Annotated in this window: 48 protein-coding genes and 2 pseudogenes (1 of these 50 running past the window's edge); 18 read left to right on the top strand and 32 right to left on the bottom strand. The window is 39.4% G+C overall.

Annotation, left to right across the window (positions count from 1 at the left end; genetic code table 11):
* On the top strand, window positions 1-28 hold the final stretch of the coding sequence (locus BM000_RS16985) for a DUF6973 domain-containing protein (protein ID WP_245751600.1). Its footprint begins 680 nt before the window's first position; 28 of the gene's 708 nt are visible here — the last part of the coding sequence; its start codon lies beyond the left edge, outside the window; the stop codon is at window positions 26-28.
* Between the two features lie 170 nt (window positions 29-198).
* Here the strand turns inward: BM000_RS16985 and BM000_RS07355 are convergent, their stop codons facing one another.
* Window positions 199-1185 carry a Gfo/Idh/MocA family protein gene (locus tag BM000_RS07355; RefSeq protein WP_091496399.1) on the bottom strand — a complete coding sequence of 329 codons (987 nt, stop codon included), beginning with the start codon at window positions 1183-1185 and terminating at the stop codon, window positions 199-201.
* 77 nt (window positions 1186-1262) lie between these two features.
* Complete coding sequence (locus BM000_RS07350; protein ID WP_091496397.1) at window positions 1263-2123, bottom strand: NAD(P)-dependent oxidoreductase; 861 nt, start codon at window positions 2121-2123, stop codon at window positions 1263-1265.
* Between the two features lie 203 nt (window positions 2124-2326).
* Between BM000_RS07350 and BM000_RS07345 the strand changes: the two genes are divergently transcribed.
* Window positions 2327-2674 carry a hypothetical protein gene (locus BM000_RS07345; RefSeq protein ID WP_091496394.1) on the top strand — a complete coding sequence of 116 codons (348 nt, stop codon included), beginning with the start codon at window positions 2327-2329 and terminating at the stop codon, window positions 2672-2674.
* A 162-nt stretch (window positions 2675-2836) separates the two neighbouring features.
* Here the strand turns inward: BM000_RS07345 and BM000_RS07340 are convergent, their stop codons facing one another.
* The 10 genes from BM000_RS07340 to BM000_RS07295 form a co-directional block, all read right to left on the bottom strand.
* On the bottom strand, window positions 2837-4039 hold the full coding sequence (locus BM000_RS07340; RefSeq protein ID WP_091496392.1) for a MalY/PatB family protein: 1203 nt from the start codon (window positions 4037-4039) through the stop codon (window positions 2837-2839).
* Window positions 4029-4508, bottom strand: a complete 480-nt coding sequence (locus BM000_RS07335; RefSeq protein ID WP_091496390.1) for a RidA family protein — start codon at window positions 4506-4508, stop codon at window positions 4029-4031. The genes BM000_RS07340 and BM000_RS07335 overlap by 11 nt, the downstream gene beginning before the upstream one ends.
* 32 nt (window positions 4509-4540) lie before the next feature.
* The gene (locus BM000_RS07330; RefSeq protein ID WP_091496388.1) at window positions 4541-5161 is read right to left on the bottom strand and encodes a helix-turn-helix transcriptional regulator; all 621 of its coding nucleotides are present in this window, start codon (window positions 5159-5161) and stop codon (window positions 4541-4543) included.
* A 22-nt stretch (window positions 5162-5183) separates the two neighbouring features.
* The gene (locus tag BM000_RS07325) at window positions 5184-6539 is read right to left on the bottom strand and encodes a TldD/PmbA family protein (protein WP_091496386.1); all 1356 of its coding nucleotides are present in this window, start codon (window positions 6537-6539) and stop codon (window positions 5184-5186) included.
* Window positions 6532-7923 carry a TldD/PmbA family protein gene (locus tag BM000_RS07320; RefSeq protein ID WP_091496384.1) on the bottom strand — a complete coding sequence of 464 codons (1392 nt, stop codon included), beginning with the start codon at window positions 7921-7923 and terminating at the stop codon, window positions 6532-6534. Before BM000_RS07320 ends, BM000_RS07325 begins: the two co-directional genes overlap by 8 nt.
* Before the next feature lie 16 nt (window positions 7924-7939).
* Window positions 7940-8905, bottom strand: coding sequence for an ABC transporter ATP-binding protein (locus BM000_RS07315; protein WP_091496382.1), 966 nt, complete (start codon window positions 8903-8905; stop codon window positions 7940-7942).
* Between the two features lie 9 nt (window positions 8906-8914).
* On the bottom strand, window positions 8915-9937 hold the full coding sequence (locus BM000_RS07310; RefSeq protein ID WP_091496380.1) for an ABC transporter ATP-binding protein: 1023 nt from the start codon (window positions 9935-9937) through the stop codon (window positions 8915-8917).
* A 15-nt stretch (window positions 9938-9952) separates the two neighbouring features.
* Window positions 9953-10882, bottom strand: a complete 930-nt coding sequence (locus BM000_RS07305) for an ABC transporter permease (RefSeq protein WP_342708160.1) — start codon at window positions 10880-10882, stop codon at window positions 9953-9955.
* Between the two features lie 10 nt (window positions 10883-10892).
* A complete protein-coding gene (locus tag BM000_RS07300; protein WP_091496378.1) occupies window positions 10893-11813 on the bottom strand; it encodes an ABC transporter permease in 921 nt (306 codons plus the stop codon).
* Between the two features lie 89 nt (window positions 11814-11902).
* Entirely contained in the window at window positions 11903-13576 is a 1674-nt protein-coding gene (locus BM000_RS07295; protein ID WP_218144088.1) for a peptide ABC transporter substrate-binding protein, read from the bottom strand.
* 365 nt (window positions 13577-13941) lie between these two features.
* On the opposite strand from BM000_RS07295, the gene BM000_RS07290 reads away from it, so the two are divergent.
* Complete coding sequence (locus BM000_RS07290) at window positions 13942-15126, top strand: metal-dependent hydrolase family protein (protein WP_091496376.1); 1185 nt, start codon at window positions 13942-13944, stop codon at window positions 15124-15126.
* Window positions 15127-15189: 63 nt separating this feature from the next.
* Here BM000_RS07290 and BM000_RS07285 read toward each other — a convergent pair whose 3' ends face one another.
* From BM000_RS07285 to BM000_RS07265, 4 genes are all read right to left on the bottom strand, one after another.
* On the bottom strand, window positions 15190-15720 hold the full coding sequence (locus BM000_RS07285; RefSeq protein WP_091496374.1) for a GNAT family N-acetyltransferase: 531 nt from the start codon (window positions 15718-15720) through the stop codon (window positions 15190-15192).
* 2 nt (window positions 15721-15722) lie between these two features.
* Window positions 15723-16217 carry an LURP-one-related/scramblase family protein gene (locus BM000_RS07280; RefSeq protein WP_091496372.1) on the bottom strand — a complete coding sequence of 165 codons (495 nt, stop codon included), beginning with the start codon at window positions 16215-16217 and terminating at the stop codon, window positions 15723-15725.
* A gap of 499 nt (window positions 16218-16716) precedes the next feature.
* Window positions 16717-17829 carry an alanine dehydrogenase gene (ald, locus tag BM000_RS07275; protein WP_091496370.1) on the bottom strand — a complete coding sequence of 371 codons (1113 nt, stop codon included), beginning with the start codon at window positions 17827-17829 and terminating at the stop codon, window positions 16717-16719.
* Window positions 17830-18242: 413 nt separating this feature from the next.
* On the bottom strand, window positions 18243-18908 hold the full coding sequence (locus BM000_RS07265) for a hypothetical protein (RefSeq protein ID WP_091496366.1): 666 nt from the start codon (window positions 18906-18908) through the stop codon (window positions 18243-18245).
* Between the two features lie 222 nt (window positions 18909-19130).
* Here BM000_RS07265 and BM000_RS07260 point away from each other — a divergent pair, with 222 nt between their 5' ends.
* Window positions 19131-20528 carry an MATE family efflux transporter gene (locus BM000_RS07260; protein WP_091496364.1) on the top strand — a complete coding sequence of 466 codons (1398 nt, stop codon included), beginning with the start codon at window positions 19131-19133 and terminating at the stop codon, window positions 20526-20528.
* Window positions 20529-20678: 150 nt separating this feature from the next.
* On the opposite strand, the gene BM000_RS07255 is transcribed toward BM000_RS07260, so the two are convergent.
* Complete coding sequence (locus BM000_RS07255; RefSeq protein ID WP_143063907.1) at window positions 20679-21065, bottom strand: nucleoside triphosphate pyrophosphohydrolase; 387 nt, start codon at window positions 21063-21065, stop codon at window positions 20679-20681.
* A gap of 454 nt (window positions 21066-21519) precedes the next feature.
* Between BM000_RS07255 and BM000_RS07250 the strand changes: the two genes are divergently transcribed.
* Together BM000_RS07250 and BM000_RS07245 are read left to right on the top strand one after the other, a co-directional pair.
* A complete protein-coding gene (locus tag BM000_RS07250; RefSeq protein WP_091496360.1) occupies window positions 21520-22344 on the top strand; it encodes an aldo/keto reductase in 825 nt (274 codons plus the stop codon).
* 83 nt (window positions 22345-22427) lie between these two features.
* Window positions 22428-23252 carry an aldo/keto reductase gene (locus BM000_RS07245; protein WP_091496357.1) on the top strand — a complete coding sequence of 275 codons (825 nt, stop codon included), beginning with the start codon at window positions 22428-22430 and terminating at the stop codon, window positions 23250-23252.
* A gap of 254 nt (window positions 23253-23506) precedes the next feature.
* Here the strand turns inward: BM000_RS07245 and BM000_RS07240 are convergent, their stop codons facing one another.
* From BM000_RS07240 to ccmA, 3 genes are all read right to left on the bottom strand, one after another.
* On the bottom strand, window positions 23507-26083 hold the full coding sequence (locus tag BM000_RS07240; protein ID WP_091496355.1) for a DUF2252 family protein: 2577 nt from the start codon (window positions 26081-26083) through the stop codon (window positions 23507-23509).
* A 140-nt stretch (window positions 26084-26223) separates the two neighbouring features.
* Entirely contained in the window at window positions 26224-27633 is a 1410-nt protein-coding gene (locus tag BM000_RS07235) for a hypothetical protein (RefSeq protein WP_091496353.1), read from the bottom strand.
* An 11-nt stretch (window positions 27634-27644) separates the two neighbouring features.
* Window positions 27645-28337: a heme ABC exporter ATP-binding protein CcmA gene (gene ccmA / locus BM000_RS07230; RefSeq protein WP_245751611.1), complete on the bottom strand. Its 693-nt coding sequence runs from the start codon at window positions 28335-28337 to the stop codon at window positions 27645-27647.
* Window positions 28338-28705: 368 nt separating this feature from the next.
* Between ccmA and BM000_RS07225 the strand changes: the two genes are divergently transcribed.
* Window positions 28706-31390, top strand: a complete 2685-nt coding sequence (locus BM000_RS07225) for an HAD-IC family P-type ATPase (protein ID WP_218144087.1) — start codon at window positions 28706-28708, stop codon at window positions 31388-31390.
* A gap of 95 nt (window positions 31391-31485) precedes the next feature.
* Here the strand turns inward: BM000_RS07225 and BM000_RS07220 are convergent, their stop codons facing one another.
* From BM000_RS07220 to BM000_RS07200, 5 genes are all read right to left on the bottom strand, one after another.
* Window positions 31486-32511: a LacI family DNA-binding transcriptional regulator gene (locus tag BM000_RS07220; RefSeq protein WP_091496347.1), complete on the bottom strand. Its 1026-nt coding sequence runs from the start codon at window positions 32509-32511 to the stop codon at window positions 31486-31488.
* Window positions 32512-32711: 200 nt separating this feature from the next.
* Window positions 32712-33899 carry a methyl-accepting chemotaxis protein gene (locus tag BM000_RS07215; RefSeq protein WP_177178245.1) on the bottom strand — a complete coding sequence of 396 codons (1188 nt, stop codon included), beginning with the start codon at window positions 33897-33899 and terminating at the stop codon, window positions 32712-32714.
* Window positions 33900-33910: 11 nt separating this feature from the next.
* Window positions 33911-34291, bottom strand: coding sequence for a hypothetical protein (locus BM000_RS07210; protein ID WP_091496344.1), 381 nt, complete (start codon window positions 34289-34291; stop codon window positions 33911-33913).
* A 13-nt stretch (window positions 34292-34304) separates the two neighbouring features.
* Entirely contained in the window at window positions 34305-34682 is a 378-nt protein-coding gene (locus tag BM000_RS07205) for a carboxymuconolactone decarboxylase family protein (RefSeq protein ID WP_091496342.1), read from the bottom strand.
* A gap of 42 nt (window positions 34683-34724) precedes the next feature.
* Window positions 34725-36380 (bottom strand): thiamine pyrophosphate-binding protein, encoded by a 1656-nt coding sequence (locus BM000_RS07200; RefSeq protein ID WP_091496340.1) that lies wholly within the window; start codon window positions 36378-36380, stop codon window positions 34725-34727.
* A 343-nt stretch (window positions 36381-36723) separates the two neighbouring features.
* Between BM000_RS07200 and BM000_RS07195 the strand changes: the two genes are divergently transcribed.
* From BM000_RS07195 to BM000_RS07145, 11 genes are all read left to right on the top strand, one after another.
* The gene (locus tag BM000_RS07195; RefSeq protein WP_091496338.1) at window positions 36724-37428 is read left to right on the top strand and encodes a class I SAM-dependent methyltransferase; all 705 of its coding nucleotides are present in this window, start codon (window positions 36724-36726) and stop codon (window positions 37426-37428) included.
* Window positions 37429-37882: 454 nt separating this feature from the next.
* Entirely contained in the window at window positions 37883-39145 is a 1263-nt protein-coding gene (locus tag BM000_RS07190) for a sugar ABC transporter substrate-binding protein (RefSeq protein WP_091496336.1), read from the top strand.
* Window positions 39146-39377: 232 nt separating this feature from the next.
* Complete coding sequence (locus BM000_RS07185; RefSeq protein WP_091496709.1) at window positions 39378-40622, top strand: carbohydrate ABC transporter permease; 1245 nt, start codon at window positions 39378-39380, stop codon at window positions 40620-40622.
* Window positions 40622-41464, top strand: a complete 843-nt coding sequence (locus tag BM000_RS07180; RefSeq protein WP_091496334.1) for a sugar ABC transporter permease — start codon at window positions 40622-40624, stop codon at window positions 41462-41464. Before BM000_RS07185 ends, BM000_RS07180 begins: the two co-directional genes overlap by 1 nt.
* A 49-nt stretch (window positions 41465-41513) precedes the next feature.
* A complete protein-coding gene (locus BM000_RS07175; protein WP_091496332.1) occupies window positions 41514-43580 on the top strand; it encodes a beta-galactosidase in 2067 nt (688 codons plus the stop codon).
* A gap of 212 nt (window positions 43581-43792) precedes the next feature.
* Window positions 43793-44938, top strand: coding sequence for a glycoside hydrolase family 53 protein (locus tag BM000_RS07170; RefSeq protein ID WP_091496331.1), 1146 nt, complete (start codon window positions 43793-43795; stop codon window positions 44936-44938).
* 1289 nt (window positions 44939-46227) lie between these two features.
* Window positions 46228-47820, top strand: coding sequence for an ABC transporter substrate-binding protein (locus BM000_RS07165; RefSeq protein ID WP_091496329.1), 1593 nt, complete (start codon window positions 46228-46230; stop codon window positions 47818-47820).
* A gap of 82 nt (window positions 47821-47902) precedes the next feature.
* Window positions 47903-48856 carry an ABC transporter permease gene (locus tag BM000_RS07160; RefSeq protein WP_091496327.1) on the top strand — a complete coding sequence of 318 codons (954 nt, stop codon included), beginning with the start codon at window positions 47903-47905 and terminating at the stop codon, window positions 48854-48856.
* Window positions 48857-48861: 5 nt separating this feature from the next.
* Window positions 48862-49791, top strand: coding sequence for an ABC transporter permease (locus BM000_RS07155; RefSeq protein WP_091496325.1), 930 nt, complete (start codon window positions 48862-48864; stop codon window positions 49789-49791).
* Window positions 49788-50774: an ABC transporter ATP-binding protein gene (locus BM000_RS07150; RefSeq protein ID WP_091496323.1), complete on the top strand. Its 987-nt coding sequence runs from the start codon at window positions 49788-49790 to the stop codon at window positions 50772-50774. Before BM000_RS07155 ends, BM000_RS07150 begins: the two co-directional genes overlap by 4 nt.
* On the top strand, window positions 50771-51745 hold the full coding sequence (locus tag BM000_RS07145; protein WP_091496321.1) for an ABC transporter ATP-binding protein: 975 nt from the start codon (window positions 50771-50773) through the stop codon (window positions 51743-51745). Before BM000_RS07150 ends, BM000_RS07145 begins: the two co-directional genes overlap by 4 nt.
* Before the next feature lie 60 nt (window positions 51746-51805).
* Here the strand turns inward: BM000_RS07145 and BM000_RS07140 are convergent, their stop codons facing one another.
* From BM000_RS07140 to BM000_RS16760, 7 genes and pseudogenes are all read right to left on the bottom strand, one after another.
* Window positions 51806-52096 carry a CD3324 family protein gene (locus BM000_RS07140; RefSeq protein ID WP_091496319.1) on the bottom strand — a complete coding sequence of 97 codons (291 nt, stop codon included), beginning with the start codon at window positions 52094-52096 and terminating at the stop codon, window positions 51806-51808.
* A 361-nt stretch (window positions 52097-52457) separates the two neighbouring features.
* Window positions 52458-53702 (bottom strand): YHYH domain-containing protein, encoded by a 1245-nt coding sequence (locus BM000_RS17175; RefSeq protein ID WP_425425171.1) that lies wholly within the window; start codon window positions 53700-53702, stop codon window positions 52458-52460.
* Window positions 53703-54141: 439 nt separating this feature from the next.
* A complete protein-coding gene (locus BM000_RS07130; protein WP_091496318.1) occupies window positions 54142-54372 on the bottom strand; it encodes a hypothetical protein in 231 nt (76 codons plus the stop codon).
* A 34-nt stretch (window positions 54373-54406) separates the two neighbouring features.
* Window positions 54407-55121 (bottom strand): annotated as a pseudogene (locus BM000_RS07125) (IS30 family transposase).
* Between the two features lie 169 nt (window positions 55122-55290).
* Complete coding sequence (locus BM000_RS07120; protein ID WP_091496316.1) at window positions 55291-55950, bottom strand: hypothetical protein; 660 nt, start codon at window positions 55948-55950, stop codon at window positions 55291-55293.
* Window positions 55951-56346: 396 nt separating this feature from the next.
* Window positions 56347-56694, bottom strand: a complete 348-nt coding sequence (locus BM000_RS07115) for a hypothetical protein (RefSeq protein ID WP_091496314.1) — start codon at window positions 56692-56694, stop codon at window positions 56347-56349.
* 17 nt (window positions 56695-56711) lie between these two features.
* Window positions 56712-57671: pseudogene (locus BM000_RS16760) on the bottom strand (hypothetical protein); the annotation flags it as partial.

Here is a 57671-nt window from a genome sequence, read left to right as displayed (position 1 = left end):
ATTAGTTGCAACAGATAGTACCAAATAAATATCAATTTATTATTAATTAGCGTATTAGAGCTCACTCTAAAAAAGGGTGCTCTAATACGCTTCACTAAACTTTACGTTCTAGCAAAGAGGAACAGAATTTTATTCACTGCACAATAATAATGAACTTGAACTGTTCTGTTCACTAATATAAAATACAGTTCTACTTCACTATTGTCTTTCAGAAGGGTACTTCAACCCCCATTGTTCACGCACTTGATCCATTAATTGTAAAATCGCCAGTGATTCATCAAGCGTGATAATATCACTTTCTAACTGACCATTCAGCAATAAGCGGCCAACTTCTTCCGCCTCAAATTGATAGCCTGAAACCGTTCTGTTATCTTTGAATGTTTGGACAGCATTCTCACCATAAAGTGTTGCCTCTCTTGCATATAGAAAGCCCGGTATTTGAATATATCCCTTTGTCCCATGAATGGTCGCTTCATTCGTTAAGCCTAGTCGAACCCCACCATTCAAGCTTGCCGCCTTACCATTAGGATACGATAACAGAATAGAGAAATGTTCATCTACCCCAGTCTCACCAATATGGGCTGTGCTCATAATTTTTTCAGGATGTGGACCCAACACCATTGAGGCGAATGATATCGGATAGATTCCCGTATCAAGTAGTGCTCCACCCCCAAGTTCAAGATTAAGCAAGCGCCATTCTGGTTCCCAAGGTGCTTTAAAACCAAAATCGGCTTTTACTAAGCGAACATCACCTATCTCTCCTGCTTCGATCCAGTCTCGTACCTTTCTGATAACAGGTAGAAATCTTGTCCACATCGCTTCCATTAAAAACAGTTTTTGGTCACGTGTGAAGGAAATAAGTTCAGCTAGCTCCTTGGCATTGACTGTAAAAGGTTTTTCACATAAAACAGCCTTTCCTGCTCGTAAACAGGTTAGGACATTCTCTTTATGAAAAGGGTGTGGTGTTGCGACATAGATGACATCGATAGCAGGGTCTGCTGCCAAGTCCTCATAGGAGCCATATGCTTTGGGAAGATTAAATTTCTCGGCGAACTTCTCTGCTGAAGCTAATGTTCTTGAACCTACCGCATAGCCTTCTCCATTTTCAGCATGAGCCAAATCCTTTACAAAAGATTCAGCAATACCTCCTGTTGCTAGAATACCCCATTTTAATTTCTTTCCCATCAAATCGCTCCTTTTTGTGATTGCGTTTACATTTGTTTATAGTTTACTATAAAAATGACAAATATGAAAATTTTTCATCATTTGTTTTTTATAAATAACTGATAGATGGCTGATAAGTCCTCGCGTCCATAACCATATTGCTTGGCAAGACTATACAGCTCCTTCGTTACTCCTGCAATGGGTAATGAAGCACCTTGGTCAAAAGCCGCCTTACTGACTAAATACAAATCCTTATGCATGTGCTCAAGTGGAAATTGCTCGGCAAAGTCCTTCTCAATCAGCTTGTCCCGCTTTGTGGCTAAAATTGGTGCTGTTGTAGGGCTGCTTAATAACGTATCGACTAAAGTCTGCTCTTCTAGTCCAATTGCTTGTCCGAAAGCAACCGCCTCTGTGAAGGTAGCCATTGCCTGTGCCAGCATGAGATTAATAACAAGCTTCATCGCTGATCCTTTCCCATGCTCGCCATGATATTGAATGTCCTTACCCATTACCTCAAGCATCGGACGAACCTGTGCTAAATCTCCTTGATCACCACCCACCAAGAAAATTAACTCACCTTTTTGGGCAGGGATTTTTGATCCAGAAACCGGTGCATCGAGAAACCGCGCGCCTTGCTCTTCAGCTCGCTGAGCAAATGCTATACTTGCTTTCGGTCCAACTGTACTACAATCGACCCATAAAGGTACCTCTGCGTGCGTTAAAAACCCGAGCGGACCAAATGCCAATTGATTAACTACCTCTTCATTAGTTAACATCGTAATAACGACATCTACCTGCTTTGCCAATGCTTGCGGGGAATCAGCCCAGATTGCACCTTTTGCTAACAAGTTCGTTGCCTTTGACTTCGTCCGATTATGTACAACTAGCTCATAGCCATGATCAAGTAAATTCTCAGCCATATGGTTACCCATAATTCCTAATCCAATAAAACCAATCATGTCTCTTACCTCCTTGCTTTATTATTTATTATACACCATTTCTTAATAGCTTTGTTCATATGACCTAATTGTACATTTAAGAAAAACGTTAACTGTTTTTTTGAGTAAACACATTTTCTACTAGAAAATTTTTATCATGATTTACTCGCATCAAATGACAAGCTTCGCTATACTAGACTTATATTTAAGGAGGTGAGACTAAGATGGATCATGCAATCGAAACACGTTTTAATCGGTTAGAGGATATGATTGGCCAATTAATTAACATGGTCGCTTCAATTAAGGAAGATTATATTGCTTTAAAAGCACAACAAGATAATATGCGCAAAGATCAAGTAGCCATGCGCGAGGATATTACTGAGCTTCGTAACAGTCAAAATAAACTTCAAACCGTGATGGAATCTATGAAAGAAGATAATGAAACAAGACACCGCGAAATTTTCAAAGGATTGTCCACCATGGAAGCAGACCGGGATTTGATTTGGGAAAAGTCCATTTTCAATGAAAGGGAAATTGCTAAAATGCGCCCTCATGTTTTTACAGCACAATAATACCCTTAAAAACAACAATGTACCAGTGTAGGTGCGCAACCTTCTGGTACATCATTTTTTCCATCTGAAGTGGCTTAGCCAAACCATTTCACTGCGTTCAATACTGGTTCTTATCTAACGATTAGCTGTTTTACTAATAACGAATTGCTATTTAAGTAGTGGTCAAGACTTTTTTTTAATACTGACCAAACCTCTTCTTAATGCTGCTTGATATAATAAATGCATTGACTTTTCTAGCTCTGCCCTTGGACATGCAACGTTCATGCGCATAAAACCGCTACCCTCTACGCCATAATTAAGACCGGAATCCAAATCTAGATAAGCTTCATTAATAAGAAATGACTCTAGGGTTTCTTGACTCCACTCCAGTTTGCTGAAATCTATCCAGACTACATAAGTTCCTTGGGTATCTATTACTTTGGCAAATGGTAGATACTTGTACAAGTAGTCTTGAATAAAATTAATATTCTGTTTAACATAGCTAAGCATCTCAGCCAGCCATTCTGCTCCTTCCGGTGAGTATGCAGCACACACTGCTGCATGAGTCATTGGATCAATACTACCAAAGTGATCAGCATTTCTTTGTTCTTTGAAGCGCTCGCGGATAGTCAAATTGGGGATAATAACATTAGCATGGTTGACACCAGTTAAATTAAAGGTCTTACCTAGTGATGTCATAACAATGCCAAAGTGATCAGCGTTAAGCACTGAGCTGTAGGGAATCGTATGTCGGTCAGTAAAATTAATTTCCGCAAATATCTCATCACTAATAACAAGCGTTTGGTATTTTTTACTAAGCTGAGCGATTTGTTCAAGCTCATTCTGCTCATAAATCCGCCCAACTGGATTATGTGGATTACATAATATAAATATCTTGTTTTTCGGTTCCGCCATGCATTGCTCTAAATGGTTAAAATCTATCTCATATTTACCATCCTGATAAATGAGTGGATTAGAGCATATCGTTCTATTTAAACGGGCAATAGCCTGTTGATACCGATGATAAATAGGTGGTTGTACGATAATGCCGTCTCCCGGCTGTGTAAAGGCGCGAATGGCTGTTGCTATCGAGAATATCGTTCCATACGTAGGGATAATCCAGTCTCTAGCTACTGCCCAATGTCGTTGAGTAGCCATCCACCACCGTAATTGATCGAGATAGTGACGATCAGCTAGCGTAAAGCCTAATAAGCCGTTTTGAGCCCGGTCAGTAATCGCATCAATAATAACAGGGGCGGTCTTAAAGTCCATTTCTGCACCTGCATAACTAATAATGCCTTTCTGTTCTATTAACTTTGGATGGCTGATGTATTTCATATTTCCAATATTTTCTCGATTTACTAGACGGTCGAAATCAAATTTCACAAGAGCCCTCCTTGGTTACTTCAATAATTGCATCAATCTCTACTGTCACATCTAAAGGCAACTGATTGGTACCAATCGCAGTTCGGGCATGGCGACCCGCCTCTCCAAAGATGTCAAACAACAAATCTGAGGCCGCATTAATGACAATATGCTGCTGATCAAAGCCTACATCACTATTTACAAAACCATGTATTTTAATAAATTCAACAACACCATCAAGACTGCCAATATGCGCTTTAACTGCTGCGAGCAAATTAAAAATACAAAGGCGTGCTGCTTCTTGGGCATAGGACAGATCTCGATGTCCCCCGACTTTCCCTACATATAGTGGTGTGCCATTTAGCATGGGAATTTGTCCAGAGACATATAATAGTTTACCTGTTTGCTTAACTGGTAGATAGGAAGCACCTGGTGGAGCCGCCTCTGGTAGCTGTAATCCTAATTCCGCTAACCGTGCTTCAATCCTCATTGTTCTCCCCCCTGTCATTTACTGTTTTAACTTTATTGCTCAATTTCTTTAATGTATTTATAAATGGTGTACCGTGACATGTTTAATCGTTCCGAAACATAAGGCACAAATTTTTTAAAATTAAAGGCCTTTTCTTGCTGTAAAAGTCTTAACAACTGAATCCGATCTGAACGATTCATAGCATCTACACTTTTACCAATTTTCAGCAAGCATGTATCAAATAGAATCGACAATCGGTTTTCATCTAATTCAGTGATGGCCAGGTCGAGGTCAGTATCAACCTTCATAAAGTCATATTGAATTTTTGAGAAGGTGTAGATGTGCGTAAAATCATAATTAATTCCAAGTGCATAGTGATAGGCCTGCCCCTTATAGTGAAATGTTGACGATTTAATTTTCCTACCGGAGTGCGTGGTGACCAGATGATTAACAAAATCTTGATTTAGAAATACCTCTTCCTCGCCCGCCTCATTTCCATAGACATCCTTTGTAGAGCCCACAGTACGGTCAGTCACGTGCCCGTTGTAAATCTTTACAATGGGATGTTTAGGTACACTCATATCATGGATTAATGTTTCACATTGCTGTCCGAACATCGAAGAAATGCCCTTCGCTAAACCATCTAAAAATTCAATTGCTTCTTTTTTTTCCATTGAAACTCACCTCTAACCATACTTATTTTCCAGTGATATGAAGCTTATCAACTAACATACTTGGCGAACCCACTGCGTAGCTCTGTCTGAGGAATTCTTCAATATACAAGTCAGAGCCTGTCGCAAGTACTGATTGAAATAATTCTTGCAAATTACCCGAAATCGTCAAATTGGTAACCGCATCTTCTATTTTACCATTTTTTACGATTACTCCTCTACAAGGTATTGAAAATTCACCAGAAGCAATATTAATTGAATGAAAGACATCATAGGATTCTGTAATGTAAATGCCGTCTCCCATCTTTTCTAATAGTTCATCAATAGACTGTTCTGAAGCCTCTATATAGAAAATAGTTGGCGTTATAATAATATCAGTCGGGATTGTCCCACTTAGCAGGGCATATCTCCCCGCATTCCCTGTGGATGCCATTCGCCGCTCCCCAGCACTTGCCAAATTCTCCATAAGGGCATTGAGCTTACCACATTCAACTAATGTTTGCGTTTGTACTGGCGAACCCTCACAGTCAAAATCATAGGTGTAGCCAGTTAGCGGATGGTTAGGTACATTTTTAACAGAAAAAGCTTCTGAACCAATTTGTTCACCTAGCTTTCCAGCTAATGCTGAAGAGCCATCATTATACTTCATACCACTAAATAATTGCCAGGCGGTCATCATTATGTTTACCCCAGCGGTCGCATCAAGAACTGCCTTGTAATAGCCTGTTTCTAGTTTTACTGGATTAATTTGATACTTAAGAATGTTATTAATCTTGTCACAAATATGAGTGTAATTAAAGCCAGTTAAGGAGGTAGCTGTCGCCTCAAGTGATGCGTTATAGTCCAAGCCATTATACGTTGCCATTACAGTTATGTTTGCATAGTAAACCGTTTTGTGTGATTCTAAGTTAACACCATTAGAATTTATTACATGAGATGAACGATGGTCTGCACGGATAGTTGTTGTTGTATTCAATATCTGCTCATTTGATTGCCTCATCATTGATTCGCATATTTGCGCCTGCTGCTTTAAGCTATCGAAGCTTGAATGCTCTGCCTGTGTTGGCTTGAGTACTTGTTTAACTGTCTGGCTTGTATTTAACTGATCCTTGCCATCACGTTCAACAACTTCAGAATTTTGGTATGCTCGTTTAATAACTTGCTCAGGTTCTTCAGCCAAATCCTGCGTGTAGGCGTAGCCCGTTCTAACCCCTGATGCTCGAACAAACAGCTCCGTCACATTCGATACAGAGGTTTCCGCAACAGCTCCATTTGTGAAAATGAGTGACTGCCGCTCAATCGTTTCTGCATTTACCTCTGCTTCTTTAATTGGCGCTGGTAAGTGCATTAAATACGTGTAATATTTAGCTAAATCAGCCATGACTACCACCCCCTATTGCCATCTCAGTCACACGCATGCGCGGTTGAAAGCTTGTCACTGGGCACAAGCCAGAGGCTGCCCCACAAAAGCCACCATACTCTGTCTCTAAACGTTTTCCGACCCGATCAACCTTCTTCATTATATCGATACCACGTGCATTTAAGGTAAGGCCTTTAATTTGGTAATCAATTTGGCCATTCTTAATCCAATAGCCATCGATTACTTCAACAGAGAATTCACGTCCACCTGTACCACCACCCATGCCCTTAACGTAGAGCCCCTCGTCAACTGACTTAATCATTTCATCATCATCATCAGTCCCTGCGGCTAAATAAGTATTGGTCATGCGGGCAACTGGTGCATACGTATAGCTTTGTCTACGGCCGCTCCCTGTAGAAGGTAAACCAAGTCTTCGCCCTCCTAATCGATCACATAAGTAACCTGTTAAAATCCCATTCTCAATTAATATGTTTTTTTGAGTTGGGTGCCCCTCATCATCAATTGCAGCTGACCCGTATAGCCCTGGAATTGTACCATCATCAATAATCGTGACCTTATCCGAGGCTACCTTCTTCCCGATTAGGTCAACAAAATCACTGCGCTGGCCTGCAATTGCTGTTGATTCAAGCTGATGACCACACGCCTCATGCCAGAACGTGCCACAGCTTCCAGACTCAAATACGACAGGAAAGACTCCTGTAGGGGCACTTTTTGCGCGCAATCGCTTTAAGATGTTTTTAACAAACTGTTTAGCAAAATCAGTATAATTAGCTGTTAATCGAAATGTCTCAAATCCATGTGGTAAAACATAATCCTTCCAATCAAATAACGACTGTTGGCCATCCTGCACTGTCGCCTGCAAACGCAACCGACTTGTCACACGCCGATCCTCAGTCAGCAATCCATTACTGTTACAAATGGTAACCCGCTGATCAGTATCAAAATAGTCGACATTTGCTTGTTTAACTTTAATACCTGAGTCTTGAATCGCACGATAGGCTTCCTTGGCTACTTTAATCTTGGCAAGATTGTTTACTGATGCCGGGAAGATTTCAACACGGTTTGGGTTTTGGTAACGTTTTTGGGTAAAATCGTGGACCTTAGCTTGATTGTTGCCTTGATTTTTTAGTAACTGGGCAAGCTGCTGTGCTACCGCAATCAAATTATGAAAGGACAAATCATTTGTGTGCCCATAGACACTTTTTGACCCAAGTAGTAAGTAAACACCTACTCCCGAAATCCGGGTTGTGGTAATATTCCGGATCGATCCGTTAGCACATTTTATATTCAACTCATCTTTTTCTTCAAAATAGAGTTCTGCAAAATCACTACCTGTTGCTAATGCTTCATTTAAAACGGCGCACATTTGTGCTTCTGTTATCATGTGATTACCTCTCCTTTTACCAATTTTCGCTATGTACCATGTGGCAGGCAACTGTTTGACCAGAATCATGCGCTTTCAAAGCAGGCATACTGTCCCGACAAATTTCCTTAGCAAATGGGCAGCGATTATAGAACCGACACCCCTCGTGCTCAATTGTTAGGGGTTTTGCCTCACCTTTAAGTGTTGATTGCTGTTGCTCATGTTTTGGGTCAGGTACCGGGATAGCCTCAAGCAACCCCCTCGTATAAGGATGGAGCGGATTTTTAAATAGTTGCTCGGTAGAGGCTTTTTCAACTAATGTCCCTAAGTACATGACCGCAATATGATCAGATATATAGCGCACCATATGGATGTCATGAGCAATAAATAAGTAAGTTAGCTTTAAGCGGTCCTGCAAATCAATTAATAAGTTAATAATTTGCGCTTGAATTGAGACATCTAAAGCAGAAATCGCTTCATCACAGACAATTAGCTCGGGATTAACTGATAAGGCACGGGCAATACCGATTCGTTGCCGTTGCCCACCACTGAATTCATGAGGAAATCGATTGGCATGCTCACGGTTTAAGCCAACTAATTCTAACAGCTGATAAACACGCTCAATGCGCTCCTTCTTAGTTCGGAAAAGCTTATGAATCTTTAGTCCTTCTTCCAAAATTGATAGCACTGTCTTACGTGGGTCAAGTGAGGAATAAGGATCTTGAAAAACCATCTGTATTTGCTTAGCTAACTTTCGAGTTGTCCGACGATCCGCTTTATGAATATCTAATCCACGATAAAGAACTTTACCACCGTCGGCATCATAAAGCCTAACAATTGTACGTCCAACCGTTGTCTTACCACACCCAGATTCGCCGACAACCCCTAAAGTCTCACCTTCATTTATAGTAAAGCTAACATTGTTGACAGCTCTAATTCTCTTTTTTCGTGATCCGATAAATTCCTTTTGAAGGTCAATAACCTCTAGAATTGGCTCAGCCATTTAATCACCTCAACTATACTTTTTAACTTCTTCGTGTTCACGCTCAACACGAGGTGCTCGCTCGTCAAGCAGCCAGCATTTTGCTGATTGACTAGCTGATATAGATACGGACTCTGGTTCTACTTCTTTGCAAATATTCATACAAAATTTACAACGTGATGCAAAACCACAGCCTTTTGGTGGAGCAATTAAATCCGGTGGCGTACCAGGAATTGTTTCTAATTTGCCCATCCGTTTGCTACTGACCTTTGGAATACTTTGCAGTAACCCCCATGTATATGGGTGCTTTGGTTGATAAAAAATTTCTTCAACAGTTCCGGTTTCGACTATTTTTCCAGCATACATAACAGCAATACGATCAGCCATTTTCGCCACGACACCGAGATCATGGGTAATCATAACAATTGACGTCCCATGCTTCTCTTTTAAATCATTCATCAGTTCCAATATTTGTGTCTGTGTCGTCACATCTAATGCAGTAGTTGGCTCATCAGCAATTAGAATTTTAGGATTACATGCTAGCGCAATGGCAATCATAACCCGCTGCCTCATTCCACCTGAAAACGTATGGGGATAGCGTGATAGACTATCTTTCGGATCAGGGATGCCCACTTCAGTTAATAATTTTATAGCCTTTTTAACAGCATCTGCTCTTGGAATGGGTTCATGGTTCCGAATACCTTCAATAATTTGATCACCAATCTTCATTGTTGGATTTAAACTTGTCATTGGGTCCTGAAAAATCATCGATAGCTCTTTGCCGCGAAGCTGTTCCATTTGTCTATCCGTATAATGCGTGATATCCTCACCTTGGTAAATAATTTGTCCTTGGATAATACGTCCCGGCGGTGATGGAATTAATTTCATCACATTTTGAACAGCAACACTTTTACCACTACCAGATTCTCCTACGATAGCTAATGTTTCGCCTTCCTTGACATGAAAAGAAATATTACGCACAGCCTGTACCTCACCAGCATACGTATCAAAAGAAAACTTAAATTGCTTTACTTCCAATAGGGTTTCTTTCATTTGCTCACCCCTCTCTCAACTTCGTAATTTAGGATCTAATGCATCGCGTAAGCCATCACCGAATAAGTTGAATGATAGCATGGTAATCGAGATTAATAGCGCCGGAATTAATAACTGGTATGGATAAATTCGGAAAACGGCTGTTCCAAGATTAGCAAGCTGACCCCAGCTTGGGATTGGGGGTGAAATCCCCAAACCAATAAAGCTTAAGTACGCTTCTTGAAAAATCGCTCCCGGCACGCTCATCGTCATACCCACGACAACGATACCTAATGTGTTAGGTACTAGATGTTTAAAAATTAACGATAGATGTGAGGCACCTAATAACTTGGAGGCTAAAACGAATTCACGTTCTTTCAATTGTAGAATAAGTCCTCGTACATCACGTGCTGCTCCCATCCATCCTGTTAAAGCAAAGGCAATAATTAACGGAATTGGCCCCGAACCGAACACGAGCATAATTAAAATGACATAAATCATCGAGGGAATACAAATAATAATGTCGACCGCTCGCATAATGATTGTGTCGATAAAGCCACCAAAGTAACCAGAGATGCCACCGATGACAATTCCAATTACACTTGGGATAATTGAGCCAAAAATCCCAACCGCAAGTGAAACACGGGCACCAACCCACACGCGCACCCATAAATCTCGACCAAGTGAATCCGTACCAAAAAAATGATCCCGTGATGGCGCAGCATTGGTATTACTTAAATTTTGATCCATGTAGCTATATGATGACAGTTCAGGAACAATAATAGCCAGGATCAAAATAAGAATAATACAGATTAAGCCAAACATTGCAACCCTGTTTGCAATTAGGCGCCTTCTTACGTCACTCCAAAAAGAAATCGTCGGTCTTACAATCGGGTCATTAGCATGATCTGTTGCTCCAACTCGTTCAAAAGGGTTTTCGATCATAAACTGTTCACTTCTACTCATTTATCTCACCTCACTTCATTAACCTGATCCGTGGATCAACAATGCCATATGCAATATCAACGAGAAAATTAGCAAAAACCATAAAAATACCAAAAAATACAGTCAGTCCCAAAGTTACCGTATAATCTAAACCAGTAATTGAATTAATAAAATGCTGACCCAAGCCTGGTAAGGCAAAGATCTTCTCAACAACAAATGTGCCCATAAGCACACTAGTTACCATTGGACCAAGCATTGTTAAGATTGGAATACTAGCATTTCTAATTTGATGACGCCTAACGATTTTCCCTTCACTTAAGCCTTTTGCCTTGGCCGTTTTCACATAATCCTGTGACATGACCTCAAGCATACTCGCTCGCATCACTCGTGTTAATATTGCCAGTAACGATAAAGCTAGTGCAATTGTGGGCAGGATCGTATGCCATTCCGTTTGCCATTGTGCCATCGGCAAAATTTGCAATTTCAAAGCGAAGATATATTGTAGAAAAGAGCCCAATATAAAGCTTGGTATTGAAACGCCAATAACAGATAACAATACACATAAATAATCAGTCAGTTTACCACGCTTTCTGGCGGATAGTACGCCAAGAAATAACCCAATCGGCAGGGCAACAGCTAGTGCTCGCAACCCTAAGTCAGCGGAGACTGGAAATGATGTGGCAATTATCTCATTCACTGTGCGATTTCGATATTTAATGGAGTAGCCGAGATCACCTTGAAGTAAATTTTGCATATAAGTCAAGTATTGCTCAAACAAGGGCTTATCCAATCCATAATAGCTCATCATCTTTTCCTGCATTTCAACAGTGAGCAAGGTTTCCGTTTGAAACGGGTTGCCCGGAAGGGTTCTTAATAAAAAGAAGGATAACGTAACAAGTAAAAAAATGGTTACAATAGAGATAATAAATCGCTTAACAATAAACCTAATCACGCTCAATCCGCTCTCCTTTCCCTTCTAGAATGGAAAAGACAGGGTCAACGATCATAACATAACGAGCGCGTCCCCATCTTATTGCTTAACTATTCAAGTATTGAAGCATAGATAAATTCTATCGAACCTGTTTGTCTACCATAATGCAGATCGCCTACATAATCCTGGACCAGGTATGCCGAACCAGGTAACCACAGTGGAACCGTAGCTGCACTCTCCAATAGGATAGACTCTGCCTCTTGCAATTGTTCCATACTAGCATTAAAGTCTTGGTTACTTGCTTGCTCAGTTATTAGCTCAGAATACGCATCATTTTCCCAGTTCGAATAATTATTTCCATTACCTACTGTAAAACCTTTTAGGAGCGTATCTGGATTTACTCCTGTACTCTGACTAACAAGTGTAATATCAAAATCCCCTTCTATTAAAGCACCAATTGCCTGTGGAACTGGTAAAATACTTAAATTAACATTGATGTTTAACTTATCGCGCCAGTTTTCCTGCAATGCTTCTGCATACTGCTGGTGAACGGGAGAATCCATTGACACATAAGTAATGTCCGGTAATTCAGCTGGATCTGACAGACCTAGCTGATCAAGTGCTTCTTCCAAATAAGCCAGTGCCTGTTCTTCATCTCCACCGCTTGGTACATTGGTTGAATTAGGGAACAGCGTTGTAAATGGATCGCCCTCAATTAAGATTGATGGATCGACCATCCGTTCAGCCACTTCAGTTCCTGGAGAAGCAATGGCATTTACAATCGATTCCCGATCAATCGCATAGCTTAGTGCTTTCCGTAAGCTTTCATTATTCAGTAGCTCGCCCTCATCACTATTTAGCGCTAAGTATTGCAAAGTGCCCCCAGCATAAGTTCCATAATCCGAAAAACTGACTGTCTGACTTGCTGAAATGGAGTAAAGTGCATCAACATCACCTAATTCAAACATACTTACTCGCGTATTTTCATCTGGAATAATTAACTCAATGACTTTATCTAGCGTTATCCGTTCCGCATCCCAATAAACTTCATTTTTTTCTAACTCTATTGTTGATTCTTTTTCCCAGCTTGTTAGTACAAATGGACCCGTACCAATAAACGTTTCAGGATTTGACCCATAACTCTCACCATGCTCTTCAACGAGATCTTGTCTAATCGGATAAAAATTAGTTCCTTGGGCAAGCTGATCAATGAAAAAAGGATTATTAACGGCAAGGGTCAATTGCAATGTTTTATCATCGAGTGCTTCGATACCAACTTCACTTTGCTCAGTGAGCTCTCCTGAAGCATACGCTGCGGCATTTACAATCGAATCAAATGAGCTTGTTTGAGAAGAACCTGTATCAGGATCTAATGTTCTAAAGAATGAGTAAACAAAGTCATCAGCTGTAACCTCAACCCCATCTGACCAAGTTGCATCACGCAAATTAAACGTGTAGATAAGTCCATCTTCAGAAATATCGTAGGAATCCGCTAACCCACTTACCACTTCATCGTAACTATTGCGGACAAGACCTTCATTAATGGCATACATAATTAATGCGGACATTTCATCATTAATTAAGCTAACATCTAAGGAAACCATGTCATTGTGACCGGCAAACGTAAATATTTGGTCAATATTAGCTTGTTCAACATCATTACTTTCATCACTATTTTCTGATGGAGGCGTTTCAGTTCCTGTCGTAGTCGAGCACGCAGCTAATCCAAACAATAATGCAAGCAAAGATAACCCCACAAATCTTTTATTAAACAATTTATTCACCTTTTGTCCCCCTAAGCTTTAGTTATATTTGAATTATTTGAGCAGCTTCTTTCAGCTAATCGAAAGTGTCTTCAGTTAACTTTTGCGAGGCTATCGCCTTGTGTGCCAGCTCTAAAAAACTAGCAATGCGAAAAATCAGACAATTCAAAATTTATTTGCTAATCATATCATCGACTTTTCACCAAGTCAACAAAGTGTGTAAATATAGTTGACAAAGTTTTTAAAAAATAATGTGAATTAACTTATACTAGTTGATATAATAGCTATTATCTCAGATATTGTTAAAAGACCCTATGTTGACAAAGTGTTTATTATTAAACTAGAATACTCTTAATTCATAAATAATACTACGGAGGGCTATTAAAATGTCTTATACATTAAAGAATTGTCGTCTTATTCCCGAGTTATCAGGTCAACACCACTTAACGATCGCCGATGTTTACGTTGATGAAGGGAAAATCATTAGCATCGCTGACCCAGACAGCCATACCGCTCAAGGAATAGTAATTGACTGTAAGGGTAAAACGCTTCTTCCAGGCTTATTTGATCTTCATGTCCATCTCCATTCTGAAGAAGAAATTATGCCAACAGCAGCGAATCACTTTACTATTATGAAAAAGGCAATGCAAAGCGCTCAGCTCTATTTAGACTATGGTTTTACAACTGTGCGAGATATGGGCAGTACAAACCGTGTTTCACATGCCGTTAGAGAGGTCATTAATGAAGGGCTTTTCATAGGCCCCCGTGTTATTGGTGGCGGGAAAATCATTCGCCCAACAAGTAAAGAGAATTATCATGCTGGTGATTCATTTATTAGAGAGGTCACTGGCCACAACGAGATGCTCAAAGCAGCGCGTGAAGAATTTGCAGAAGGTGCTGACATTATTAAGATATACGCATCTGGCTCAGCACTTCAAACTAGTGGCGTACCGACACAACCTATTTTCCTCCCTGAGGAAATAAGAGCAGCAGTAACAATTGCGACGATGGAAGGAAAGAAAGTCGCAGCACACTGTCATAGTCGCGAGGCAATTAATATGTGCTTAGCAGATGGCGTATATACGATTGAGCACGCGACTTACGTTGACGATGAGGCAATTGAAATTTTGAAAACTGAGCAGAGCTATCTTGTACCAACACTGACACCAATGCATCATCGTAAACCAAACAACCGCGATCCTAAGGATGATGCTATTTTAGAGAAAAAGCTAAAAGTATTGGCTGAAGCATCATCAAAACGATTACGCACAGCTTATCAAGCTGGACTTAAGATGGGCTTTGGTACCGACGTATCCATTCATAGTTTTTCTAACCGGATTGGTATTGAATTTAAAATGCGCAAGGAGCTTTGCGGAATGGAGAATATCGATATTCTATTGCAGGCCACCAAGTATAGCGCATTAATTGCTGGCCTGGAGGGCGTAACTGGTGAAATTAAAGAGGGATATGAAGCAGATTTAATTTTAATGGACGGTAATCCTGATCAGGATTTAACTGTTATGTATGAAAAACCTGCCATTGTATTTAAAAATGGTATAAAGGTCGTTTAAAAGAAATTTAGGGCACATGCGTCGTTCAACGCATGTGCCCTAACTTGTGTGCTCAACTTCCATTTAGATTTTGGTAATTCGATAAAGGACGTGTTGTGCAAGTTGCTCATCGTTTTTGACAACCGGATGAACAAAGGACTTAACATATTCCATCCCTATCTTCTCCATTACCCGCCTTGATGGTTGGTTTATCGCAGCGGTAAAGCTATATACTTCACTTAAACCAAGCTGATTAAAGCCATAATCTAAACAAGCCTTCGCCCCTTCAGTTGCCAGCCCTTTTCCCCAGGCCGCTTCCTTTAGCCGCCAACCTATTTCTACACACGGCGTAAAATCGGCTTCAAATGCAGCGTTGTGAAAACCAATAAATCCAATAAAATCTCCTGTTTGCTTTATTTCAGCCGCATAAAGGCCAAATGATTCTTGGTTAAATTCCTCTTGAATGCGTTGATAAAATTGTCGTGTTTCTTCATCAGATAAGCAACTCCTGAAAAAGCGCATGACCTCTGGATCTGCATTCATTGCTGTAAATGCAGGTAAATCAGCTTCCTGCCAGTCTCTTAATAACAGCCTTTCTGTTTCAATATAAAGCATAACTACCCTCCCGAATTTGAAGCATTTCGCTCTTCTTGCTTAACAAAATCAATCGCTACAACAAGCGCAATGACGATATGTTCATAGGACTCATCTTGGACATCAATTTCGTAAGTATCCCCCCAGGTAAACCATTTTTCGTTGACACGGGCAACATAATCACCGTTACTGACCACATCAAAACGCTTATTCCAGAAGTCACCTTGCACTTCAACACCTACCCCAGCAATATGGTATCGTGCCCTAAAGAAGGAAAACTCCTTTTGAATGGTTATAATTTCCTCTCCATCCACATCTACAAAGAACTTAGGTAGAAAGCTAAACACCTTCTTCGTAATTAGGGCGACTTCACGTTGATCACGATCAAGAATCGTAAACGTCTTAGGAATTTTTAAAAAACTGCCTTCCACATAATATTTATCCATTTCCTGATCATCTTTAACAGTAAATCGCCCGCCCAAACTAAACACCTTTTGCTTCATATATAAACGACTCATGTTCATTTACTCCTCTCTACACGTCATAACATTTTCAACTAATCGTTTAGCCCTCTGATTGATAACTATGCCAAGAATCATTATCTCTTCATTATAAACGGGGGTAGGTCGTTTTTGTAGGCTTTTATTGACTTAGTCAGAAATTATGCGCGATCGCTCCCAATTGACAGTTTTCACACTTAAATTTATTTTTTCGCACCTAAATTTAAACGTGTGCGATATCAACTTACTTGAGAGCGAACCGACGTGAATAAGAGCGAATTTAACCAAATAGGAGCGATCGCACTCATTTATGCACAATCGCTCCCAATAGATAATTTTCGCACTCAAATTTATTTTTTCGCACCTAAATTTAAATGCGTGCGACATCAACTTACTTGAGAGCGAACCGACGTGAATAAGAGCGAATTTAACCAAATAGGAGCGATCGCACTCATTTATGCACAATCGCTCCCAATAGATAATTTTCGCACTCAAATTTATTTTTTCGCACCTAAATTTAAAGCAAATCGGCTAATGGTGTGAACTGCTGTTCAAACGCCATGGCTACATTCTCATTAGTCGTATGACCTTGATAAATATTTACACCTGTATAAATCATTTGATCTAGCTTACATGCAGCTAAAAAACCTTGTCTGGCAATTTTAATCGCATAAGGAATGGTCACATTAGTTAAAGCTATTGTCGACGTTCTTGGCACAGCACCTGGCATATTGGGCACAGCATAGTGAAGCACGCCATACTTTTGATAAACAGGATCATCATGGGAAGTGGTTCGATCAACTGTCTCAAAAATTCCACCTTGATCAATCGCGATATCAATAATTACTGAACCAGGCTTCATCTCACTTACCATTGCTTCAGATACAAGTTTAGGAGCTTTGGAGCCAGGAATTAGAACCGCACCAATAACAACATCTGCTTCCTTTACCGCCTTGGCAATATTTAGCTGATTAGACATTAATGTGACAACATCTTGACCGTAAATATCTTCAATTCTTTGCAGAACATCTAGTTTTACGTCTAGAATGGTAACGTGGGCTCCTAAGCCCTTAGCAATTTGAAGCGCATTCTGACCAGCGACACCACCACCAATAATGACAACCTTACCATTCTGAACACCAGGCACACCGCCAATTAATACCCCTTCCCCACCTTGCGGACTCTGCAAGTAGTGTGCACCTAGTTGCGGTGCTAGCCGCCCTGCCACAATACTCATTGGCGTTAAAATAGGCAAGCCACCTTTTTCATCCATCATTGTTTCATAGGCAATTGCAGTAATGCCAGATGCCTTTAATGCTGAAGTAAGAGCAGGTTCATTAGCTAAATGCAAGTAGGTAAATAAAATAAGATCATCTCGAAAAAACCCATATTCGCTTTCCTGTGGTTCCTTTACCTTAATGACCATATCTGCTGCCCATACTTCTTGAGCAGAGACTACTATGCTTGCACCAGCCTCTTCGTATAATTGATTGGTAAAGCCCGCTTCCGTGCCGGCCTCTTGCTCAATAATAACCTCGTGGCCATCCCGCACCAACAACTGAACTCCATTAGGCGTAATCGCTACACGACGTTCATTATTTTTAATTTCCTTCGGTATCCCAATCTGCACTTTCAAACCCCTCCCCTTCACTAACAAACTAGTTTCCTAAAGTGATCTTTTTCACAAGAGCAAATTTAACATGGTAATCTAATGGGTTCTAGCTTTATGTGCGAATATCTGCCACGATTATTCTGTAAGCTATGACAAATGTTCAAAGATTTATTAAGCATATGATCAGTAGCTATGTCATGATAACAACAATTACAGCAATCAAAAAAATTCCGAACCAAATATTCATTGTCCTGAGTCGTGTTTGCGTGTCTTTATTTAGTTTTCTTGTCAAAACGTCCCCATACTTAACATGACGAAAACTTTTATAAATTAGATAATACTGAATACTTGCAACACTTATAGCTACAGTAGCGATCACACTAAAAAGCAAGCAATGACCACCTTTCATCATATTTTTACTAGTTCAAGCGCTAGTCTTTTGTAGTTGTGCGATTGAAAATGCGCCACATACTATCCGAATAGGGTTTAGCTAAATCCAGCTCTGCTCTAGCTAGATATTTTGAATCAACTTGCTTATTAACAAGTAATTGCACAAGTGAATTGTCCAATTGCTCAATAATAAAAAATGGGTGCTGATCATCCTTTACGCCACCAACACTATTTAAATTAATTGTTTTGCCGTTCATTAAAGTAATGCGATAATAAAAATGCCCCTTTCTAGAAGCACCTAAATTAATCTTGTCCACGTCATGATAAGGATACCTTTGTCCCATTGGCTTCAAGGGATGGTAATCTATTATTTCGTTATCTGTAAGTATCGTTACGTTCGTCGTTAAACCATAAATTATTGTTGCATTGATAACAATAGCAACCAGCAGTTTACGTTTACTATTGAGTAATGACAACCACTTCAGGCGAAAACGTCGCTTTAATAAGCTTACCAAACAATACGATAATGACACGATATAAATAATGTATAGATTGACATATGGTTCATTAAAAGTCCACATTAAATAATTGTCTCGACCATAAAGGCGCTCGTGATAGTATTGTGTGATAATAAAAAGTAGAAATGTACAAATAATAGTAAAAATTAAAAAAATAATGCCACTCATTATCCATCGAAAAAGCTTCATCTTAACCTCCAGTTTTTAAATAAATGTCCCTACCCTACGCGCTACTATATAACTAAATTATAGCTTAAAAAACAAAAAAAGGGAGCAGATATTCATTCATTTACAGTGCCTTTATCATTGCGAAATTTTATATCAATTAATAGTTTTTAATACTTGCTTTTTTAAAGGATAGGACTATACTATTCTAGGGGAATGAAACCGCATATTAAGAGGGGGTGCAAAATGGGAAGAGATATGACTTCAGGAAACCCATTTAAGCTTATTGTATTTTTCACATTACCTTTGCTATTAGGGAATGTGTTTCAGCAATTCTATACTATTTCCGATACTTTTATTGTTAGTCAGACTCTTGGATTGGATGCACTAGCAGCAGTTGGGGCCACTGGAAGTATTACTTTTTTAATCTTAGGACTGGCTATTGGTTTAACAGCAGGTCTAGCCGTTATTACAGCTCAACGGTTTGGGCGAAAGGATGAGGCCGCATTAAAAAGAAGTCTGACCGTTAGTATTGTAATTACAAGTATCGTAAGTATTATGATAACAATCATTGCTGCACTTAATACAAGAAATATCCTAACTATTATGCAGACACCACCAGAGATTATTGATTTAGCCTATGATTATTTATTTATCATTTTTCTCGGCATTGGGCCAACTGTGATGTTTAATTTTCTCGCTAATATTTTGCGGGCCATTGGTGATAGCCAGACCCCATTATTTTTTTTAATCATTAGTTCTTTATTAAATATAGCTTTAGATTATTTATTTATTCTTGGTTTTAATCTTGATTTAGCTGGTGCAGGTATAGCAACGGTTATGTCTCAGCTCGTCGCTTCTCTTTTATGTATGGTGTACATTAAGAAGAAAATACATATCCTGCACATTAGGAAAAGGGACTGGACTCTAGAGTGGGCTGAATATGCTGAGCACTTACGCATTGGGCTACCTTATGGCTTCCAGTATTCAATTATTGCTGTTGGTTCCATTGCAATTCAAGTCACACTAAATCAATTGGGTGCGCTGTCAGTGGCTGCTTTTACCGCTGCTAGTAAAATTGATCAATTGCTAACAATGCCACTACCCGCCTTTGGCATAACGATGTCGACATTTGCCGCTCAAAATTTTGGTGCCAAGCAGTTTACCCGTATTAAAAAGGGGATGCGGGTAGGATTATTAATTACGATCAGCTACTCATTTGTCATTGGATTAATCCTATTCTTTGGTGGTCGCTTCATGTCATCATTCTTTGTAAATGACGCTAACAGCGTTGTACTTGACTTAGCAGAACAATTTTTCAAGCTACAAGCGCCTTTTTACAGTCTGTTAGCACTGGTATTTTTACTAAGGCACACCATTCAAGGGGTCGGTAATAGCTTCGCACCAACATTAGCTGGCATTATGGAATTAGTCGGACGTGTTATCGGCGCCTTTGTCTTAGCTCATTATTTCGGATTTAACGGGGCGGTAATTGCTAGTCCATTAGCTTGGCTTTGTGCAATTATCCCGTTAGGTCTGTCATACTATTTCACACAGCATTTACTGACAAAAGAGGCAAGCCCAATCAGCGTCTTTCTTTCACTTGGATCTAAGAAAGTACTCGAAGCAACACAAAATCATTAATTTATCATCCAAACCAATGCGGAATTCGCAAATTAATTACCGTATTGGTTTATTTTTTTAAAAAAATTAGCTCAGCATTATATTGCGTGGAACGCGCGAAATTAAAATACACGTGTACCGGAGTTATTCACTATCCCCATTCACAGCTCATTATTTAACCTCCTCAAGAAATATCCGCTGACTAAAGCCACCATGACTGACTTCCTTGTTCACCTTAACCTGTTCAACTTCCTGCATGGTTAACCCGTAATGGCAAAGGAACGCTTCTAATACCGTTAAAACATCATCCGCCTCCTCAAGTCGCTCCTCTCTGGTCTGCGCTTCAATAAGCTCTTCAATCTCCTCGTTCAGTTTTTCAGATAATGCGTCTTGATACTCAGCATCTGATAAAATACATATCTGAGCTAATTTACCAGATTTATTTATTATACTAGGAATTTTGTCCCGGACTAATTTATTGTAAACAGGCATGACCGTCACCTCATCATTGGCATTATTCTTATATTTACTAATCTGGCGTGAAGCTACTACAAGCAAATATAATATTTATCCCTATAGTAACATTAATCTTAATTGTGTACACAATATGAACAACTATAGAAGGTAAAGTGTGCGAGCTTCGCTGATTGTTAGATGAACCAATCGGGCTTTTACCGACTGTTGATCACCGTTTTGCATAATTGAATGCTTCTCTTATGCTTGATATGGGGACTTACAGTCAGTTAATCTGCGAGCTACAATTATTTCAACCAGACTAGCAAATCCTTTGATTAGTTGATGCTATTTAACTTATAATAGAAGTGGTAAATAAAGTGAATCTTCAAGCAGTGACGTTTTTCTTGATCCTTCACTAATTGTTAGCACCTAAAGAACGGGCTCTAAACGAATCGGGCTTTCACTGACGATACTTCGGTTCGTCTAATATGTTTAAAATGGAGCTTACAATCAGACAATAGCAATAACCAAAAAATCTGTAAAGGTGGTTAGGTACATGAATTTAGTCACGTTGAACAATGGCATTAAGATGCCGCAGCTCGGTTTTGGTGTATTTAAAGTTGAGAACGAACAGGCTACTCAGGCGGTAGCAACGGCACTTGAAGTTGGCTATCGATCCATCGACACGGCGATGATCTACCGTAATGAAGAAGGTGTGGGTAAGGCATTAAGAGAATCACAAATTCCAAGGGAAGAGTTATTTATTACCACCAAGGTCTGGAATACTGATCAAGGCTATAAAAATACAAAACGTGCCTTTGAGGAAAGTATTAAGCGGCTTGGCCTTGAGTATGTTGACCTTTACTTAATCCACTGGCCAACGCCTAGGTTTGACACATACATTGAAACTTATCAAGCACTTGAAGAATTGTATTATGAAGGACGTGTTAAAGCCATAGGTGTAAGTAATTTTGAGATCGCACACCTCGAACGTATTTTACAGGAATGCAAGGTTAAACCTGTCGTTAATCAAATAGAGTGTCATCCTCACCTGACACAGAAGAAGTTAAAGGCTTTTTGCGCACAGCATGATATTTTTGTTGAGGCGTGGAGCCCGCTTGAGCAAGGTGGCGAAGTACTACAGGATGATGCCATTACTAAAATTGGTTCTACACATAATAAAACGGCAGCACAAGTAGTGCTACGTTGGCACATTCAAAACAACACTATTGTTATTCCAAAATCAATTACTCCTGTTAGAATTGAAGAGAATTTTAATATATTTAATTTTGAATTAAGTGATGAAGAAATGAGCATCATTGACAATTTAAATATTGATCGCCGTAAAGGATCAGACCCCAATGAAATGCACGTGAAGTAAAACACCGCTGGGACACGCTGTCGTTTACGCTCTTAAAAAAGAGGGGTACTTGTTAATACCAACTATAAAAGGTGGTTATACTATTGAACTATGTCACACTAAATAATGGGTTAAAAATGCCGCAGCTAGGATTTGGCGTATGGCAAGTAAAAAATGAGGGGGCTACAGCCGCTGTTAATAAAGCACTTGAAGTCGGCTATCGTTCAATTGATACGGCAATGATTTATCGTAATGAGGAAGGCGTTGGACAAGCCCTCAAGAACACGACTGTTCCACGAGAAGATTTATTTATTACAACCAAGGTTTGGAATAGTGATCAAGGCTACGACAGTACATTACGCGCTTTTGAAGAAAGCTTAGCTCGGCTTGAATTGGATTATGTCGACCTCTATCTTATTCACTGGCCTACTCCACAGTACGATCAGTATATTGAGACATACCAAGCACTTGAACACCTTTACAAAGATGGTCGCGTTAAAGCCATTGGTGTATGTAATTTTGAAATTGAACACCTTGAGCGTTTGTTAAAGGAATGTGATGTTAAACCCGTTTTGAATCAAGTTGAATGTCACCCTCATCTAGCTCAAACAGAGTTGAAAGCCTTTTGTGCCCAACACAATATTTACCTTGAGGCATGGAGCCCATTAGAGCAAGGCGGCGATATTTTAAAAGACGATGTTATTAAAGCAATTGCTACTAAACACAACAAGACTGCTGCTCAAGTTATCTTACGTTGGCATTTACAAAGCCATTCAATCGTTATTCCTAAATCCGTGACACCATCGCGAATTGAGGAGAACTTTAACGTGTTTGATTTTGAACTGGCGACTGAGGAGATGGAGCAGATTAATGCACTTAACCTAGATAGACGTCGAGGACCACATCCGAATGAGATGAATAATCGTTAAAGTTATCCAATTGACACTCGCTAGTCAAAAAGCAGCGTATTCACTAATAAGGAGTATCTTCATTTAGTGGTGGTTTTCTTTCCTCCGCTAATTGGCAGCATCACATGCTTGCACCTAAAGCTATGACCAAAGTGTTGCCTCCAAAAAAGAGCTCTGAACAAATTGACTTTGACTGACTGTTAACCCCCACTTCGCATACTTGGATTCTCATCTTATGCTAAGGGGGGCCTACAATCAGTTAATCTGCTCTTTTATTAGCTTTGGTTAGTTCGCAATCTATAATAGGTGAAAACGCCGCCCCCACTTAAAAGGAGCACTAGTCCCAAAATCAGATAGTTAAACTGTGTTGTTGCCGTTGCTGGTAACGCCTCACCACTGCTCTCACTTTCATTACGTAAATCTTCAATTGTTCCCTCACTTGGATCTACCGAATCCTCTATATCTACTGGGTCTGCGGGGTCTATTGAATCTTCTTCATCAATCGGTTCTTCTGAATCTACTGGATCTTCCAAATCGATTGGATCCTCTGAATCTACTGGATCTGTTGGAGCACCATTCTCTTCTTCATCTTGCTCAAATGCACCATCAGCATAAAGCTCTCTATACAATTGCTGATCACTAAGAACCTGAGCATAGTAACGCAAGCTAACTTCAGTAAATTCTTCAGCAAAATCATCACCATAATTTGTAAAAACGGTAGCTAAATTATTAACATAATCATTAACACCCAGTTGACGCGCGGCTCTAATATGGGCATAGGCAGTTGCTTCAGCACTTGCCTGAATAAAATTATCTAAATCAGCAACGCCTGCGAAATCAGTTGGACCAACTTCATCTTTAAAAGGCGACCGTTCCTTTACTAAGAAAGACTGGTCATTGACCTCTAATGTCCCCCAGTGAATATCGGCAAAATTGTGCAACGCAAAGGTTCCAGCAATAGTTCGGTTTGCATGCGCTCCATATTCTGATCCGTTAAATAAACCTGAAGCCTCAACAGCTGATGGTCCCTGAGCTTTCACATCTAGGATAATATCGTCCTCTAGCGATGATGTCTCTCCCTCAATCAAGATATAGAAACGATCATAGCCCAAGCTACCTAGGCCAGCATTAATTCGGCGGGCAATATCCTTAATTTCAAAATAGTCTTGTCCTACCTCATCTTTTATATTTTGATCAATGCCTGCGATGTACGTCGACCAGTTATCAATTATGTTCTGTTTTTCCGTCTCTGTAGCTAAAGCAAGGCGGTTGTTTGTTATATCAAATTGTCGGCCATTTCCTATTGTTGTCCAAGTTGTTAACTGATTATTTAATGGTTCACCACTCACAGATTTTGCAAACTCACCAATAAACCCAGTTAAATTATCCTGAGTAAAATAATGCTCTTCAACATTAATCTCTCCATCCGCAACGCGCTGAACGGCTGCTTGATAGGCGCTAGCGTAATGATTGACACTATTCATAATCGTAGTCTCTTCAAGCTGTAGTCTTGGTGCCGCATCATTTAATAAGTAGAGACTCGTACCAAATTTTACTAGATCATAGTAAAAAGGCGCAATTCCTACTTCGTCAAAATCATTTAATTCAAAGATAGCCTCTCCAAATCGATTACCATAAAACCCGATATTTTCTATATGCAAATCACCTGTAATCCACGTATTAAACTGATTTAGCGCATTCCAGCTTTCAGGAAATTCAATGACATTATTGTTTATATCTCGAAAAAATAGTGAAGCAGTCCCACGATAAAAAGCAAACGGTCCAGTTGCCAGCTGCTCAAGCTTGGTTGCGCGAATATTACGATCAGTAATATGTGCATTGGCAGCCAGCACATCTGTCCTTATGCTTGCTAGTCTTGCCTCACCAATGACCGGATTCAAATCATCTAAATTAATTGGAGGTCGACCAGGTAAGACAAAATCAACATCTTCTATCTCATGATAATAGTGAGCAATTGGTGTGAAGTCAGTAATTCCCGTGTTCCCATCAAGGTTCAAACGAATACGAAGCCTTGCTAAATTTTCCAACGGACGAATATCAGTAATTGCATTATCACGAATGTTAAGGTCCTCTAATCTACTCATGTACTGTAACGCACTAATATCAGTTATATTATTCCTTCTCAATACTAACCGTTCCATTTTCGTTAGCGAGGATAGAGCAGATATATCCGCTACTTGATTTGAATGAAGGTTTAGCTCCACCATTTCTGTTGCGTTGGCCAAAGGTGCTACATCGACGATGCCATTATTCCTTGCACTAAATTCAGTAAGCTGTGATAAATCTTCAAGAGCAGTAATATCTGTTACACGATTATCACGAATATCAAGTTGCTCTAAATTAAGTAATTGTCCTAGCGGTGTTAATGATTCAATAGCGTTTACCCGTACGTCTAAAATTTTTAGATTAATTAAATTTTCAATACCAACTAAGGTTACCAGGCTATTTTCTCTTAAATCAATTGACTCTAACTGGGTTAACGCTGACAGCGGTGTTAAATCATCTATTTGATTGGAGCGCATTTCAAGAGCTTGTAAATTGGTCAACAGCTCTATTCCTGCCAAGCTAGAAATCCCTTGATTGCGGACGCTTACTAGTTCAGTAATAGTTGCTAAAGCTTCATAACTAAGTTCATGGTAGCCAAGCGCTGCTATTTCTTCTTTTACGGCCGCTAAAAGGGAGGCATCGGTAAATGCCTCCTCTATCATCAATATCTCATAATTGGTTTGAGTCTCTTGCTCGTTTTCGGCATGTGTATAAGCTGTATTGATTAAAAAACCAAAACTAATGACAACAATAAGTACTAAGCGATGTTTTATTCTTAAGATCATGATGTCCACCTCTTTTTTTATTCACTATAGCAAGCTTTCGTAAGCTAGAGGTGGAATTTACCGAACGTTAACAAAAACCTTACTCACTATTTACATGAGAGTAATACTATTAATGGTTAGATTAAGATAGTTAAACGTCATCATAACTCTGCCTTTACTCGATTCATTAAGAGAATCATATGGATTCCAAAAACAAGCAAGATACCAAGGCTACCATAAGCATAGATCAAATTAGTTAATTGACTACTCGGAAAAAACCTAAACAAGAAACTAGTAAAAAATATTAGTAAACACCAGGCTGATATCCATTTTAAGTAGTTCAAGCCTAACAATTGATGATGCTTACTCATGCGAATTAGCGTATATAACCTTATAACAATGGCCAAGGCAAGCAGTAGGTAGAGTAAAACTATTCTAGATCCAGTCACTTGGATGCTAAGCAGCAGTCCAAGACAATGAAAGAGAACGACACCGCCTACAACTGAGAGTATCGAGAGCACCTCAATTTGAATTACTTTAGTGAGCAGACGTCCAGGAAACAATATTAGCGTATGATAACAATGATGTTGAATAACACGAGAGCGATAGCCAGCAATTAGATATAATAGACTTGCAAAGACAAACAATCCTTCATAATAAGAGGGAGCTTTAACGATCAACAAAACAATGACAGGCAAACTAATTATAAAGACCACCCCTGCTCGCTTAGCCTTTATCCGTTTGCATTCAAGCCAAACAAATGGGTAGCGATTACTAACCATACTCTTGTTTAATCCTAATCGCATAGGTTTTTGCTTATTTCTAGCCAAAGATTCTGTTTCACTATAGATAAAAGTTATAAAGGTAGGCTTTTTTATAAAGTAGATAATAAAACTAATAGACACACCAACAGCCAGTAAAAACAATAAGACTGCAACAAGGGTTATTCGTCCATAAACAAACGCACCTAACTGATCAAGTAGGCTGATAAATAATGAAGTACCGTCATCAGTAATGAGCATAATGGTTAGGACAAGATAGCCAAATCCTAATAAATTAGCAACACCCAGTGCTAGCCTCTTTTTCATAGCATCACTTCGAATGGTTGAACAGCAAAAAGCAAGCCAGCTAGGAAAAAGTAAAGCGATAAATGAAACGATTGCTTTAAAGACAATCGGCTGCCAGTCTCCCCTAACAAATAGAAAAAGCTCAAATAAAGCTGCTGCTCCAATCCACACAGAAAAGAAAGGCACAACCTTGACAATAAAGAGACTGCACACTTGGCGTACCAATTCCGTTTGACTTGTAGTTAACCAGCTTAAATCATTTCGATTCACCGGTAGCAGACTCGCTAAAAGTCCAGCTATTGCTCCTATCAAAACAAATCCAACCATTAACCAACCTATCCACCTCGTTGCTAGCTGATCGGGCTTTAGGTAAAAATAATGCTGGATAAACCATACCGCTACAATAATAGGTACAGCAATGAACAAGATATTGTCCATTTTGCTAAATTGATTCATGAACTGCCGCTTATATCGCCGAAGATGTAATAAAAAAATAACTTGCATTATCAGTCCCCTCAATCCTGTCTATTTAACAACTTTTCATCTAGAACAATAAGCTTATTTGGTCGTTTCTTTCTTTTTACGATTTTCCCTTGCTCAAGTACGAGGCAATAATCCGCAATATCCTCTATCCAATGAATATGTTGGGTAGCCACTACAATACTATTTCCTGCAAGCCTTTGTTCATCCAACCATTGTTTTAACCATTTTTGCGTTTTTCGATCTAACCCTGATGTCGGGTCATCTAACAAATATAGCTCAGCCTGTTGTAGCACAGCCCAAGCAAGCCATACCCTCCTCCGCTGTCCTGCCGATAACTGGCCACATAATTGCTCAGCATAGGCACCAAGATTTACCGCTTTAATCGCTTCCTGAACGATACGCTCGAGTGAAGGTCCTTTATGCCCAAAGGCCATTGCTTTAAAATGGAGTTGCTCAACTACTGTTAAATCTGGAATTAAGTCAGCCTGCTCAGGCAAATAGGCGATCTTTTTTCTTCCTTCACTAGTATTAGGATGTGAGCCGTCTAATAGCACTCGGCCCTCATCTGGCTCAAGTAATCCGGCTAGGCATCTCATTAATGTTGTCTTACCAGAGCCACTTGTCCCAACAAGTCCAACTATTTTTCCATTACTCACTTTAAAATTAAGATTAAAAACACCTTCTCCAGTGCGATATTTCTTTGTCAATTGCTCGGCACATAACACGATAGCCAACACCCTCTCTATTAACCATCCAAGTCTACCTTTCATTCTATGCATAGTATGTAATTAGTATGCTAGATTATCGTATTAGTCTTTGCCCTTTGACATTTGTTAGCAGATTATATATAATCAAAGCTAATTACTGATTGAGGAGGTGGAATCATCATTGGACGAGTCAAGGACAGTTGCTTTTTCTAATTGCCAACCGAATGAGGCAGAAGAAGATGCAGACCCCCATAGGGCGACCATAAATAAAGGCTTTCCTTTTCTTATATTACGTGAGTAGACGGGTTCTTTTTATTTTTTAGAAATAAAAAAGGAAGCTGTTTTTTTGTCGTACTCACAATTATATGAAAGAAGGAAAACACAAAATGAAGAACAATATAGAAGCTCGACAGCAAGGATTTTATCAACTTGCTAAAGAGGAGGTCTTTAAACGCTTTAAGGTTTCTCCAGAAAAAGGCTTAACAAAGCAAGAAGCACAGGAACGCCTGGCAATACACGGTCCTAATCAAATTGAGCATGAGGACACACCAAAATGGAAACTGTTTTTGCGCCAATTTAATAATATGATTATTTATATTTTAATTGTCGCTGCTGGCTTGACCTTTGGCATGGGACACTTGTCCGATTCAATAATTATCGGTCTGGTGATTATTATTAATGCTTGTATTGGCTATTATCAAGAAGTAAATGCTTCAAATGCTCTTGAGAAAATTCAGAAGCTACTTTCGTCGAATGCTACGGTTATTCGCGAGGGTCATCGGATTGATATTCCCGCTCAAAATATTGTACCTGGTGACTTAGTCTATCTAGAAGCCGGGGACCATGTACCTGCCGATTTAAGAATTGTAGATGCTGATAACTTAAGAATACAAGAGTCTTCGCTTACCGGTGAAGCAGACTCGATTATGAAGCAATCCATTATAATTGAGCAGCCAACACCATTAGCTGATCAAGTGAATATGGCGTTCGCTTCTAGCTCAATTACAAACGGTAGTGGGACGGGAGTTGTTGTTGCAACAGCAATTGACACCCAAATCGGACAAATTTCGACCGAGGTAAATAAAGTTGCGCAAAAGAAGACACCTTTAATGAAAGAGATTGATAATCTTGGTAAAGGTATCTCCTACGTTATTATTGGTGCGGCAATCGCCTTATTTATCTTTGGGTTGTTTATTGAAACATACTCACTAGCGGTGCTCGCATTAGCAATCGTAACGATGATTGTTGGCTCTGTCCCTGAAGGCTTACCGGCAACAACCTCTGTTATTCTTGCCATGGGTGTTAGTGATATGGCGAAAAAGAACAAGACCATCGTGAAGACTTTACCTGCAGTGGAAACGTTAGGCTCAGTTGACGTCATTGCAACAGATAAAACGGGTACCTTAACAAAAAATGAGATGACTGTTCAAGATATCTATACGTCTGAACATTACTACACCGTTTCCGGAACTGGTTATGCACCTAACGGACAGCTGTTGATGAACAATGAAGTGGTCGATCTGGCTAATGATCCTGAGTTGGCGGAATTATTAGTAGCCGGTTATCTAGCCAATGATACTGTATTAACTAATGATACAGAAGGTTGGTTTATCAATGGTGAGCCCACCGACGGATCATTTTTAACACTTTACCATAAAGCATTTGGCCTTAATCAACCATTATGGGATGAGCTTGACAAGATTCCATTTGATTCGGACTATCGATATATCGCCAAATTAGCCATTGATAACAATAATGAACGTAAGCTGTTCATCAAAGGCTCGCCTGATCGCCTCTTTCCAATGGCAAAGGCATTTGATCAGCATTTTGACAACGACACTTGGAAGCAAAGAGTTGATGCCTTATCTGCTCAAGGAAAGCGGGTTGTTGCTGTCGGTGTTAAAGATGTTGATCAATCAGCGAATAGCATTAACCATGAGGACTTGACCAGTGGCATTAAGCTGGTTGGGATTGTTGGGATCATTGATCCACCGCGCGAAGAAGTCATAGAGGCTTTGAAAGTCATGAAACAGGCTGGGATAGCAGTTAAAATGATTACCGGTGACCACCCCATTACAGCGAAAGCTATTGGCGAGCACTTAGGGCTAGCTGATCATATCCAAACCATTACCGGTGCTGAGATAGATGCATTATCGTCCGAGAAATTAGAAGATATTGTTAATAGTTATCAGGTCTTTGCCCGAACAACACCAAAGAATAAACTTGATATTATTGAGGCACTACAGAAGAGTGGTAAGGTAACTGCCATGACTGGAGATGGTGTTAATGATGCACCTGCTCTGAAAAAAGCGGATATCGGGATTGCAATGGGGATGAAAGGAACAGATGTCGCAAAGGAATCTGCCGATATGGTATTAGCAGATGACAACTTTTCCACAATGGCGATAGCCATTCGAGAAGGACGCAGAATCTATGAGAACATTAAAAAAAGTATTCTCTTCCTGTTGCCTACCTCGTTTGCCGAAGGATTAATTATTGCCTTTACCATTCTGGCTCAACGTGACATGCCCTTACAGGCGACCCAGATGCTCTGGATTAACATGGTATCGGCAATTACGATTCAGTTTGCCTTTATCTTTGAACCTGCTGAGCCCGGCATCATGAGTCGGTCTCCACGAAAAACAGGCGATTCACTCATGAATAAGCGTGATATCTGGCAAATGACTTATGTTTCGGTACTAATGGCGTTGATCAGCTTAATTGCCTATGATTGGCTAATTGACATGGGGGCAGATAAAGTAACCGCAGGAACAATGATGGTTAACATTATTGTCATGAGCAAGATTTTTTACCTGTTTAACATCCGTACTGCAGCCCTAGCTTTCTCTAAAGCCTTTTTCACCAATAAGAAAGCTTTTCTTATTATCGGGATTATGCTTATCTTGCAGCTTATTCTCACCTATGTACCGTTCATGCAAGCTGTCTTCTATACTGAACCATTAACTCTATTAGAGTGGTCAATTGCGATCATTGCTGGTATTATTGTGCTTCTTGTTGTCGAGATTGATAAATATATTAGGTTAAAGCTTAGGAAAAAAAGTGCAGTTTAACATACAATAAGCTTTAATAGAATAGGAGAAGTGCGATTACATATGCACTTCTCCTTATTTAATTTAGCCCAGCTTTATTTTAAAAAATCATTAACTCATAAATAATAAAAAGAATTTTCCTTAGTTACGATTTCTAGCTTAACAATCTTCTCCTTATTATCAATTGGCTGTTCGAGCATAAGATGGTCAAATGCTGTTCTTACGGCTAGAATACCCTGATAATAAGGATTTTGACAGATCGTTGCTGCAACAGTACCTTGTTGCAAATGTTGATAGATTGCCTGACTCATGTCATGACCAATTAATTTAACGTTAATAAATTCAGGAAAATGAGTCATTGCATTAGCAACCTCTGCTAATGACCCACAAGCGACATAAATGCCATCAGCAGACGTTAGCTGCTCTAAACAGCTTCTAATTGATTGATCTAATTGGCTGTTATTAATTTTTAAAACATGTACATTTGTTAATGGACTTTGCTCAGCCATAAATGTCTCAAAGCCTTGCCGCTTGTCACGCATTTGGTTTGTGTTACTATCATCTACTATGAGAGCAAGCTGCTTGGGTTGATAGGTAAGCAGACTTAATACTTCACCAGCTAATCTGCCTGCCTGATGATAATTTGCTCCTACATATGATAAGCGATTGCTAAGAGGGGAATCGTTATTAAAGGTGAAAATAGCAAAATCATCGCCACCTGTTTCAGCGATCAATTGTGTTAATTGTTGATCATCAACTGGGCAGATAACTAAGCCATTGTACAGGTTGGTGGCAATAATTTCTTCAACAGCTTCCTTCTGATCCTTTAAACAATAATTCGTTTTAAAAATATTAATTTCAAAGCCGTAATCCTGAACATCGTCTAGGGCTGACTGAATGCCCGTCTCAATTCCTTCCCAAAAGTAAGCAGGATAATGAGGGAATAAAAATGCTAGCCGGACGTACTTTCTCTTAGATAAAAAAAGAGCAGACTTATTCGGCTTGTAATTTAACTCCTTTGCTTTAGCTAAAACACGTTGGACCGTCTTTGGACTTACATTTCCCCTACTATGAAGGGCGCGGTCAACTGTCGCTAGAGATAGATTTAATTCTTCAGCTATTTTTTTTGCAGTTACTTTCATAAAATTCACCGTCTCTACTTTTATTGAGGCACGTACCTCAGTAAAAGCTAAAATGATAACGCTTTCATTTTTTCAATTCTATCTTACTGACTTCAGCTTGTCAATTACCGATCATGCATTTTCTTGTAAGATTAACCGTTAAGATTAAAAGAACGTGATACACCCTTTCAAGAATCAGTGCATCACGTTCTCTTTAATAGCTATTCATTAATCTGATCATTTAACTTATTTGCAATATTTGAAAGCAGATCTGATGAGCTTGCTACTTCCTGCATTGAAGCATTTAGCTGTTCAATGACAGCTACAATGTTTTCAATGTTACCATTTGAATTACTTACCTCTTCAGATACTTTCTCAATCGAGCTATTAACTTGCTTCATATTGGAGGTAACATCACCGATCGCAGCATTTAGATCTTGAATAAATTCATCGACCTCATTAACATTGCCTGCAATATTATGAAAGACTTTCTTAACATTTTCGTTTAACTGAGCGCCATCTTTAATTGATTGGCCACCCTTGGTAATAACTTCAATTACTTGCGAAGTACCTACTTGAATCTCTTGGATAAGACCTTGTGTTTTGTTTGTTGCATCATTCGTTTGTTCAGCTAGTTTTCTAACCTCATCAGCAACTACAGAAAATCCTTTGCCGTGCTCACCTGCACGCGCCGCTTCGATTGCTGCATTCAACGCTAATAGATTGGTCTGATTGGAAATGTCAGTAATTAATGACAAAATATCGCCAACCTGATTTGTTTTCTGATCAAGTTGATGGACAACTTCAATTGATTGCCCCACCTGATCAGCAATTAAATCCATTTGGCTCATGATTTTCTCAACAGCCTTGTCTCCCTCGCTTGATTGACCAATTGCTTGCTTAGACGTTTCAGAAACAAAGCTAATGCTCTCCACAATTTCCTGAAGACTAAAAAAGATTTGTCCTGAGGTCTGATTAATTTCATGAATTTCATTTGCTTGCGCATCAGCACCAGATGCCATTTCCTGCATCGTCTGTGAAATTTCACTTACTGCATCACTAGATTCCTTCGTCGTTGACATTAATTGGTTCGCAACAGTAGCCGTTTGTGAAGTGAGCGCTTTTGTATCCTGATCATGCCCGACTGCTTCTTCTAAAGGCTTTGACTCATCTGCTTCAATAGTACCCTTTTCTTTAAAGAGAGCCTTAGCAAATAGAAAAGCTAAGGTGATGACAACAAGAATGACCAACACAGCCCCTATGATAAAATAGATATTTGTCAAGCTGAGGGACAATAAATCGACAATAGTGACCATTGTAATCATGGGTAGAATTGCCATACAAATAGAATAGACAATAAAATTTCTTTTTGCATTTTTCTTCACAGTTAAAACTGAATCATTTTTCATCACTATCATCCTTACAAGGCTTCCATATCTTCTACGCCTAGAAACGTTTTTGCTTCGCCAACACTCGTAAAAGCTTTTAGGCTTTCATACGTTCCAGCAGAACGGGATAATCTATTTAACTGCATCTTAAGCGTTACGTTAGGTGCTACAGTAGCAGTCTTCTCAACATACTTTGCAATATCCTGCATTAACTCTCCCCATACTTGATTAACATCCTGTGTTGCTACCCCTTGAATAAGGCTATTATCATTAAGAAATTTCTTAACAGTAGGCTTTTGGAGCTGAGATCTAACAAAGTCAGCCTGTTGTTTTGCTTCAGCAACAGTTTGTGCCATTTCTTTATAATTAAAGTAAAAAACATCCTTATACTCTTTATACTCATATTTACTCATTTTTACATTCCTCCTATTTTTTTTGTTCTGCTTGCTCAAGTACTTCTTTAAAAATATGTAAGGCATGAATTGCCTTAGGAAACCCAGCATAGGCACTGCAATGATTAATAAGCTCTAAAATTTGTGCCTTCTCAAGACCGATATTTAAGGCAGCTCTAAAATGATAATGCAAACCTCGCCCAGCATCCCCTTGAGTTATGAGTGAAGACAGGGTGATAAGCGCACGCTGTTGCATGGTTAGACTATCGTCTGCATATACATCACCATAACCAAACTCCAAAGCTAGCTTAGCTAACCGCGGCGAAAATTCTTCAACAGCCTTCATTGATTTTATGCCCTGTTCACCTGCTAGCTCTTCTATTTTGCGCCAACCAAATGCTTGTTTATCCACTTTGATCACCCACTTTTTTAATTTTAATAATTAGCCTATTTGCTAAAATTTAGCGCGTTTCATTGTTGGAGGCACCTCATCCTTTAAGGTTAACAATTCAATTAGATATGGACCAGAGTGGGCTAAACTAGCTGCAATAGCATGTTCAATTTCATCAATCGACTCACAACGAACACTTGTTACCCCTAGCGATTCGCCAAACTGTGCTGCATGAATCCCATGACGGTATTGGGTACCCACGGCTTGACCAAGTCCGTGCTTCATCCCCTTATCAACCATATCAAGCATGCCATTATTAAATACAACAAATGTCATATTAGCTTGCTGATCAACAGCAGCTGATAATTCCATACCGTGCATCATTAAACAGCCATCGCCAACGAAACAAACAACTGGTGCTTCCGGCTCCGCTAACGCAGCTCCAATTGATAGACCTAAACCATGTCCCATTGCCCCAAAGACATCATCAAAGAAAAATGTCCCCGGGTGAATCGTATCGAAATACTTAATACCGTAGAAGGTGTGGCTACCATCATCACCATATACAATTGTTTGATCTGGTAAACAGTTACGTAGTTTAATCATAGCGCTAGCCGTTGATAAGCGTGCATGATTAGACGCTTGTCTTGCCATTGCCTTACATTGTTGATTTTCCTCTAACCAATAGGGCGACAAGTCAAGCCTATTGCGATCCGTTTTTGAATAACGGCTATTAAGTTCAGCTAAGTTGCCTTTAGCATCGCCCTTAACAAACAAGGTGTCAACCTCAATCGTTTTTCCAACAAAGGTCGGGTCTTGATCAAATTGAATAATCTGATTTGGGTACGATTCTGGAGTTAGACCTGCTGTTGACATATCAGATAAACGCGTACCGATGACAACCATGACATCAACACCCTCACGAAGATAAGCATCTGCTGCCGCTGTTCCACCCAGTCCAAAGCTTCCTAACGATAGTGGGTGCTTAGTCGGGAAACTGCCTTTTCCGCCAGGCGTTGTCATGATCGGAATCTGCCACGCTTCTACAAATTGTTGCAGCTCTTGATAGGCTTTGGCACTATGTAGACCCTTACCTACAAGTACAACCGGTCTTTTTGCCCCTTGCAGGCTGCTCGCAACACGCTCAAGATTTGCTGAAACAACTTCGTCAGTAATTTCCCAATTAGGAAACTGAAACACTGGTAGATCTGTGCCTAGAACATCCAATGGAATTGATAAATGCACAGGCCCTTTACTACCAGTAAGTGCCTTTTGAAGCGCATGCTGAAGATAGCCTTCAAGTAAAGTTGCATCATCAATTCGTGCACTAAAGAGCGTTAATGGCTTAAACAGCTCAACTAAATCAGTACCGAACTGACTAGAGTCTTGTCCAACCGCTTTACCAGAATCACGTAAAGGGGGATGACCCGTAATAAATAGAACGGGTGCATTGAAGGCTTTTGCTTGACCTGCTGCCGTCAGCATATTTGTCCCCCCTGGACCAGATGTACCCAGAGCAACACCAAGTGTTTTGTTTTGCAAGGCATAGCCTGTTGCCATATAGCCCGCTCCGCATTCATGTCTAGCCAGAACAAAGCGCACATCCTGTTTTTCCATCTCAATAAGTAATGGTGCTATCGGTTTACCTGGTATGCCAAAAACCTTCTCACACCCCAAGCGCTTCAAACTCTTGACTAAATTGGTAGCTAAACTTACCAATGTAGCCTCACCTCCTAGACAAAAAATTAAATACTCTTCTTATATCGACAAAAACCAGGATAAAATAACTATAATTAGAATTTTTTCAACAAAAGTTACTATTTTACCATAAATACCTCTATCCATACTTTGATTAGACTACACTGTAATATTTCTCCACTCTAAAAAAGTAGGCGCATCAACGAAAAGGCCTAGCTCTATTTTTTCGTTAGGTCTTTTGAATCATTAACTTATGACCCTTTATCTGTGCAGGATAAATACCTGTTAGAAAACACGCACCTTCTATCTAGGCTCTCATATGCTATACATCATAAAGCATAAGAAGGTGATAATTATTCAAGAGATGAACTACCTTAATTTTCTTTCTAAACTTGGTATTGGTGGTGCACACCCTGGGGGAATAGAGTTAACACGTGATATCCTTACTTGTAAAGAAATCAACAAGGGGGCAACGATATTAGACGTTGGTTGTGGGACAGGGCAAACAATAGCGTATTTAGTGGAAACCTATGACGCCCATGTTACCGGCATTGATATTAACCCTAATATGGTAATTCGAGCAAGGGAAAGAATGATTAGAGATGATTTAGACGCTAATATCCTGCATGGTTCCGTTGAAGCGTTACCAGTGGAGGATGCTTTCTTTGACATCGTTCTAGCTGAATCGGTACTTGCTTTTGTTAATCAACCAAAAGCATTAACTGAAATTTATCGAGTCTTAAAACCTAATGGCTCATTAATTGCAAACGAACTAACGATTAATGAACCACTTCCTCAAGAAAACGAGCAAGAAATTCAAGCTTTTTACGGATTTGAATCGATTTTATTAGAGAATGACTGGCTTAAACTATTTAAACAGGCTGGCTTTAAAAACGTAAATACCCTGACTATTCCAAACTTGTTTCAAAACCAGTCTGTTCCAGAGTTTGATTTTTCGCTAATTTTTAAACCAGAGTTATATGAAATGATGGTTAGTTATTACAATATCACGATGAAATATATGAACGTACTCGATTACCGCGTGTTCGCAGCTACAAAAGTTATCTAGGGTCACAGCGACTGAATAAAGCTGGGGCTCTATTTTTATTTTTTAGAGAGCCTACAGCAAGGTATGCAAGCATTAGATAGTAACTCATTTTTCGCATATTGAAAAAGGGCATTAAGCCTTGACCGTTTTGGGAGATTCGGTATGTAATACCAGTGTTGACTTTCTGCTTCAGCTTGGCGGGCTATGTTGTTCCGAAAAGCAATGGATTTTCTTACTGCAGAGCTTGCTTAGCTGAACCTTAATATGTAGCTGCGAAAATTGAGATAGAAAATTTCAAAATGAAGACGATCATACATTCTGCTTTAGATATTTAGAAAGCGGATTACAGTCAATATAAGTTTAATTATTTGAAACTTATTGAGAATATTTTAATATATAAAATATTATGAAAACGTTTTATAATTATTTTGTAAGCTTAGTTAAATTAATTTATTAATTAATTGGAGGTTTTTTTATGTTTAAATCGATGAATAGATCACGCTTTTTTTTATTACTTTTAATGGTAGGGTTAATGATTGTTACTGCCTGTGCCCCAGACCGCGACCAGGTGGGGGACGCTCCCGAGATTGGTGAGGATGGTATGCCTGCCAAGCCAGATGAATTAGTTGTTTGGATTAATGATGAGGACATTGCTGAGGACGTTCACCTTGAACAGTTCGCTAATTATACTGAAGAAACAGGCATTGAAATTAAGTTTGAGCGCATTGCCTTGCCCGATCAATTAGAAGAGTTAGCTTTAGCTGGACCTGGTGGGACCGGACCAGATTTATTCTTTCAGCCCCAAGATCGTTTAGGTGACGCAGTCGTTCAAGGATTAGCAGTGCCATTAACGTATACAGATGAAGAACTTGCAAATTTTACTGATGCAGCTATTGAAGCCTTCACTTACGAAGGTGATATTTACGGTGCACCTGTCGCTATTGAAACGTACTTTGCATTTTACAATAAAAGTCTTATTGATGAAGCACCAGAGACCATTGAAGACGTATTGACAATGTCACAAGACTTACGCGAACATGACTCAGATCTCTACGGATTTCTTGTCTCACCTGAATTTTACTATTTATATTCATTTATTAATGGCTACGGTGGCTATGTATTTGCGGAAGAAGATGGTGTATACGACCCTAGTGACATTGGCTTAGATAATGCTGGAGCAATTGAAGGATTGGAGAAATACCAAGAATTTATTACATCTGGTGCGATACCGAGAACCGTTACCGTTGATGTATTAGATGGGTTATTCTCTGAAGGACGTGTTGGAATGGTCGTTAGTGGACCTTGGAATATGCCTATTTATGGACAAGCACTGGGTGATGATTTAGCTACAGCACCATTGCCTCAGATCAATGGTGCGGTTGCCCCATCATTTGTAGGTGTTAAATCATGGCTAGTATCCTATTATTCAGACAATCAAGCTTGGGCACAGGATCTTGCCAAATTCCTAACCAACGACGAGAACTCTGATTACTATTATGAAGTGACCGGCGAACTACCACCACGACCTGAAATTTTAGACAATATTAATGATCCCATTTATGCAGGCTATACCGAGCAAGTTGAACACGGCACGCCAATGCCAAATATCCCGCAAATGTCGCCTGTTTGGGATATGGACGACGCAATTGAGCTTATTGTTAACGGCGGAGAAGTCGAAGCAGTACTTACCGACATTGTCCAAAATATTAAAGACAAAATTGAATTGCAAGGCCAATAACATTAAAGGCTTCAAGCGCCTAGTTGCTGAGTGCTTAAGCCAGACACACGAAAGAGTGGGAGAACGCCCACTCTTTCATCTACTGTAGATAAAAAAAGTTTGTTCATATGCTGCTAGGAGCTCGCTTATAAACAGGTGAAATATAGATTATTTGAAAGAGGTGGATGTATTGTCTGTACAAGGGCATTTAACAATAAAGACCAATGTAAGCAAGCATAACCCTACCATTGCTATGGTATTATCAATCATTTTTGCAGGATTTGGACAACTCTACAACAAGCGTTATTTAAAAGGGATAGCCTTTGCGTTATTTGAAATACTCTTTCTTGTTACCTTTGGGGAATTTATTGGTTTTGGAATCTGGGGAATTACCACCTTAGGCGAGATCGCTGGACTTGATCATTCTGTCTTTCTTCTCGTTTACGGTTTGTTAGCAATAATTCTAATTGCATTTGCTGCTGTCTTTTATTTTTTCAATGTAAAGGATGCTGTTAAGCAAGCCAAAGCCATTAAAGAGGGTTGGATCGCGCCAAAATTAGGTGAGTCCCTCCGGATCTTCTATGATAAAACATTCCCTTACTTATTGACGACACCAGGCTTCATTCTGCTAATATTTGCGGTAGTATTTCCACTAATGTTCGCTATTTCATTAGCATTTACAAATTATGACCTTTATAATTCTCCACCCCGTAACTTGGTTGACTGGGTAGGGTTTGAAAACTTTGGTCGCTTATTTACCGTAGGTCTCTGGCGCAACACCTTTGTCAGTGTGTTCTCTTGGACTATTATTTGGACTGTCGTTGCGACTACCTTTCAAATTACACTTGGCCTGTTTTTAGCAGTACTGGTTAACGATGCTCGGGTAAAATTCAAGAAAACAATTCGGACCATTTTAATTCTGCCATGGGCAGTACCAGCATTTGTAACCATCTTAATTTTTGCTGCCATGTTTAACGATCAATTTGGCGCAATTAATAGTGATATTATGATGCCACTCTTTAATATAGAAGTACCTTGGTTAACAGATCCCGTTTACACAAGAGTCGTATTAATCTTTATCCAAACATGGCTTGGCTACCCATTTATCTTCGCTTTGTTCTCTGGCGTACTTCAAAGCATATCAAGTGACTGGTATGAAGCAGCCGATATGGATGGTGCTTCACGATGGCAGAAATTTCAGCATATTACCTTACCACACCTGTTATTTGCAACAGCACCATTGTTAATTATTCAATATACAACGAATTTTAACAACTTTAATATTATTTACTTATTTAATGAAGGTGGACCTGCTGTCCAAGGTCAAAATGCTGGTGGTACTGATATTTTGATTTCATGGGTCTATAAACTGACTTTTGACACAAACAATTACAGCATGGCAGCAGCCATTTCGTTAATCATCGGTTTGATTGTATCAATCTTCGCAATCTTTCAATTCCGTAAAACTGCTGCATTTAAAGAGGAGGGGAATCTATAATGCACCCAAAAACGCGTTCACGCCTAGAGTTAGCTGGTATTTACACCATCTTCGCTCTAATGGCAGTCATTATTATTTACCCACTCATTTGGGCAATTGGCATGTCATTAAACCAGGGGACAAGCCTGTATTCATCGACCATTATTCCAGAGAATTGGTCTCTTACTCATTACCAATGGTTATTTACCGATGAGAGAAGTAATTATTTACTCTGGTATCGAAATAGCATGATTGTATCTGGTATGTCCGTGCTCTTGTCAGTAACATTGACGACTTTTACTGCTTATGCATTCTCAAGGTACAACTTTGTCGGTAGAAAGTCAGGGTTGTACACCTTTTTAATCCTACAAATGTTCCCTGTTTTAATGGCGATGGTTGCCATCTATATTTTACTTAATCTAATTGGCCTGTTAGATACACTTACTGGGTTAGTCCTTGTCTATGTCGGCGGCCAAATTCCGTTCAATGCTTGGTTAGTCAAAGGCTACCTAGATACGATTCCACGCGGATTAGATGAAGCAGCTAAGATTGATGGGGCTGGTCACTTTACCGTGTTCATCAAAATTATTTTACCTTTAGCCAAGCCAATACTAGCCGTTGTAGCATTATTTAACTTTATGCAGCCGTTATTTGATTTTATTTTACCGTCAATTATCTTACGAAGCCCACAGAACTATACACTGGCATTAGGGCTGTACAATTTTATTAATGATCAGTTTTCAAATAACTTTACCCGCTTTGCAGCAGGCTCAATGTTAATTGCCATACCTGTTGCGGTTGTCTACGTATTCTTGCAGCGTTTCTTAATTACAGGACTAACAGCAGGTGGAACGAAAGAGTAGTAATTAACAGTTTTAAAAAAAACGAAGAAGCTAAAAATACTAAGTTAGGATGAATAATATGTTTAAACCCGTAATTAAAAAAGCACCGTATTTACTTCATGGTGCAGATTATAACCCTGAGCAATGGCTTGATTACCCTGGTGTCTTTGAAGAAGATCTTAGATTAATGAAGCTCGCTAAATGTAATGTTATGTCTGTCGGTATTTTCTCTTGGGTAAAGTTAGAGCCTGAGGAAAGCACTTATAATTTCGAGTGGCTTGACCATGTTATTGATCAATTACACGCAAACGGGGTTTCCGTATTGTTAGCTACCCCCAGTGGGGCAAGACCTGCATGGATGTCAGAGAAATATCCTGAAGTTCTACGGGTCAGTGCTAATCGTGTCCGCAATCTTCATGGTATGCGTCATAATCACTGTTACACATCACCTATATACCGTGAAAAAATTAAGCAAATGAACACTAAATTAGCAGAACGCTACTCCGATCATCCTGGCGTAATTGGTTGGCATATCTCAAATGAATATGGTGGTGATTGCCATTGCGATCATTGTCAGCATGCATTCCGTGACTGGGTGAAAGCGAAGTATCAAACACTTGATAAATTAAATCAAGCCTGGTGGACAACTTTCTGGAGCCATACGTACACAAGCTGGTCACAAGTCGAATCACCTGCACCACATGGGGAAACAATGGTTCACGGACAAAACCTTGACTGGAAACGGTTTGTCACTGATCAAACGCTTGATTTTTACCGTCACGAAGTAAAACCTTTAAAAGAAAAAAATGCTGAATTACCGGTAACAGCGAACTTTATGGAAGCATTTGAGGGATTAAACTACGCTAAGTTCGCTGATGATCTTGATGTTGTCTCTTGGGATTCTTACCCAACTTGGCATTTTAGTGACGATGATCTTGATGTTGCAGCTTGGACGTCATTAAATCATGATATGTTCCGCTCATTAAAAAATGGTAAACCATTCTTGTTAATGGAGAGCTCACCAAGCTCAACAAATTGGCAAGCAATTAGTAAACTGAAGAAACCAGGTATGCATGTACTCTCTTCCATACAAGCTGTTGCCCACGGTTCTGACTCTGTTCAGTATTTTCAATGGCGAAAAAGTCGTGGATCTAGCGAGAAATTTCACGGTGCAGTGGTTGATCACGCTGGGCATGAGCATACACGTGTCTTTCAGGATGTAACAAATGTAGGTGAAGCATTAGAACAATTAAACGAAATAACGGGTTCATCAGTAAAACCTGAAGTCGCAATCATCTTTGATACGGAAAACCGCTGGGCACTTAACGATGCTCAAGGACCGAGAAATATTGGTGTGCACTATGAGCGCACTGTAAAAGAGCATTATCGGACATTTTGGGATCAAGGCATTCCAGTTGACATCATAAGTGCGGATCGGGATCTTAATCAATATAAACTTGTTGTTGCTCCTATGTTATACATGGTTCATGAAGGTGTTGGCGAACGTATCGAAGCATTTGTTAAAGCGGGTGGAACATTTGTCACGACGTATTGGTCTGGTATTGTCAATGAGAATGATCTCTGCTTCTTAGATGGCTTCCCAGGACCGTTACGCAAGACACTAGGCATCTGGTCTGAAGAAATGGATGCTTTATCAGATGGACAGCCCAATAGCATTAAACTAGAAGCAGATAATACATTTGGTATTTCCGGATCATTCTCTGCCAAGGAACTATGTGACTTAATTCATTTAGAAGGCGCAGAAAGTTTAGCCACATATCAATCCGACTTTTATGTGGGCATGCCCGCATTAACGGTCAATCATTTTGGTGAAGGTGAGGCATACTACATCGCTTCTCGTAATGAGGCAGCATTCACAAGCCAGTTCTTCACCCAGCTTGTCAAAAAGGCTGGTATTACACCTGTGTTAAATTGTCAACTACCGAAAGGCGTTACAGCGCAGATTCGCTCAAGTGAAGACCATGATTATATTTTTATCATGAACTTTACAGGAGCTAATCAGATTGTTGAACTAGATGAACGTCCTTATCAAGCAATTATTAATCGGCTGTCGACCAACGATAAGCAGTTGACTTTAGCCGCATATGGCTTTGCTGTTCTAAAACGAAACAAGTAAAGAGGCAGTTGGTACAATTAAAGAGAAAATCAAATGACCATTTTATCTAACTTTATACAAAAGCAGCTCGACCACCTTCTCATCCAGCTTGCTCTGGATTGATGGTGGTTGCTTTGTAGATAAGTCCTAATTCTGGTCATTTACTTTATAAAGGTATTATTTAGACACACACGAATAGAAGCATATATCCTCAATAGAAAGTAGTGATAGACTTGAAAGAAGTTGCAGTTAGAGGCGTTGATATTTCAACGTTAGCTGAAGTAGAAGCACACGGCGGTACCTTTTTCCTAAATCATAACACCGTTGATCTATTTGAAATTCTAAAGAAGAAAAATATAAATACAGTCCGACTTAAGCTATGGGTTGATCCTTATGATGAGCACAAAAAACCATACTTAGGTGGCACAAATGATTTAACAACGATGCTAAAGCTTGCTAAACGGGCAAAGGATACAGGGATGCAGTTCATGCTTAACCTCCATTATAGTGACTTTTGGGTCGACCCTAAAAAACAAACAAAACCAAAGCAATGGGCTACTTTAACTGGTAAAGAACTTGAGCAAGCTGTCTATACTTACACGAAGGATGTTTTACGTGCTTGTGATGAGTGTGGAGTAATCCCAGATTATATTCAGATCGGTAACGAAATTACGAACGGCATGCTGTGGCCAGATGGAGAGACACCTCATTATCTAGCTGAAGAAAGACGCTTTGCATCCGTTGATTCACTAACAAAACGCAAGCAATACGATTCGCTAGCCCGCTTACTTGAGGCTGGTATATCAGCTACAAGAGAAAGCTATTGCAAACAGCAACTAAAAATCATCCTCCATCTTGATTTCGGTGGTGCAGACGACCTTTATCGCGAATGGTTTGATCAAATGACTGCTCGCGCAATTGATTACGATATTATTGGGCTGTCCTATTATCCTTATTGGCATGAAGACCTCCATGCATTGCAAAACAATTTAACACAGCTGGGCGAACGCTTTAACAAAGATATGATTATAGTTGAGACTGCTTTCGGTTTTACCTCTGAAGCCCCTAATGAAGGAGAAAATATTTGTACAGCCGATTTGGCTACTAAAACAGGTTACTCCCTTTCGATAGAAGGTCAAACCACTTTTCTTCAAGATTTACTTACTTGTGTCAGAAAAGCACATGGTTCGGGCTATCAGACTTTAGGAATCGTATACTGGGAGCCAGCTTGGTTACCTGTAAAAGGAACAAGCTGGGCTAGTCTAGCTGGCATGAAATATGCCAACGATATTGCTGACACAGGAAATCATTGGGCTAATCAAGGGCTTTTCGACTTTAACGGTAATGCACTAGAATCACTAAATCTATTTGTGAATTAATGTTTTTATACAGAAAAACCCTTTTAAGTGATACCACTAAAAAAGTGACGCATAAGAGCTGTGTTTAAAGAAAAGACGATTTAAATTCAAAAAATGAATCTAAATCGTCTTATTTTCAAGCTTTTGACCGATTAATTTCAATATTCTCTTCAGGTTAATCATCAATATGACCATGACCCTTGTCATTCCATACCAATCAGACCAGAGGATACTGCAGCATCATACCCTTGTCCATTGTTAAGTCACTATACTTCGCTCTTTTGCTTTTTCTTTAAAGGCTGTGGTCACTTGTAATTGTGGTTAAGCATTATATTTGTCAAATTTATCGGTCATGGAATACGTTTTTGTTTTAGCCCCTTATTTATAACAGCCAGCTCTAAAACAAGCATACTTGATATTTCTCTCAATTAAATTGAAAAAAAGGTAAAAGTTACGCGTTATTTGATATCTACATTCCATGTTCCCAGAAGTCATCTTACATAATCTTAGAATTGAAATTGACATACCCAGCCCGATTTCATAAGCATTACACTTAAATTTATGCTCATCTTAGCAGTTAATAGGTGGCATTCAAAATAACGAGAATAGCAAGTTTATTTACATTCTTCAAAACGACATGGAGATTCATAAGGTAGTATAGCCCCCTTCCAAGTGGATCGATACTCTGCTATCTAAAAAAACAAATATTTTAATTAGGCGCAGCCCCCTCCATCATCCTGTTACGTTTGCTCGCCTGAAAACAATTATTAAATTGCTAAACAAACACCAGAAACGATTAATTTACATATTATTCATCATGATTAAATTAAATCATTTGTAAGTTCCACTTTATCTAATTGATGAGCAGGTTTATAAACTTGCCAACTAACTCGTCATTGCTTATCAAGAAAAGAGCTTTTCAAAAGATTATTACTATCTTGATCTAATCCAAACAGCAGCAACAAATTGTGATTTAATCAAAATTTGGTCAAACGAAAACTCTTGAAGAGGCTCTAATCCATTTCGGTTAGAAAAGGCTAAAGCATTAACTTTGAAGCCTTATCATATCTTTACAACCAAACTTTAGCAGCATCGATAGTGGGCAAATCAATTATTAACCATAAAAAGGATAGGTCAGGAAAGGGTCGATGAATATAGAGTAGATAATTTAGCCATTATAAAGGCATACTCGACTTAATTATCATGCTCTAAAATCAAGCAACTATATTGCCTTATCGAAATTTGTCGACTATAATAATTAAAACCTAGTATGTTAATAGGAATAATTTAATTGCCCAGGGGGAAAGACAATGAGCGTTTTTCGATTTAAAATGATCGCTATCTTATTTGTAAGTTTTTTATTGCTTGCTGCATGTGGTAATGATACTGGTCAGCAAGGGGAAGATACAGAGACGGATTCCAACCAACAAGAAGACAACCTCAGCTATCGGGACGAGTTAAATATTGCGCTTACAGCTCAACCACCAACTCTAGATACAGCACAAACTGTCTCAGCTGTTGCATTAGATATAGCTGGGAATGTATACCAGCAATTATTTCAGTTAGATGCCAGCTATGAGCCTACACCTGTGTTAGCTGAATCCTATGAGGTAAGTGAAGATGGTACAGCTTACACTATTTATTTGCGTGAAGGTGTTCATTTCCATAATGGTGAAGAAATGACTGCTGAAGACGTGGTCGCCTCTATGAATCGCTGGCTCGTAACATCTTCTCGTGCGATAGCGCTATTAGAAGGTGCTAGCTTCTCTGAGATTGATCCTTATACCGTTCAATTAGACGTTCCTGAAGCCACGTCAGATGTACTTATTCTAATGGCGTCTCAGGCACAATTTCCTTCTATAATGCCCAAGGAAATAATTGAATCCATAACAGAGGAAAATGGACTTTCTGAATATATTGGTACCGGTCCTTATAAATTTGAAGAATGGCGTCAAGACCAACATATTTCTTTAGTTCGTAACGAGGACTATCAATCACTTGAAGGTGCGCCTAGTGGCTTTACCGGGGAAATAACTACACCAACTGAGCGTTTAGTATTCCATTTCGTCTCCGATCACTCGACACGGATTGCCGGTATTCAAACTGGCCTTTATGATGTAGCGGATACCATCCCAATTGATAGCTACGATCAGCTTGATGCTGATGACAACATTGAGTTATTAACGTTCCCAGGTGGAACACTCACTGCATTCTTCAACACAACAGAAGGTATCTTCGCTGACGAAGCTTTACGTCATGCTGTTCTAGCAGCATTGGATAATGAAGAAATTATGCTAGCCAGCTACAGCAAACCTGAATTGTTTGAATTAGCTCCTGGTTACCTAAGTGATAACCATGAGCAATGGTCAACAGATGCCGGAGCAGAATACTATAACCAAGCAAATCCAGAATTAGCACAACAATTGCTTGACGAAGCAGGCTATAATGGTGAAGAGATTACCTTGTTAACGACACAAGATTATAATGAAATGTATACAGGAACATTAGTTATTCAGGATCAATTACGGCAAATTGGCATGAATGTGACTGTTGATACCTATGACTTTCCAACCTTCTTAGAAACAAAGGATTCTAGAGGCGAATGGGATTTATTTTTAGCAAGTACGGGCTATCAAATTACCCCACCTCAGTTACTAGCCGTCACACCTGATTGGGCTGGGCTAGATGATGATTTTGTCAGAGAAGGATTAGCCAATATTAGAGGTGCCCAAAGTCCAGAGGAAGCAAGTGCGGCTTGGGCAACTGTCCAAGAGCATTTATATGAAACAAGCGCTTCTACCGTTTTAGGGCATTATAATAGCGTTGTTGCTGTCCGTAGTGAATTAGAGGACTTTGAGCTATTCGAAGCCCCTGTCGTTTGGAACGCTAGAATTCCTGAATAAGAATAGCTATACTAGACGGTAAGGAGGGTGGTTCATCCCCCCCTCCTTTTTTGTTAGTAACTTCGGAAAGGTGGGTGATTCCTTGTTAACCTACACATTAAAAAGACTGCTTGCAACCCTACCTGTTTTGTTTGTTGTATCAGTTGCCATTTTTTTAATTATTCATATTACGCCTGGTAGTCCAGCAGCAACTATATTAGGTATGGAGGCAACCTCAGCACAAATAGAGGCATTTAATGAGGAAATGGGCTATAATCGCCCATTAATAGAGCAGTACACGAGCTGGGTAAGTGGTATTGTTCAAGGGGATTTCGGTGACTCCCTGTTTATGAACCAAACTGTACTTGGCGCTGTCAGTCAGCATATCGGTCCAACACTTTCATTAGCACTTTTATCACAGCTGATTGCCATTGTCTTAGCAATCCCACTCGGTATTCTTGCGGCACATAAGCGTGGTACCATTCTCGATACGATGCTCATGAGCTTTTCTCTATTCGGGATGGCTGTGCCGAACTTTTTACTTGCCCTAATTTTAATGTTAATTTTAGGTGTAAACTTGGGCTGGCTTCCTGTTGCAGGATATGCGCCATTATCATCTGGGCTCATTAATCATCTAACAACGCTGTTACTACCTGCCCTTTCACTTGGTGCCATTCAAGCCGCACTAATTACCAGAATGACCCGTTCTGCCATGCTGGATGTCCTAAGCCTCCATTACATGAGAGCCGCTCGATCAAAAGGACTTAAAGAAAGGACATTGCTAATTAAGCACGCTTTTCGCAATGCATTCTTACCTATTTTAACCGTTATTGGACAAACCTTTGGTACACTTGTCACTGGCGCAGTTGTGATTGAAACCATTTTTAATATACCGGGACTTGGCCAATTGATTATTAATTCTATCGTCCGTCGCGATTACGTTGTCATTCAAGGCGTTGTCTTAATCGTGACCTTGATTTACCTATTCATTAACCTTGTTATCGATTTACTTTACGGTGTAGTTGACCCAAGAGTTCGACTAGATAGAAAGGAGTGATTAGAATGACAACCATGCAAAGCCAAGTCAATGTTAAAAAGCTCGCACGCCAATATAAGAAAGAAAAACAGCGTGCACGTCTAAGTAGAGCTTTAGCAAATACGCCGTTGCTCATCGGTGGTATTACTTTTATTTTTCTCATTCTTTTAGCTATCCTTGGTCCGCTGCTCGTTTCAACTGATCCCTATAGCATTAGTGCAGCCAACCGCCTCACTGCCCCTAGCTCAACATATTGGTTTGGCACAGACGAATTAGGGCGTGATCTCCTTAGTCGTGTCTTCCATGGTGCAAGAGTATCAATGTTTGTTGGTATTATGGTAGCCGCACTATCATCAATTCTTGGATTAACAATCGGGCTATTAGCCAGTTACTTTCGGACCCTTGACCATGTTTTAATGCGTATCTGTGACGGATTAATTGCCATCCCTGGGATTTTACTTGCCATCGCATTAATGGCTGCCTTAGAACCGTCTGCCACAAACGTGATTATTGCTTTAACGATTGTCTACACACCAAACATTGCACGGGTAGTAAGAGCAGCTGCTTTAGTGGTAAAGGAGCAAACTTATATTGAAGCGATGCACGCACAGGGCGCGAGTCATTTTAGGATTATTGTTCATCATATTTTGCCTAATACGCTCTCCCCTTTGCTCGTACAAACAACATTTATTTTTGCCGATGCCATTATTTCCGAAGCAGCCTTAAGCTTCCTCGGTGCCGGTGTCCCTGCTCCTGCACCAAGCTGGGGTAACATCTTGCAAGGAGGGCGACTCGTGATCTTTAATGCGTGGTGGGTCGTGGTTATCCCCGGTATATTTATCGTGCTAGCTGTTCTCGCCTTAAACTTACTCGGCGATGGCTTGCGCGATTTTATTGACACACTTGCACAAAGTCCGACTAAGAAGAAAAGACAACGAAGGGTGGTAGGACGATGACGTTATTAAAGGTTGAGCAACTACACACCCATATCCACACAAATAAAGGACGGGTCTCTCCAGTCCGTGGTGTTAGCTTTTCAATCGAAAAAGGCGAAGTGACTGGAGTTGTTGGGGAGTCAGGCTCCGGTAAAAGTGTGATGTCGCAATCATTAATTCGCTTACTCGACAGAGAAGGTAACATTGAATATAACGGACAGATTCACTTTGATAATAAGGATGTGTTGGCTTTATCAGAGGCCGAGTTAAGAAAATTACGTGGCAATGATATTTCAATTATTTTTCAAGATGCATTGTCGTCGCTCAATCCACTTTATACAGTTGGCAATCAAATCGTTGAAGCAATTCGGACCCACCAGTCTCTATCCAAAAAAACTGCACGCAAACAGGCGATCGAATTTCTTCGTCTAACAGGCATTCCTTCACCAGAAACTCGCTTTAATAGCTATCCGCATGAATTATCGGGTGGGATGCAACAGCGTGTTATGATTGCAATGGCATTAGTAAGCAAGCCTAAGCTGTTAATTGCTGATGAGCCGACAACTGCTCTTGATGTTACAATTCAAGCACAAATTCTTGATTTAATTATTCAGTTAAATACGGAATTTGAAATGAGCATCCTATTTATCACACATGATTTAGGTGTTGTTCGTGAAATTTGTTCAAGTGTGAAAGTTATGTACTTAGGTCAAATTGTCGAAGAGGGGCCAACAGAAACAATCTTCAATCAGCCCTTACATCCGTATACAAAGCTATTATTAGCATCAATGCCTAAGTTAAACAGCGACCGAACCGAGCCTTTACCGGCAATAACAGGTACTGTCCCATCATTAAGTAACATTCCAAAGGGCTGTAGCTTTTCAACAAGATGCCCTTATGCAACTGACTTATGTCGTGAACAAGAGCCACCAATGTTTTCTAATGATGGGCAGCGCGTGCAATGCTGGTTGTATGATGAGGAAAAAGGGGGCTGGTTAGATTGAAGGAAGATCATCAACCCATCTTAGAAATTAGAAACCTGTCGAAGTCATTTACTGCTAGTGGAACGCTTGAGAAACTATCAGGGAAAACCAAGTACGTTCGTGCGGTAAATAACGTCTCATTTCAACTAAATAAAGGTGAAGTCTATGGCTTAGTAGGTGAATCTGGCTCAGGTAAAAGTACATTAGCTCGGACAATTTTACAATTAACTAAGCCAAGCTCTGGGGAAGTACTCTATAAAAACCAGGACCTGACAGCCTTAAAGATAAATGAAATGCGTAAGCTGAGAAAAGATTTACAACTCATTTTCCAAGATCCCTTTTCTTCGCTTAATCCACGTAAAACAGTTGGTCAAATTTTAGAGGAGCCATTACGCATTCATGGTGTAAAGAAAGCTGCAATTCGTCAAGAAAAGGCGTTAGCATTGTTAGAACAGGTTGGTCTACAGACAGAGCATTACTTTCGCTATCCTCATGAGTTTTCTGGGGGTCAGCGCCAGCGAATTGGCATTGCTAGGGCATTAATTGTCGACCCTGAAATAGCCATCTTAGATGAACCTGTTTCAGCATTAGACGTGTCCATTCAATCGCAAATTTTGAATATATTAAAAGCGCTACAAAAAAATCTAAATTTAACCATGCTTTTTATCGCCCATGATATTAGCGTCGTACGCTACATCTCAGATCGAATTGGTGTTCTCTACTTAGGAGAAATGATGGAGGAGGCTGATACTGATAGTTTGTTTGCTGAACCACTCCATCCATACACACAAGCATTGTTTTCAAGCGTCCTAGATGGTAGCAAAAAAGAACGCATCCCATTAAAGGGTGAAATCCCATCACCACTCGCCCCACCATCAGGCTGTGTGTTCCACACCCGTTGTCCATTCGCAACTGAGCTATGTAAAGAACAGAAACCTAAACTCAGAGAGGTCAGAGCTGGTCAACGTGTTGCTTGTCACTTTGTTAAATAAATAAGGTTAATTAAAACAGCGCATCATGGTTACCTTACCTACCATCGATACGCTGCTTTTTTAATGCGGTGTGTTCTGTAATCGATCACGTGTTTGATAAACGATTTTTCGCACACTATCCGCTGCTAAGCAATATTTTTCTTCCAGCGCTTGTAGAGAATAGCCACCCTCATACAAGCGATATATTTCCTCATTACGCTTCCGAATCATTTGGCGTGATCCATTGCCTTCACCCCAGCCCATCCGCTGACCGGACTGCTTAGGGATATAAATGAGCTCACCTTGAATATACTTTTGCAGCTCCTCAAGCAAGCTCTGGGGAAGCACCTCTTTTCCGTTTTTGTATTGCATTGACGCCCTCCTTAAAAATAGTAAGCCTAACTTGCTCACAGCTTTTTAATTTGACCATCTGTAACACCCCTTTCCAATTGGTTTTCGGGTGTAAGCAGTACAAAAACACCTACACACCATTTATTATGTTAATCGTACTAGAAAACAGCTCAATTATCCAGTTAAATAATGAAATGAGGCCGCTAATTAGGCGACCTCATTCTGTCTAGGGCTTCTGACTATGCAGAAGCCACCTCACTATACTGAATCATTTCAATTCATTCCCCCTTTCGAAGAATTCTATCGGCCGATACCTATATTAAAGCAGACTCACGTACACTTACTCAAGGGATAGAATGGTTATACTTATTTAATCCCCTTGTTAGCTTGCTTTTTTAAATGATATTGGCTTAAGCTTTCCTTTACGATATAAGACAGTTGAAACCAAGCCTGCTACGACAAGGATAATTATTAAAACAATTCCAGTTACTTTCAGTTGCTGTTGTCGATCACTTTGTCTAGCTTCTTGACCTTGATAGAATAATTCATCATACAAGCTGCCCGAATCATCATTAACTAAAAAAGTATCAGCAATAACATATTCTTTATTCTCATACCCAAGATTAAAAGCCTTATTCTTTATCTCTGCTGCAATTTCATTTGCCATGAACCCAGCCTGATACGATTCCTGCAACTTTTGCTCTAAAATAGAATCTGGTAATTCAAAATCTATCATTAAAAAAGCATCATGATAGCCTTGTTCGAAAAACTCAGCTAATTTAGCAGCTAATCCAGCTTGATACCCAGATTCAAATGCGTCATTAAAGCGCTCATCTGCCAAATCCATCCCATCGTCCTCAAGGGCATAGCCTCGATCATAGCCGCTTTGATAATAATTAGCTTCCTCTTCAGCAAATGCCTTATCAAAGCCGGTTTGATAAAACGTTTTAAATGCCACACTGAGCGCATTGTCCGCCTGATATTTTTCCGGAACAACTAATTCTAATAATAGTTCACCCATGTCATAACCAGCTTGCTCAGCTTCCATAACTTGCTCTTCGTTGTTGTAAGCTAATTGATAAGCTTCTTGATAGCCTGCGTTCCAATCATCCGATCTTCCGGCTTTTGCCTCAGGCGTAGCTTGACCATCACGAGCACCTTGCTTACCATCTGTCTTACCCTTTGCTAGCCCAGCATCTCGATCCTCTGCTTTTATTTTTTCTAACCCCGCATTATACCCTGCTAGATAGCCTGCTGAATAGCCAATCTTATAGCCTTCATCTGAATGATCTGACGTTGATCTTTTCTCTGATCGACTATAACCTGCCTCGTAGCCTGCCTTTTCACCATCTTCCGTGCCCTCATCCACATCCGCCTGCGTGTAGCTTGGTTTGGCTGGGGCAGGCGTACCAGTGCTTGTGCTTGAGCTTGATCCGGAGCTACTACCAGAGCCACCAGAATTATGATAATGATATTCATCATACTCATAACCCCATTTTTCACAATTCGTTCTGCAATAATGGCCGCCATTAGCGTCTGTTCGACCAGGATGGGCATAAACTTGATAAGTATTTAAAGAAAACAAGGTAAATATAATTAAAACAATAATAAGTCCGCTTTTTTTCATTCTTATTCTTCCCACCTTATTCAATTATTTAATTAATAGCAATACTTTCCGCCTGTTATTTTACCATAAAACTACAAAAAAACCAGTCTTTTAAATGGTTTCTACTATATTTCTCTTTAATTTTTTAAAAATATAGTTTTAAGATTTTATCAAGGGTGGGAAGCTAGCTAATGCCGCACTATAAAAGTGCATCTGATATTAAGTTAATTTGCTTGTATTAGGAGAAATAGACAGAGGGTTCTATTAAAAATTTAAAATAGTAAGCGTTATTGTATATAGAAAGAGGTTGCTTATAAAGCAACCTCTTCTGTTCAGGACTTATGACTGACATAGCAGCCAATTCACCCTACTCATCTCTTTTCGTAAAAAAACAACTAATAATTCTAGTAAACCTATTTTAAAGAATAATTATACATGTTTAATTGCAAATAGAAAAAGCTTAATTTTCTTGCTCCTTTTCTCGCTCTCTCTTTATTGCCGCTCGAATTAAATGAATAGTCCATGCCCCTATTGCAAGGGTAAAGGCGATAGAAAACAGTAAGCCAGGGATATCCCCCTCATTAAGAAAATTAATACACATAGTGACCCCAACACCTACGAGAAAAATATTAAACGCATGACCCATTAACAAACCCAAATGCTTTAAAATATATTCTGGTACGACAAACATAGCAAATCCCCTTTCTTTTTTATAAGACGGTTTGTCAAATTAAGTGCAACAGTTCTTCCTGGAACGCTTCGTGTATGGTTTTCCAATTTAAACATTTTCTTGGTCTATTGTTGATTAGTGATAAATCATGAATAAGTTCTTGGTCAGATACTTGGGCTAAATCGGTTTTCTTTGGGAAGAACTCTCTTAAGAGACCATTCGCATTCTCGTTACTGCCCCGTTGCCAAGAGGCGTAAGGGTCTGCAAAATATATCTTTATAGGCGTATCTTTTTAAATCGCATGATAGCAGGCAAATTCTTTTCCTCGAAATGGACTTACCTACGTTAAATCGTCCTCTGGTCTCTTGGGGTTTCTGGCACTTGCCTTTATGACGGAGAACGGTTAAATTACGATTAACTAACAATCCTTGATAAAGCCACCGATAAAGGGTTTTAAAAATGAGCGAACCTTGAAATAATCGCCCAATGATTTGTTCGGGTGACCAGCTTCGCTGTAGCTTTTCATTAATAATTTCAGCACGTTCAGGCGACCATTTTCCCTCGCGTCCACAATTCAAACGACGCGTGCTGTATGTTTTCTGTGCATGTTCAGCAGTATAAAGGCGGTTTCGGGCATGACGTGCCAATTCTCTTGAGATTGTAGAAGCTGAGCGTTCAAGTTTTCTAGCAATCCTACGGATTGCATTTCCTTGGTCATAAAGGGTTTCTATACGTGCTCTTTCAAATGTGGTAAGATGTTTGTAGCTCATAACAGGCCTCCGTGATGTGTTTGTGTGGTAACTTACATTTTACACGAAGCTGTTATGGGCTGTTTTATTTTTTAACATGTTTTTTGGTGTTGCACTTAATATTACAATTCGTCATTTAAAAAACCTAATAATTTCCGAACACCTGAGTGGAGAAGAGTTTAATTTTTTTCTACTTATAATCAAGAACGATTAATTTAACTTGATCTGAAAAAGCTTTTTCTATTATATTTCTGTCTAATAATTCTTCAGTATATTTATCAAATAAAAAAAATAAATATATATCATTTCCATATAAAGAAAAAAACCATTCACTGTCACCATTGCCATTTGGAGATTCATAAATTTTTTCTTTTTTGTCATTTATGAACCCTGTGTACCACAAATTGTTCTTCTGCTGATAAATTATTGAATTAGGAACTACTTTAGTCTCATCAGAAAGGTATTGAGCAGGTATGTTTAACCGTTCCATATCTCTACGCACCTTTTCAAAAGTCCAATGCTCTATTTCATAACTACGGCTAGGTATGATAAATTCACTCATAAAGTATCTACTAATTTCTTTAAAAAACAAATAATTCAACGCTTTCTCTTTTGTATTAAATTGTTTTAAAATACGAATCTCCTCAGTATTCCTTCTTTCACGAAAATAAAAACAGTAACTCCATTTTAATTCTGTATCATCTTTAGAGATTTCCCTAGAGATACCATAATGGTTTTCCAAGGGGACAGATTGAGCTGATCGATCATCAATATAAATTCGCTTATTAGAAACTATCATTTTAATATTTTTTTCAGCTAATAAGTTTTGGATTTCATCCATTTTCAGCATAAACCTTGCTCCTTTCGTTAATTTATTTTAATAATGCATACATAATCCCAGCCTGAATAGGAACTTCTAGTATTATAAACGTCTTTAAATTTCAGAGGGAGTTATTTTTATGACTTTAAATTTGCTCATTTAGAAGGTTTATAGACATAAAAATCTGCTTCTAATTATTAGAAAGCAGATTTTTAAATGATGATTTAACTATTGATTATATTGTTCTTTAGTGGCTTTGAGCAACAAAAGGTGCTTGTAATTCTAATTTACTATCTCAACTTTTTCTACATTCATCTGCCCTATTGCTTTCAGTAGGCGGCTAATCAACTGTAAATCACCCATCACCTCACGGCATAGCGTACGAGTGTTTCCTAAAAGTTTTGGATTTCCCCCACTGCTAAAAAATTATTTCTCCAAATTCTTTTCAGCCAAAGGTAGCAGTTCTTTAAGCTCAGACTGTGTAAACAACTCTCTATTATCAGGAACCTGAATGAGTAACTCTGGAAATTTTTTTATAAAATCTCTTACTTTTTCTTTTTCTTCATCTTCTGTACTTTTAACAGGCCACTTCCCTGTTTTTGCATACATCATTACCTCATAAGCATCTTGCGAAGATTTAAATGCCTTATCAGCAAGTTCCTTAGTTATGGAGTAAGAGACGACCTGATCAAAGGGACCGTGCGGCCATTCTATTTTGTATTCATTATTATTCTTTACTATTGCAAATCCATCTCCTGTATATACTTCTTCCATATAATTTTCACCTTCCCTTATTTAAAAATATCTATTACCTTATATCCTCCAGCGGAGACTTGGTTAATAACTGCTTCTGGTATCCCATTATTTGTGTAACCACTAGGGATCCAATATCCTTGCCAAGCTCCAGCTTCATTTCCCGTAGGTACTCTCAGCCCATCTATTTTATTAAAATCCAATAAAACGGGTTTCTCACCTAGATAACCTGTTTCAAGACCCAAAAGATTTTCTAAGATCCGTGGATTACCGTCAGAAACCAATATAGCTTTGTCAACCACATTTTTTGGCAATACATAGGTGCCTGTTTTAGGGTCACCAATAGAACCTCCATACCTTTGGACTGCATTAAAGTAAGCTTCTTTACTTTGAATTTTGACTGCACCCTGATCAAATAGTGATAAATGAACATCTATTTCAGCTTTAGACATATATACTGAAGGGGATAATCTTTCCCCATTAGGAAGGCTTACAAGTCCATCTTCCACTTTTTTAGCTAATCTCGCTCGAGGTAATTCATCCATCTCTTTCAAAAATTGTTCCAATGTTAATGACTTACCTACGCCAGTCTTCCCCCCACCATTTAAAACAACCTGTTCCCTCTTCACATGACCTTTAAAATTCGAAGCCTGACGCGCTCGCTTACTCAACCCAATGTTCTCGCGTATCTTCTTCCATAGCGCTAAGGCGTTAAGCTTACCACCTTGACCGAAAAGGGGCTTGCCAATTGGTCCTGCCTGAATCGGAGTGTTAAGGGCAGTGAGTGGTTTCACAGTCGCCACTCCACGTACATGCTTGGCCGCTGCGGCACCACCGTAGATCATACTAACCACTCCAAAACTATCCAACAAATGCTCGGCTGATAAGGGGTTCTCAGGGTTAAACGCGCCGACCACCATGTCGGGTATCCCTAGCGTAAGCCAGTTGGTCACCGTATACGCATTTGTCGTATCACGCATTGCCTTATAGTTCGCTTG

The organism is Amphibacillus marinus (assembly GCF_900110345.1).
Taxonomy (GTDB): domain Bacteria; phylum Bacillota; class Bacilli; order Bacillales; family Amphibacillaceae; genus Amphibacillus_D; species Amphibacillus_D marinus.
This window is presented reverse-complemented; position numbering and strand designations above follow the sequence as displayed.

Excerpts from the sequence above, each read along its gene's own strand:
- BM000_RS07120 (WP_091496316.1), bottom strand. The coding sequence starts at position 55,950 with ATGCTGAAAATGGATGAAATCCAAAACTTATTAGCTGAAAAAAATATT.
- BM000_RS07260 (WP_091496364.1), top strand. The coding sequence starts at position 19,131 with ATGGGAAGAGATATGACTTCAGGAAACCCATTTAAGCTTATTGTATTT.
- BM000_RS07305 (WP_342708160.1), bottom strand. The coding sequence starts at position 10,882 with ATGAGTAGAAGTGAACAGTTTATGATCGAAAACCCTTTTGAACGAGTT.
- BM000_RS07115 (WP_091496314.1), bottom strand. The coding sequence starts at position 56,694 with ATGGAAGAAGTATATACAGGAGATGGATTTGCAATAGTAAAGAATAAT.
- BM000_RS07130 (WP_091496318.1), bottom strand. The coding sequence starts at position 54,372 with ATGTTTGTCGTACCAGAATATATTTTAAAGCATTTGGGTTTGTTAATG.
- BM000_RS07240 (WP_091496355.1), bottom strand. The coding sequence starts at position 26,083 with ATGATCTTAAGAATAAAACATCGCTTAGTACTTATTGTTGTCATTAGT.
- BM000_RS07140 (WP_091496319.1), bottom strand. The coding sequence starts at position 52,096 with ATGCAATACAAAAACGGAAAAGAGGTGCTTCCCCAGAGCTTGCTTGAG.
- BM000_RS07290 (WP_091496376.1), top strand. The coding sequence starts at position 13,942 with ATGTCTTATACATTAAAGAATTGTCGTCTTATTCCCGAGTTATCAGGT.
- BM000_RS07250 (WP_091496360.1), top strand. The coding sequence starts at position 21,520 with ATGAATTTAGTCACGTTGAACAATGGCATTAAGATGCCGCAGCTCGGT.
- BM000_RS07310 (WP_091496380.1), bottom strand. The coding sequence starts at position 9,937 with ATGAAAGAAACCCTATTGGAAGTAAAGCAATTTAAGTTTTCTTTTGAT.
- BM000_RS07195 (WP_091496338.1), top strand. The coding sequence starts at position 36,724 with ATGAACTACCTTAATTTTCTTTCTAAACTTGGTATTGGTGGTGCACAC.
- BM000_RS07335 (WP_091496390.1), bottom strand. The coding sequence starts at position 4,508 with ATGAGGATTGAAGCACGGTTAGCGGAATTAGGATTACAGCTACCAGAG.
- BM000_RS07345 (WP_091496394.1), top strand. The coding sequence starts at position 2,327 with ATGGATCATGCAATCGAAACACGTTTTAATCGGTTAGAGGATATGATT.
- BM000_RS07225 (WP_218144087.1), top strand. The coding sequence starts at position 28,706 with ATGAAGAACAATATAGAAGCTCGACAGCAAGGATTTTATCAACTTGCT.
- BM000_RS07220 (WP_091496347.1), bottom strand. The coding sequence starts at position 32,511 with ATGAAAGTAACTGCAAAAAAAATAGCTGAAGAATTAAATCTATCTCTA.
- BM000_RS07285 (WP_091496374.1), bottom strand. The coding sequence starts at position 15,720 with ATGCTTTATATTGAAACAGAAAGGCTGTTATTAAGAGACTGGCAGGAA.
- BM000_RS07165 (WP_091496329.1), top strand. The coding sequence starts at position 46,228 with ATGAGCGTTTTTCGATTTAAAATGATCGCTATCTTATTTGTAAGTTTT.
- BM000_RS07315 (WP_091496382.1), bottom strand. The coding sequence starts at position 8,905 with ATGGCTGAGCCAATTCTAGAGGTTATTGACCTTCAAAAGGAATTTATC.
- BM000_RS07320 (WP_091496384.1), bottom strand. The coding sequence starts at position 7,923 with ATGATAACAGAAGCACAAATGTGCGCCGTTTTAAATGAAGCATTAGCA.
- BM000_RS07175 (WP_091496332.1), top strand. The coding sequence starts at position 41,514 with ATGAATAATATGTTTAAACCCGTAATTAAAAAAGCACCGTATTTACTT.
- BM000_RS07190 (WP_091496336.1), top strand. The coding sequence starts at position 37,883 with ATGTTTAAATCGATGAATAGATCACGCTTTTTTTTATTACTTTTAATG.
- BM000_RS07280 (WP_091496372.1), bottom strand. The coding sequence starts at position 16,217 with ATGAGTCGTTTATATATGAAGCAAAAGGTGTTTAGTTTGGGCGGGCGA.
- BM000_RS07330 (WP_091496388.1), bottom strand. The coding sequence starts at position 5,161 with ATGGAAAAAAAAGAAGCAATTGAATTTTTAGATGGTTTAGCGAAGGGC.
- BM000_RS07265 (WP_091496366.1), bottom strand. The coding sequence starts at position 18,908 with ATGAAGCTTTTTCGATGGATAATGAGTGGCATTATTTTTTTAATTTTT.
- BM000_RS07235 (WP_091496353.1), bottom strand. The coding sequence starts at position 27,633 with ATGCAAGTTATTTTTTTATTACATCTTCGGCGATATAAGCGGCAGTTC.
- BM000_RS07210 (WP_091496344.1), bottom strand. The coding sequence starts at position 34,291 with ATGAGTAAATATGAGTATAAAGAGTATAAGGATGTTTTTTACTTTAAT.
- BM000_RS07350 (WP_091496397.1), bottom strand. The coding sequence starts at position 2,123 with ATGATTGGTTTTATTGGATTAGGAATTATGGGTAACCATATGGCTGAG.
- BM000_RS07215 (WP_177178245.1), bottom strand. The coding sequence starts at position 33,899 with ATGAAAAATGATTCAGTTTTAACTGTGAAGAAAAATGCAAAAAGAAAT.
- BM000_RS17175 (WP_425425171.1), bottom strand. The coding sequence starts at position 53,702 with ATGAAAAAAAGCGGACTTATTATTGTTTTAATTATATTTACCTTGTTT.
- BM000_RS07150 (WP_091496323.1), top strand. The coding sequence starts at position 49,788 with ATGACGTTATTAAAGGTTGAGCAACTACACACCCATATCCACACAAAT.
- BM000_RS07355 (WP_091496399.1), bottom strand. The coding sequence starts at position 1,185 with ATGGGAAAGAAATTAAAATGGGGTATTCTAGCAACAGGAGGTATTGCT.
- BM000_RS07155 (WP_091496325.1), top strand. The coding sequence starts at position 48,862 with ATGACAACCATGCAAAGCCAAGTCAATGTTAAAAAGCTCGCACGCCAA.
- BM000_RS07180 (WP_091496334.1), top strand. The coding sequence starts at position 40,622 with ATGCACCCAAAAACGCGTTCACGCCTAGAGTTAGCTGGTATTTACACC.
- BM000_RS07185 (WP_091496709.1), top strand. The coding sequence starts at position 39,378 with ATGGTATTATCAATCATTTTTGCAGGATTTGGACAACTCTACAACAAG.
- BM000_RS07325 (WP_091496386.1), bottom strand. The coding sequence starts at position 6,539 with ATGGCTGATTTAGCTAAATATTACACGTATTTAATGCACTTACCAGCG.